Below are 57,671 nucleotides of genomic sequence, written 5' to 3'. Positions count from 1 at the left end.
CGTCGGAGTCCGTGCCGTGACACCCCAGCTTCGGCCCGGCGTGCTCCAAAACTCCACGAGCGGCATCGCCGCCCCGGGGTGGGCGGCCGTCCAGTCCCGGTGGGCCGCGAAGAGTAGCGCCGTACTCCGCCGCGATGCGGTTGGCCAGCCAGCTGGCGCTGTCCAGCACCAGACCGAGCGGACCGTCCGTGGAGCCGTCCGGCCTCCATGCCCGTGACCTGCTCGAATTCGAAGTTGAGCCGGTCGAGCGCGGCGGCCAGCCGCTCGGCGTCACCGGCTGCCGCCGCGACGTACGCCCGCGCGCCGAGGAGCCGGTCCAGATCCGCCAGCGCCTTGTTCCGCAGAGACCGATCGCCGATTCGGCGCAGTTTGTCACGCAAGGTGATCTCGGGGTGCAGCTCAAGGGGTCCTTCGAGACCGAGCGTGATGAGCCCTTCGCCGAGCAGCCGGTTCAGCGCCGTCATGGTCTCGGCCTCGGAGCCGCAGGGAAGGCCGGGCCCGGCGAGTTCACGAGCCACCTCGACAGCCGGACGCTCGCTTGCCGTCGCACGCCTGCGACAGCGCGGCCTGAGCGGGCGACAGCGGCAGTGGGGAGCCGGACGCCCGCCGGAGCAGGCCCCCTCTTCCACGACCACGTCGGGGTCACGGCGCGGCAGGAGCCAGGGCGTCATACCGGGGCGCCCCGGCCCAGCGCTTGAGCGACCGCGTCGACGGCCCAGCTCTCGAAGTACACCGCCCGGTGACGGAGGAACCGGCGGTGGCACTGTCATCAGCTCCTGGTGAGCGTGGTGATCGGCCGGTGGAGCGGACGCGGGCCCCTCGGCCGCACGTGGTCAGGTCCCCTCGGTGGTGTCCGTCGGCGTCATCGCGGCCGGCGAGGCACCGCCTGCGCAGAAGAATTCACTGCCGGCGGGGCACATGCCGTCCGCCGAGGACGGACAGGCCGCAGAGTCTTCGGTCCTCACGGCAGGTCCACCGCCACGCCGGCACGAGGACGAACAGGAACCAGGCGCAAACGCTCCCAAGGGAGGAAACCAGATCACTCCACCTCGGACGCGCCCCTGCCGTACCTCCACTCGCGTCACCAGCCCGAAGGCACCGTACGCAGTCGATCAAGTCGTACGCGGACCACCCGATGGAGCCGCCCGGGTGGCGCACACCCGGCACACCGCCGGGCAGCGCCTGATGCCGGGCGAGCTGGGTGCGCAGGCCCGTAAAAGGGTGGAGACGCTCAGGCCGGAGCCGCAGGAGGCGACCCGACGGGGCCCGTCGCGCGAGCCTCAGCCCCGGGCCAGTGCGATCACACCGCCCAGCCGCTCGCCCGCCTCGTAGATCATGTACGGCACTCCCCCGTCGGTGCCGAAGGACGGCGCGGCGGCGCGGCCGTTCTCCGGCGCCGCGCTGCCCGAGTCGTAGAAGACGCCGAGATGGTCGCGACGGGAGAAGTCCGTGCCGACCTCGGTGAGGAGGATGTTCCCGCCGCTGCCCTTGTCGGTGTGGTAGACGACGTACGTCCGCCCGCCGCGCGTCAGCAGATGCGCGCTGGAGACGTCGGAAGTGCCGACCTCCGCGTGGTCGATGAGCGGCGCCGGGTCGAACTCCCAGGAGCGGCCGTCCGGCGACCAGCCCCAGCCGATGTCGCGGTGGTTGGTCGTGTCGTTGCGCATGAAGAGCATGACGTACCGGGCGCCGCGGGCGGGCAGGTCGTGCTGGAAGACCCGGGCGTAGGACGTCTCGGTGGTGCCCTTGGGCAGCATCGCGGTGGTCAGGACGGCGCGGTCGTACGTGAAGTGGACGCCGTCTTTGGAGCGGGCGAGGCGGGTCGTGGTGTTCTCGCCGTGGAAGTAGAGCCACAGCTCACGGCGTTCCGCGTGCCACATCACGTGCGGGGACGAGACGTGGCTGACCTTGTAGTGCGGCGCCCAGTCGTTGCTGACGACCGGGTTGCGCGGGTACTCGGTGAAGGGGCCCTCCAGCGAGTCTGCGTAGGCCAGGCAGATGCCGCCGGGGGCGTCGTGCGGGGCGTAGTAGAGGTAGTAGCGGCCCAGCGGCGAGGGCAGCTTGTCGTAGACGCCGCGCACGCAGGGGAAGATGATCTCGCCGGTGGGGTTGTATGCGAGCTTGTCGGGGTCCAGCAGCGTGCGGACGTAGCGGTAGTCGGGGAAGCCGCCGGGCGCGGACGCGGACGCGGTGCCGGGAACGCCGGTGGCGAGGACGGCGCTACCGGCGACGGCCGTACCGGTGGCGGTGCGCAGGAAGTCGCGGCGGTCGAGAGTCATGAACCTGTCCCTTCAGGGGGTCGGGTCAGAGCCGGGTGGTGGCGGTGACGATCAGTCCGCCGAGGGCGACGCACCACACGTACGGCAGCGTCCGCAACATCACCTGCTGCGGGCTGACGCCGGAGTACTGCGCCGCCCACACGGTCTGCGTGCTGGTCGGATCGGCGACGCCGAAGACCTGGTTGTACGAGGCGGTCAGCCCCAGCACGGCGGCGGCCGGGTAGACGCCGGCGGAGATGAGGACGCCCGCGATGCCCGCGCCCAGGCCGTAGACGTTCAGCGGTCCGCGGTACAGGCACAGCGGCGCCAGCAGTGTGAAGACGACGACGAACGCGGCCGGGTGCCCCGGGCTGACAGCCTTGACGAGAGGGGCGAGCGCGTCGATCGCGCCGGGCAACTTGACGGCGGCCAGCAGGATGCCGATCGCGACGAAGAGGGTGAGGGGCGGCGCTGCGACCTCGAAACCGGCGTACAGGGTGCGCAGCAGCCGCTTGTTCATCTCTCTCGGCCGGGTCGTGGTCATGAGCGCGTACACGACCCCGGCCAGCATCGAGGGGATGATCGCCAGCTCGAAACCGAGCGCGAGGACGAGCGGCACGGCGGGTGCGAGCAGCGCGTACCAGGGCGCGTCGCCCAACTGCCGGGCCCGGCCCCGGCCTCGGCCGCCCCCGCCGGGGCGCTCGCCGGGCCGCTCGTCCAGCGAGGCCAGCGACCAGGTGTGCGCGACACCCTTGCGGCGGGACTCGACGAGGACGAAGAGGACGGCGAAGACGGCGGCGAACGGGAAGAGCCGCAGCATGAACGCCTTCACCGTGTCGACGGGCAGCTCCAGCGCCGTCGAGAAGAACTGCCACACCGGCAGCTCGAACGGCATCCCCGCCGCGATGCCCATCAGAATGGTGCCCGCCGCGGTCGTCTTCGGCACCCCGACGGCGATCATCGCGGGGATGCCGATGATGCCCGCCATCATCGCGGCGGGCGCCGAGCCCGTGACCGTACCGATCAGCCCGGAGACGGCGAGCACGCCCAGCGCGACGACGGTCGGCCGGTCGCCGCCGAACTCCACGATCTTGCGGACCAGGGTGCCCGCGATGCCGGTCTCCTCCATCAGCTTTCCGAGCCACGAGCCGATCAGCACGGCGAGCATGGTCGAGGCCAACGCCACCGAGCCCTCCTGGAGGACGGTGTCGAGCAGACTGTTCTCGCCCGTCAGCGGCGCCCCGGCGACCAGGGCGATGGCCGCGCCCAGCAGCACGAGCGCGAAGGCGGTGGGCAGCTTGCGGGCGAGCATCAGCCCGACGCCCGCCAGCATGAGCAGGGTGATCACGATTCCCATGGCGGTGCCTCAGTCCTCTTCGAGGGCCCGTGCGTCGAGGGCCCGGACCGCGCTCGCGAGCGCGGCGGTGAGCAGAAGGGGGGTGCGGCCGAGACCGCAACGGGCCGCGGCGTAACCGTGCGCGGCGAGTTCGTCGGCGCCGACGACATGCCCGGTGACACGCCGCCGCCCGATCCGGAGCGCGGTGTGCCCGACACGTTCGCGCAGCGCGCGGCGCAGTGCCTTGTCGTGGTGCAGCGCGTGGTGGGCGTCCTCGTGCGCGAGCACCGCCTCCCGCAACGTGCCTCGCGGAAACCACTCCCGCCACCCGAGCGCCTCGACAACCTCCTCGCCGAGCATGAGCGTGTCGGCGTACAACTCGACGACGGGCACGGGTCGCGACACGTACCGGGCGAACAGCGACCGTTCGATCCCGCCCTCGCGCTCGACGACGCGCGGCACGCCGGGGCCCGGCGGCGCGGCCGCGACTGCCGCGCCCGACGGCCCATACGCGGAAGGGGCTCCCGCCGTCACGAACTCCGCGTCCCTCAGCGCGAGTTCGGTGCCGAAAGACGTGGCCGCCGTCGCCCACGTCCGCAGCAGCGCCCGGTCGCGGGACTCGTGGGTGGGCGTGTTGGCCAGGAGGCGGGTGCCCAGGTCGGCGTCGTCCAGGGCGGCCAGGCCCGCGCACGTGGCGCGAAAGGCCGCCAGGTGGGCAGCGGGAAGAGACAGGAGCGTGGGCCGGGTCATGCGCGGGTCTCCAGGACGGCTACCACTGGTTCGTCCTCGGGGCGGGAGCGGAGTTCGCTGCGGGCGAGGGCGAGGAGGGGACCGGCGTCGAGGACGCCGGAGAGGTCGGCGATGCGGGAGCCGAGGAGGAGGCGGAGGGCCGGGGCCCGGACGCCGCCGTCGCCGTATGTCGTGGACTCGCTGATCAGCCGGGTCAGCAGTTCGGGGGCCTGCCCGACGGTGGTGGCCGCGACGTGCGCGTCGGCGGCGTGCAGGCGTACGACGCCGTCGGCGTCCAGGACGCGGACCGGGCGGCGGGGCTTGCGGAAGCGGCGGCGGGACTCGGTGCCGTAGACGGTGTGCGCGGGGGTGGCGGCGAGGACGTCGACGGCGGCCGGGTCGGTCCTGAGGCTGGCCGCCGCGGCGGAGAGACGTTCGGCGTCGTCGGCGCGGTGGGTCCGGTCCTGGGTGCGCAGCTCCGTCGCGCCGGTGGCGATGGCGCGCACGGTGTTGGTCTGCGGGTCGACGGTGACCTCGACCTCGACCGCCGCGGGGGCCGCGCCCTGCGCGACGACGGCGGCCTCGGCCTCGCCGCGTACGGCGAGGATCTGTTCCTGCGTGGCGCCGGGAAGGATGCGCTCGACCTGTTCCCGTACGAGCGCCAGCGCGACGCCGACGGGGCTGATGACCTCGCTGTGCGCGGCGATACGGCCGGCGAGGCCGGTGGTCGCGGCCAGGTGCGGGGTGACGGTCGCGGCGCCGCCCCCGCCGCCGACGAGGACGGCGGCGTCGCGGTCGAGCCGGTAGTCGCGGATCATCGCGTCGACGACCTCGCGCACCTGCCGTACGCCCACGTCCAGCACGCGGGTCGCGGCGCCCTCGACGTCCGTGCCGAGTGCCTGCGCCAGGGGCGTCAGCGCCGTACGGGCCACCGCGGGGTCGCAGGCGGCGAAGTCACCTCCGGGCACCCGGCCCAGTGCGTTGGCCGCGCACGTCATGGTGAGCGCGAAGCGCCCGCCGTCGGCGTCGAGGACGGCGTAGTCCGCCGGGTCGCCATCCAGGGGGCCGACGGTGGCGAGCCGTGCGCCCGCCAACTCCTCCGGTGTGGCGTAACAGGCGTACGGCAGCCCCGCGATGTGTGCGCTGCGCGGGCCGACGGCCCGCACCGTACGACGCGGCCCGTCGCCGTCCAGCCGCACCATCGAGCCGCCGCCGACGCCGACCGTACGCACGTCGAGCGCGGACAGGTACGAGGACTTGCCGAGGATCGTGGCGTGCCGGACGGCGACCTTGCCGCGCCGGATCACGCTGATGTCGGTCGAGGTGCCGCCGGTCTCCAGGAAGACGCCCTCGCTGACGCGTTCGCGCATCAGCGCCCCGGCCACCCCGGCGGCGGGCCCGGACAGCACGGTCAGCAAGGGCCGCCGCCGCATCTCGGCCAGGGACATGACGCCGCCGTCGCAGCGCATCACCATCAGCGGCGCGGTCACCCCGGCGGCGGCGATGCTGGAGTCCACGAGGTCGGCGGTGGCCAGCATCTTCGGCAGGATCGCGGCGTTGACGACGGCGGTGCGGGTGCGTTTGCGCAGCCCGTAGAGCGAGGTGATCTCGTGCGCGGCGGTCATCGGCAGCCCGTACGGGCGTGCCGCCGCCAGCACCGCCTCCTCGCCGTCCGGCAGGTCGACGCTGAACGGCTCGCTCGCGACGAGCACTTCGGCCCCGTCGGCGGTGACCCGCTCGACGGCGGCGCGCACGGCGGACGGTTCGTCGGGGTCGGGAATGTGCGCGTAGTGCAGCGGGAACCGTTTGCCGGGGGTGAGTTCGAGGCGGGCGAGCCCCGCGAGCCGCTTGGTCGGCAGGGCGCCGGGCCCGGTGCCGATGCCGAGGAGGCCGACGGGCGCGACGTCGCCCTCCAGCAGGGCGTTGGTGGCCTGGGTGGTGCCGTGGGCGAGGAACGCGACGTCGTCAGGGGCACACCCGACCTGCTTGAGCAGCCGGTCCAGCGCCTCCACGATGCCGTGCGCGACACCGTCGGTGTGGTGGTGGCTGGTGGGGACCTTCACCTGGGCGACGAGTTCCAGCGTGGCGGAGTCGATCGCCACGGCGTCGGTGAAGGTCCCGCCCACGTCGATGCCGACGCGGACGCGGTGCGAGGCTTGTGCGGCTTGCGAGGCCATACGGGAACACCTCCTTGTGTCGTACGGCAGTCGTACGGGCTAGTAGCCGCGCACGTCGGGCCAGTGGCGCTGCACGCCCGCCCGGTCGAGCACGCGGGCGAACTCCTCGAACCTCTTGTCCTCCGCCTGCACCTGGTGCGGTCGCACGCCCTCGTCCAGGCAGTGCGCGGCGAGCGCGCCCGCGGCCTCGCCGACGTTCCATTCGACGGGGTGGAGGCGGTAGCAGCCGTTGGTGAGGTGGGTGGTGCCGAGGTTCTTGCCGCCGGGCAGCAGGTTGCGGACCCGGCGCGGGACGAGCGCGCCGAGCGGGATCTCGAACGGCACCGAGCCGATGTCGACGTAGTTGTCGCCGCCCGTGGACGGGTGCAGGTCGATGCGGTAGCCGCCGACGCCGACCGAGTCGCGGTGCCGGGTGCCGCCGTACGGGCCGACGATGTCGATGGCGACGTCGTGCTCGGTGACGGTGGTGACGGCCTTGATGCGCCGTGCCTCACGGACGTACGCGGACTTGGCGAGCCCGTCGGCGGTCCCGGTGACCTCGGGGCGCAACCGCAGCCCGGGGAAGCCGGTGCCACCGTTGCCGCCGTCGGGGCGCGGGGCCTCGGTCTGGAGCCAGTACAGGACGGACAGCGAGAGTTCACGGGCCCCGGCCAGCGCCTCCCGGCCCGTCTCAGGGCCGGCGCCGGTGAACGGCTTGAGCCAGTAGTCGTTGAGCGGCCAGTTGACGAGGCTGACGTCGGAGTCGAAGGCGCCGGGACGGAAGAGCCCGCGGGCGAGGATGCGGCGGAACCCCCACAACTCCTTGTCCCCGGCGTCCGCGCTCTGGTCGGCGCTGACGTCGAGCGGGTCGACGTCCGGGTTGGGGACGAAGGTGCGCTCGACGGGGGCGAGAGTGCGCGGGTCGGGGGCGAGGAAGCCGAGGAGGGGGCCGGGCCAGAAGTCGGGGCGGTAGGAGCGCCAGAAGTCGTAGCCGTCCGGGCGGTCGATCGTGTGGTCCTCGCCCTCGTGGTGGGAGAGGGCGAAACAGACGGTGATGCCCTGCTGGTTGAGCGGATCGGCGGTCTCGGGGGCGTGCGGTTCGTCGTGCTCGGCGCGCGCCTCGGCGCCCAACGCGTGCTCGACTCCCGCGAGTTCGAGCAGTTCGCCGGTCTCGGTCGCGTCGATGACGTACGGCGCGGCAACCGTGTGCCGGGCGCCGTCGCGCACGTCCTCGACGGTGACGGCCCGCACGGTGTCGCCGTCGGTCTCGGCGGCGACGGGCCGGTGTTCGGTGAGCACGGTGAGGCGGCCCGCGGCGCGGTGCGGGGCGAGCATCGCCTCCAGCACGGCGAGCGCGACGCGCGGCTCGTGGCACAGCTTGCTGACCCGCCCCGCGCCGGGGTTGAGGTGCGGCAGCTCGCGGGCCTCGGCGCGCAGGGGGTACCAGCGGCGGTAGTGCTCACGTATCCCGTCGCGCAGCGCCCGGTAGGTGGCGGTGACGCCGAACTGCTCGACCCAGGGGTGCTCGTCCGGCGGCACGGCCTGCGCGGTGAGCTGGCCGCCGATCCAGTCGGTCTCCTCGGTGAGGACGGCGGTTCGCCCGGCGCGGCAGACGGCGAGCGCCGCGGCCACGCCGCCGAGGCCGCCGCCCACGATCAGGACGTCGCACGCGGCGGGGAGGACGGTGGGGTGGGGGTGGGGGTGGGGCATGGGGGTGCGTGCTCCTTGCTCGTGTGGTCGTACGTGCGGAGGCGGGGTCAGGCGCCGGGCGGCGGGCCCGCGGTGCGCCCGGCCCGGAAGGCGCAGGCGACGAACGGGGTTGCGGCCGGGACGGCCGGAGCGGTCGGTGCGGTCGGAGCGGTCGGAGCGCCGTCCTCGGCGAGGAGGCCGGTGAGCGCGCGTACCGCCGCCGCTCCCAACTCGGCGCGGGGGATGTCGAAACCGGTGGGCTCCGGCCGTCCGGCGAGGTCGGCGGGCGGCGAGCCGAGGAGGGCGAGGGAGACGTCGGCGGGCGCGGACAGCCCGGCTCCCTCGACGGCGGTGAGCAGCGCGCGCCAGGCGGCGCCGGTATCGGTCTCCTCCGCAACGAACGCGGTGACACCCTCGGCGTACCGCGCCCGCACCCACTCCGAGGTGATCCCGGCGGCCGGATCGGCGGCGCGCGTCACGGGCTCTGCGCCGCCCTCGGGCCCGGCGAGACCGGCCGCGTCGAGCGCGGCGCGGAAACCGCGCTCGCGGTCGGTGGAGGCGGGCGCGTCGTCGTCCTCGCGGACGAGGACGACGCGGCGGTGGCCGAGCGCGGCGAGGTGGCGTACGACCTCGGCGCTGGCCTCGACGTAGTCGGCGCCGACCCAGGCCAGGCCCGAGAGTTCGTCGCGGCGGCCGATGTGGACGGCCGGGTAGCCGTCGTCGACGAGCCGTCGCAGCGCGGTGGCGGGGACGTGACGGCCGAGGAAGAGACAGCCGTCGGCGAGCCGCACCCGCTCCAGCGCGCCGGAGGCGTCGGCCTGGGCGCCGCCGGGGCTGGAGCCGGTGAACAGCACCAGGTCGAGGCCCCGGGCCGCCGCCTCCTGCTCGACGCCGACGAGGAAGGGGTAGTACGAGTGCTCGACGGCCGTCGGGAAGGTCGCGGTGAAGCTGAAGACGCCCAGCAGGTTGTTGCGGGCGGCGGCCAGTCTCCTGGCGGCGGGGTCGGGCACGTACCCCAACTCCCGTGCCGCCGCCTGCACTCGGGCGCGGGTCTCCTCGTGCAGCGCGATGCCCTGCTTGTTGCCGCCGAGGACCAGCGACACCGTCGTCTGGGAGACCCCGGCGAGCCGCGCCACCTCGGCCTGTCGAGGCCGCCCCCGCCGGGCCTGCACGGCACCTCGATCCGGGCGGTTTTCGACCATGGTCGACTCCTTAACTAATACGCATTAGCTCCGGGGGGTCGGAGAAGAGGCGGGGGTGCTAATGCGGATTAGCCAGCACTGTGCCGCCGCGCGACAGAGCTGGTCAAGGGGCTTCACGGACTAATACGGACTAATACGTCGGCCCTTCCGGAGGGGCGGGCGTCGAGCATGTCGGTCTTGCGTCCGCCCCGCGAACGGCGAGACGTGTGGGGCGGCAGACCTCGATGACGCGTTCACCGGCGTCTTCGAGGAAGGCGGCCAGGCCGGCGCCGTAGCTGACGGTGCCTTCCAGAACCCAGCCCGCCCCCCCCTGACAGCCAGGCCCCCAACTCACCGCCTTCTCATGGGCGTTGGGACCGTTCACCACGTTCACGCCCTCGCCAGGCCGTCGCCCCTTCTGTCGGCGCAGGCCGCGCGTTTACCTGGACATCCGACCGCTCCCGGAAGAGATCAAGTGGTACGGCGATGCTGGCACCCACCGTGGAGTCCATGGAACGCACCGGCGCCGAACTGCTGGGGCGGGCTCGGCGGCGGCGAAGCATTCGGCGCCGACGCGCCGCACCCCATGGTCAGCGTCTCGCTGCCCTGGCGTGCGGGCCTCTCGGTTCGGGAGCGCGGGATGCGAGTGGTGAGTCGGTGCACCTAGCCCTCTCCGGTGGGTGACGGATCGATTGATCGGAGCTGATCGCCGACTTGACTTCGGCCGTCCGGCCGGGCGCCCGGGGAAGCGGACCTCGGAGACGTCGCCCTGCCTGCACAGTCGGCGCTGCATCCGGTCCGGCACTCGCGCTACGTGCAGTCGCCATCGCATCCGTTGCAGATATTCCAGCCCCTACATGGAGTAGCTGATTCGATGAACACCATTGCCGTGATCGGGATCGCATGCCGGTTGCCGGGAGCGCCTGATCCGCGGGCCTTCTGGAGGGTGCTGTCCGCCGGGGAAAGCCATGTCACCGAGGCACCTGCCGGGCGGTGGGACTCAGCCGATCCAAGTGTCCGGCTGGGCGGGTTCATCGACGACATCGATCGCTTCGACGCCGCCTTCTTCGGCATCTCCCCCAACGAGGCTGCCGTTACCGACCCCCAGCAACGGCTGATGCTGGAGATCGCGTGGGAGGCCCTGGAGGATGCCCGAATCGTTCCCGGCACCCTTGCCGGGTCCAAGACGGGTGTCTTCGTCGGCGCGATGTGGGACGACTACGCAACCTTGGTGTACAGGCATGGCACCGCCGCACTCACGCCGCACACGATCACGGGGCTGAACCGCAGCATTGCCGCCAACCGGATCTCCTACGCCCTGAATCTCAGCGGCCCCTCGCTCAGCGTCGACTCGGCGCAGTCGTCGGGGCTGGTAGCCGTTCACATGGCGGTGCAGAGTCTGGTTCGGGGGGAGTCCTCGCTGGCCGTCGCGGGCGGAGTGAACCTGAACATCCTCGCGGAGAGTACCGCGACCGCGCAGCGGTTCGGCGGACTGTCTCCCGACGGGCGCTGTTACACCTTCGACGCGCGGGCCAACGGCTACGTGCGCGGCGAGGGGGCCGCAGCCGTGGTGCTCAAACCCCTCGATGCGGCGTTGGCGGACGGTGACCCGGTCTACTGCGTGATCCGGGGCAGCGCCGTCAACAGCGACGGTGCCACCCCGGGGCTGACCGTGCCGGCCGCCGATGCCCAGGCTCAACTGTTGCGTGAGGCCTATGCGGCGGCCGGAATCGCTCCTTCGAGCGTCCACTATGTGGAACTGCACGGGACGGGTACGCGCGTGGGTGACCCGGTCGAGGCCGAAGCTCTCGGCGAGGTTCTCGGAGCGGGCCGCGCTGGAGACACTCCGTTGTGGGTGGGCTCGGTGAAGACCAACATCGGTCACCTGGAGGGCGCGGCAGGCACAGTGAGCCTGCTCAAGACCGCCCTCGCGATCAAGCATCGTCGGTTGCCGCCGAGTCTCAACTTCACGACCCCTAATCCAGCGATTCCCCTTGATGAACTTGGCCTGCGGGTACAGCGCGAGCTGAACGACTGGCCCGCCGACCGCCTTGTCGCGGGCGTGAGCTCCTTCGGCATGGGCGGCACCAACTGCCACATGGTCCTCACCGGACCTGACACCATGGACCAGGTCACGCCCGCGAGTGCGCGCAATGCCCCTGCTCGGAGCGCCGGAGGCCGGACCCGCCGCAGTTCGCCCAGCCGGCCGTCGCATGAGAGCGGTACCCGGCCCGGTGGGAACGCGGTGGCGTACGCGCTGAGCGCCCGCAGCCCTCAGGCGTTACGGGGCCAGGCCGCTCGCCTGGCCCGTGTGGTGAAGTCCAACGACCCGGCCGATCTGGCGCTGTCACTGATCACCACGCGGACCCACTTCGAGCACCGGGCCGTCGTGCTCGGCGCCGGTACCGAGGCGCTGACCGCCTTGGCGGAGGGCGAGCCGAGCGGCAACGTGGTCACCGGGACCGTGGCGAAGGGCCGCACGGCCGTCATGTTCACCGGACAGGGCAGTCAGCGTTTGGGCGCGGGGCGCGAGCTTTACCGCGCCGAGCCCGTGTTCAGGGCCGCGCTCGACGAGATTGCCTCGCATATCGACCTTCCGTTGCTGGACGTGATGTTTGGTGAAGGCGACGCTGAGGCGCGGCGGCTTGACCACACAGCCTTCACCCAGCCCGCTCTGTTCGCGCTGGAGGTGGCCCTCTACCGGTTGATGCGGTCCCACGGTGTCCAGGTGGACCTGCTCATCGGTCACTCGATCGGAGAGATCGCCGCCGCCCACGTAGCCGGCGTGCTGTCCTTGGCCGACGCCTGCACTCTGGTCGTGGCGCGGGGCCGCCTGATGGAGAACGCGTATGCGGGTGGCGCGATGATGGCCATCGAGGCCACCGAGGAAGAGGTTGGCCCGACGCTCACGGACGGCGTCGGCCTGGCCGCCGTCAACGCTCCGAACGCGATCGTCGTCTCGGGAGATCACGACTCTGTGATGTCGGTGGGTGCGCGCTGGAAGAAACGGGGCCGCCGCATCCGGCAGCTACGCGTCTCACATGCTTTCCACTCCTCTCACCTGGACCCGATCCTGGATGAGTTCCGCGCAGTGGCCGAGGCGCTGACCTACCGCCCGCCGAGCCTCCCGATCGTGTCCAACGTGAGCGGCGAGCTGGGCGGGGATGAACTCCGCACAGCCGACTACTGGGTGCGGCACATGCGCGGCACGGTCAGGTTCGCCGCGGGCGTGCGGACTCTGCGGGCGGAGGGAGCCGTGCGCTTCCTCGAACTGGGGCCCGGCCCGGCCCTGGGGCCCATGGTCACCGCCGCCCTGACGGATGGTCCGGCCGAGGTGATGTCGGCACTTCGGGCCCAGCGCAAGGAGAACCAGTCGGTGCGGTCGGCACTCGCCCAACTGTGGGTGACCGGCTGTGCAGCCGACTGGCGCTCGGTCTTCGCCCCGCCATCGGCGCGGACCGTGGACCTCCCTACGTATGCCTTCGACCGCGAACGTCACTGGTTCGACGCCGCGGCCGCCTTCGTGCCGGCCGAATTGCCGGCCGCCCAGCCCGCTGCGGCGATGCCTGTCCGCTCCGATCGGTCCATGCTCGACCTCGTACGCACCACGGCCGCGATCGTCCTGGGGTATACGGGCGCCGACGCGATCGGGCCGGAGACGCCCTTTCGTGACCTGGGTTTCGACAGCATCAGTGCCGTGCAACTGCGCGGCAGGCTGCAAGCGTCGACAGGGATGCGGCTGAGCCCGGCACTGATCTTTGACTACCCCACCCCGGCGATCCTCGCCCGGTACCTGGCCGTAGGCAGCGAGGCCGCCTCCGAGGAGGACGTGACGCCGGCTGCGCCCGCAGAGCCGGTGGCCATTGTGGCGATGAGCTGCCGTTACCCCGGCGAGGCGGACACCCCGGAGAAGTTGTGGAACATCGTCTCGAAGGGCGTCGATGCGATCAGCGACTTCCCCGTCAACCGAGGTTGGGATATAGACGCCCTGTTCGACGCCGATCAGGACCGGGCCGGGCACACCTACACGACCAAGGGCGGCTTTCTGCACGACGCGAACGCGTTCGATGCGTCGTTCTTCGGAATCAGCCCCCGGGAGGCCACCGCCATGGACCCCCAGCAGCGGCTGCTGCTGGAGACCTCCTGGGAGGCGTTGGAGCGAGCCGGGATCGATCCGCGGTCGTTGCGCGGCAAACGGATCGGCGTCTTCGCGGGCGCCATGGCACAGGACTACGGGCCGCAACTGCACGAGGCGGCCGACGGCTTCGACGGGTACCTGCTCACCGGATCGACCACCAGCGTGGCCTCCGGCCGGATCGCCTACACGCTGGGGCTGGAGGGACCGGCCCTCACCGTCGACACCGCGTGCTCGTCGTCCTTGGTGGCGATGCACCTTGCCGTGCAGGCCCTGCGGCAGGGCGAATGCACGATGGCGCTTGCCAGCGGTGTTGCCGTGATGTCCAGCCCGGGCATGTTCGTCGAGTTCAGCCGCCAGCGCGGGCTTTCGCGCGACGGCCGCTGCAAGGCGTTCGGAGCGGACGCGGACGGCACCGGCTGGGCCGAGGGCTCGGGCCTGGTCCTGCTCGAACGGCTCTCGGACGCCGTCGCCCACGGGCATCCGGTGCTGGCCGTGGTCCGCGGGTCAGCCGTCAACCAGGACGGCGCCTCCAACGGCCTGACCGCACCCAACGGCCCCTCCCAGGAGCGGGTGATCCGGCAGGCACTGGCGCAGGGCGGATTGCGTCCCGCTGATGTGGACGTCGTGGAGGCCCACGGGACCGGCACCGCCTTGGGCGACCCGATCGAGGCTCAGGCGCTGCTCAACACCTACGGTCAGGCACACTCCGCGGACAATCCCCTGTGGATCGGATCGCTCAAGTCCAACATCGGCCACACCCAGGCGGCGGCCGGGGTCGGCGGGGTCATCAAGATGGTGTCCGCCCTGGGGCACGGGATCCTCCCGCCAACGCTGCACGCCGCCGAACCCTCCCCTCACATCGACTGGTCCTCGGGGCAGATGGCCCTGTTGACCGAGGCCCGCCCTTGGCCGACGCTCGACCGGCCGCGCCGCGCCGCGGTCTCCTCCTTCGGGATATCCGGCACCAACGCCCACATGATCATCGAGTCCTACCCGGGCGCCTCCCCCGCTGCGCAACCCGCGGCGCCCTCCCCGTCCACGGCCGTGGCGGTGCCTCTGGCGGCACGCTCGCCGGACGCGTTGCGCGCCCTGGCGAGCCGGGTGGCAAAGGCACCGTTCACCTCGGTCGCCTCGACAGCGCAGACGCTGACGCGCCGCACCGCGTTCGAACACCGGGCCGTAGTGGTCGCCGCCGACCAGGAAGAGCTGCTCACCGGCCTGGCCGCGCCGTCCTGCACGGAGACCCGTCCGCAGGGCAAGACCGTATTCGTCTACCCGGGCCAGGGTGCTCAGTGGGCCGCCATGGCCGCCTCCCTCCTGGACACCTCCCCCGTATTCGCCACCGCCGTCGAGGAGTGCGCGACCGCCCTGGCGCCGTACATCGACTGGGACCTGCACGCCACCTTGCGCCACGGCACAGGCCTGGAGCGAGTCGACGTGGTCCAACCGGCACTGTTCGCCATGATGGTCTCGCTCACGGCCCTGTGGCGGCACCACGGCGTGGTGCCCGACGGGGTGATCGGCCACTCCCAGGGCGAAATAGCCGCCGCCTACGTCGCCGGAGCCCTGTCTCTCGACGACGCCGCCAAGGTAGTGGCGCTGCGCAGCAAAGCCATCACGGCACTGGCCGGACGCGGTGGCATGACGTCCGTTCCCGCCTCGGCCGACGAGACGGCGCGGCTCATCGAGCCATGGGCCGGCCGGATCTCGATCGCCACGGTCAACGGCCCCGAGGCGACGGTCATCTCCGGCGAGGTAGCAGCGCTCGACGAGTTCCACGCCACCTGTGAACGAGCCCGGCGCATCCCGGTGGACTACGCCTCGCACTCGCACTACGTCGAGGAGATCCACGCGACCCTGCTGCACGAGTTGGACGGTCTGAGCCCGCTCACCCCGGCGATCGAGTTCCACTCGACAGTCGGTGGGCAGGTCGCCTTCGACGCGGACTACTGGTACCGCAACCTTCGCCAGACCGTCCACTTCGCACCCACCATCGCCGGGCTGTCGGAGTACACGACGTTCGTCGAGGTCAGCCCGCACCCGATTCTCACCGGAGCCGTTCAGGACACCGTGGAGGACGGCGTCGTCATCGGGACACTGCGACGCGACCACGGCGGCCTGGAGCAGTTCCTGACGGCACTCGGCGAGGTCTGGGCGCACGGCGGGTACGTCGAGTGGCATACACCCGACGCTGAACCGGCCGACCTTCCCACCTATCCGTTCCAACGCGAGTCCTACTGGCTGCCCCCGAAGACCGCCCCCGGGAGCCTTGGCCCGGCCGGGCTGTCCGAGGCCGAACACCCCCTGCTCGGGGCGGCTCTGGAGCGGGCGGACGGAGACGGGCTCCTCCTGACGGGACGGCTCGACCTGCGCACCCAGCCCTGGCTCGCGGACCACTGCGTGCTGGACACGGTGCTGCTGCCCGGCACCGCGTTCGTCGAGATCGCCCTCCACGCCGGTGCCCGGCTGGGCGCCGGCTCGCTCGACGAGTTGACGCTCGAGGCCCCGCTGGTGCTGAGGGAGCGCGCGGCCGTGGACGTGCAGGCGGCCGTGAGCGCCCCCGACCCGCAGGGCAGTCGCACCCTGAGCGTCTATTCCCGGCCGTCCGCCGTGCCGGACGCGACCTGGACCCGGCACGCTTTCGGCAGCCTGTCCCCCGCAACGGCTCCGGACCCCGCCCCGAACGAACCGTGGCCGCCTGCCGATGCCCTGCCCGTCGACGTCAGCAGCGTGTACCCCCGCCTGCTGGCCGCCGGATACGCCTATGGACCCGCCTTTCAGGGCCTGCACGCGGCCTGGCGCCGTGGCGATGACATCTTCGCGGAAGTGCGCCTACCCGAAGGCGAAGCAGACTCCTTCGGCATCCACCCGGCCCTGCTCGACGCGGTCCTGCACCCCATCGTGACCCTGACAGGGCCCACTCCGGCCGAGGGCCCCCGACTGCCGTTCGCCTGGGCCGGCGTGCGCCTGCACGCCGTCGGCGCGACATCCTTGCGCGCCCGTATCACCACCACTTCGGCCGGTGTCGCCCTCACCATGACCGACCCGGCCGGCGGGCTCGTCGCCACGGTGGAGTCCTTGGCCCTGCGCCCGGCCCCCGGCGACCTCACCGCGGCCGCGGCCACCGACCCGCTCTACACCGTCGACTGGACCCCCACCACCCTCCCCGCTGCCCCGGCCCCGCCCGATCTCACCGTCCTGACCTGCACGGGCGCCGCGGACGACGCGGCTGCGGAAGAACCGGGCCCCACAGTCAACGGCGTGCCCCTGGACAACGAGGGACTCACGAGCCCGTCCGTCGGGCGATCCGGTGATGACACCCGGCCGGCGGCGGTGGCCGGCGCAGATTCCACGCGAGCAGCGGCATCTCTGCACGCCGTGCTGGCCCAGGTTCAATCGTGGCTGGCGTCCGAGGGCCCACAGGGGCGGCACCTCGCCATCGTCACACACGGGGCGGTGGCCGTCTCGCCGGGAGAACCGGTCTCGCCGGAGGCCGCCGCGATCTGGGGCCTCGTACGCACCGCTCAAGCCGAGAACCCGGGCCTGCTCACGCTGGTCGATCTCCCCCCTGACCGGATACCGGGGCCGGTACCGGCAGTGCACGACGACGTCGGCCCCGAGGCCACACCTGTACGGGCCCCGTCCAGCGCCCCTCTTCCCGAGCCCTTCGCCACCGTGGGCGACACCGGTGACGGAAGGAGCACGGCCGACGCGTCCTCGCCCGACCTGTCGGTCGCCGCGCTCATCGCGGCGGCCGTGGCACTGAACGAGCCGCAGCTGGCGGTCCGCGGTCGGACCGTTCACACAGCCCGGCTGCGGACCCTTCCCACCCCGGGCGAACAGCTCGCTCTCGACCCCGGCAAGACAGTCCTGATCACCGGTGGCACCGGTGGTCTGGGCCGCCTGATCGCCCGGCACCTGGCGACGGCCTACGGAGTGAGGCACCTGCTGCTGCTCAGCCGCCAGGGTGCCAACGCCCCCGCGGCTGACAGCCTGGCCGAGGAGACCGGGGCGCACGTGACCGTCGTGGCCTGCGATGTCGGCGACCGCGACCAGATGGCCGGCGTCCTCGCGTCCATACCGGATGACCGGCCCTTGCAGGCCGTCATCCACACGGCCGGGGTGCTGGACGACACTGTGTTCGGTTCGCTGACACCGTCCCGGCTCGACGGCGTGTACTGGCCCAAGGCCGACGGGGCGCGGATCTTGCACGAGCTCACCGCTGGGATCGACCTCGCGGCGTTCGTGCTCTTCTCGTCGGTCACAGCGACCCTGGGCAGTGCCGGACAAGGCAACTACACCTGCGCCAACGGCTACCTCGACGGCCTTGCCGCCCTGCGCCGGTCCCAGGGCCGGGCAGCGACGAGCCTGTCCTGGGGCCTGTGGGCGCACGAGAGCGGGATGACCGCACATCTCGACGACGCCGACCGGCGTCGCATGTCGCGCGGCGGCATCGCGGCGATGCCGACCGAACTGGGGCTGCGCCTGTTCGACGCCGCCCTGCGAACCGGTCGACCCCACGTGGTTCCCGCCCTGCTCGACCTGCCGGCGCTACGCGCGCTGGCCGCCGCAGGGAGCCTCCCCGCGCCGCTGCGCGGTCTCGTGCGGCTGCCGGCCCGGCGAGCCGCGAGCACAGCACAGGCCGATCGCTCCTGGGAGTCGAGGCTGGCCCCGCTGCCCCAGGAGCAGCGGACGGAGCTGGTGCTGGATCTCGTCCGCGACACCACGGCATCCGTACTCGGGCACTCCTCGGCGTCCACGGTTGACGCCGGTCGGGCATTCAAGTCGCTCGGTTTTGACTCATTGACGTCGGTGCAGTTCCGCAACCGGCTCGCCGCCGAAACCGGGCGCCGCTTTCCGGTGACGATCGTGTTCGACCACCCGACGCCGCGGGCCATGGCCGAGTATCTGGTGACCCGGCTCACCGAGAGCACGGCGGAGCCGGCAGCGGCCGGCACACTGCCCAAGGAGGAGTCCGCACCACAGGACGATCCGATCGCGATCGTGGGCATGGCGTGCCGGCTGCCCGGCGGCGCGGACACGCCCAGCGGCCTGTGGGATCTCGTGGCACGCGGCCAAGACGCCCTGGCACCGTTCCCCGTAGACCGGGGATGGGATCTCGACGCGCTCCACGACAGCGATCCGGACCGGACCGGCACCGTACGCACCAAGTACGGCAGCTTCCTGACGGACGTGGGCGGGTTCGATGCGGCGTTCTTCGGGATATCACCGCGCGAGGCTCTGACGATGGAGCCTCAGCAGCGGCTCTCGCTCGAGGTCGTATGGGAGGCGTTCGAGCACGCGGGTATCGATGTCGAATCCCTTCGCGACACGGCGACCGGGGTGTTCATCGGCGCCATGCGCAATGACTACGGGCCCGCACTGGGCGACCTGCCGGCCGATCTCGAGGGCAGCTCGATGACCGGAACCGCCGGAAGCGTGCTGTCGGGCCGTGTCTCCTACCAGTTCGGCCTGTCAGGGCCCGCACTGACAGTGGACACCGCCTGCTCCTCATCGTTGGTGGCGATGCACCTGGCCGTGGGATCCCTGCGCACAGGTGAATGTTCCATGGCCTTGGCGGGCGGGGTGACGGTGATGTCCACGCCTCGGACGCTTGTTGAGTTCTCCAGGCAGCAGGGCCTGGCAGCGGACGGCCGGTGCAAGGCCTTCGCCGCGGCAGCGGACGGAACCGGCTTTGGTGAAGGTGCGGGGCTGCTCGTGTTGGAGCGGCTGTCGGAGGCCCGTCGCCGGGGACACCGCGTGTGGGCGGTCATCCGCGGAACAGCCGTGAACCAGGACGGATCCAGCAACGGGCTGACCGCCCCCAACGGCCCGGCCCAGCAGAAGGTCATCGGGGCCGCTCTGGCCGATGCCCGGCTGACCGCCGCGGACGTGGATGTGGTCGAGGCGCACGGCACCGGCACCACCCTGGGGGATCCCATCGAGGCCGCGGCACTCCTGGCCACGTACGGGCGTGAGCGGCCGGCACGCGCGGAAGGCGGAGTGCTCCCGCTCTACCTGGGATCGCTGAAATCGAACATCGGCCACACACAGGCCGCCGCCGGGGTCGCCGGGGTCATCAAGATGGTCATGGCGATGCGCCACGCAACTGCTCCGAAGACCCTCCACGTCGACGCCCCCTCCCCACACGTGGACTGGGCACCCGGTACCGCGGAGTTGCTGACCGAGTCTGTGCCGTGGCCGGCGACGGGACGGCCACGACGGTGCGGCGTGTCGTCCTTCGGCATCAGCGGCACCAACGCCCATGTGATCCTCGAGGCCCCCGACGAGGTCACGTCCCCGGCCCCGGGCGGCCCGCCCGAGGACAGCCGACAGCGATCGAGTCTGCCCGGTAATGTGCTGGCCCTTCCCTTGTCGGCCCGAAGCGGTAACGCACTCGCGGGCTTCGCCAGGCGGCTTCATGAACACCTCGGCAACCCTGCGGCGAATGACCGGCCGGCGGACCTGGCGTTCACGCTCGCGACGGCCCGCCATGTGTTCGACCATCGGGCCGTCGTGCTCGGATCCGACGTCGCCCAGGTGCGCCATGGGCTCGAAGCGCTTGCCGAGGGCAGGCCAACCGCGGCGGTCGTCCAAGGAGTCAGCGGTGACAGCACGAAGTACGCGTGTCTGTTCACCGGCCAGGGCGGCCAGCAGGCAGGCATGGGCCACGAACTGCACCGTGTCTTCCCTGGCTTCGCTCAGGTCATCGACGCGGTGTGCTCCACCGTCGACCCGGTACTGAAGCGCCCGCTGCGCGAGGTCATGTTCGCACCTCACGGGACCGACGACGCCCGGCTGCTCGATGAAACCCACTACACCCAGATTGCGCTCTTCGCTTTCGAGGTGGCTCTTTTCCGGCTCCTCGAGTCCTGGGGAGTGAAGCCCGACTACCTGATGGGGCACTCGATCGGCGAACTCGTGGCCGCACACGTCGCAGGGGTCCTGACCCTGGAGGACGCAGCCACCCTGGTGGCGGCGCGAGGTCGGCTGATGCAGACCCTGTGCCCAGACGGTGCCATGGTCGCGGTTGCCGCACCCGAGGAGGAGATTGCGCCACTGGTCCAGGACCGCGGAGACAGCGTTGCCCTGGCCGCCGTCAACGGACCTGCGTCGGTCGTCCTGTCCGGCGACGTGGAACCTGTGCTGCACCTCGCCGGGACACTGAAGTCCCGCGGCTACGCGACCCACCGCCTGAAGGTGAACCGGGCCTTCCACTCCCACCACATGGCAGCCGTCACCGAAGAATTCCGTGCGATCGCGGCGACCCTCAGCTTCGCCGCGCCCCGCATCCCCATCATCTCCAACGTCACGGGCCGTGTTCTCACGGCGGACGAGGCATCGTCGCCGGAATACTGGGCCGCTCACATCAGGAAACCGGTCCAGTTCCACAACGGCATCCGCCACCTGCGCACCGAGGGTGTCGACCAGTACCTGGAAGTCGGCCCCGACGCCGTCCTGTCGGCCATGACCCAGGAAGCCCTCGCCGGGCAACCCACAGCACCCCTGACCATCGCCACCCAACGACGAGAACAACCACAGACCGGCACCCTCGCGACGGCGGTGGCCGAGGTCCACGTCACCGGCATGACGAAGGTGGACTGGAACGCGCTGCTCCCCCCTCAGTGCGCCATTCAGCCCGACGTACCCACTTATCCCTTCGAGCATCAGCGGTACTGGCTCGAGGCCACAACCGGTTCACCGGCGCCCGCAGCGGCTGCGTCCCCGACCGACCCGCCGCGCGACCGCACAACCCTGGCCACGGTCCAGGACACCGCGTCGCCGGACAACTCCCCTACGGTGCGGGAATCACTCGCCGGTCTTTCCTTGAACGGGCAACGGGACTACCTGACCAACCTGGTGCGGGATGAGTCAGCGGCCGTGCTCCGCTACTCGACCCCCGACGACGTCCCCACCGAACAGCCCCTCAAAGACCTCGGCATGGACTCGCTGGGCGCCATCTCCCTTACCAGGCGCCTCCGTTCCGTGACCGCGCTGGAGCTGTCGAACACACTGACCTTCAACTTCCCCACCGCAGCCGAAATAGCCGAATACCTGCGCACGGAGATGGCGGTCCCGACGTCCGGCTCACTGTCGTGGGACACCGAACTCGAAAAACTCCAGTCCGCGCTGGCCGAATTCTCAGGAAGCCAGACCGAACGCAGCGCCGTCGAAGCCAGGCTCAAAGCCCTTCTAGCAGAGATCTCAGAGGGCGCGCAGGCCCCACAGGCTGCGCGTTCCGGGGACGACCTTACGGCTGCCACCGCCGACGAATTGTTTGCCATCATCGACAACGGCACCCAACAGCTCGACCACCGCGACGACAATCACGACTAGAAGCGAAGAGGTGCCGAAGACCATGACGGACAACGAGCAGCAACTCCTTGACTACCTCAAGCGCGCAACCTCTGAGCTGCACAGTAGCCGACAGCAGCTCAAGGAGATGGAAGACGCCAGAAATGAGCCCATAGCCATTGTAGGAATGGGATGCCACTACCCCGGCGGAGTAACCGGACCGGACGATCTGTGGAGCCTCGTCGCAAGCGCCGGCGACGCCATCGGCCCCTTCCCGACCGACCGCGGCTGGAATCTCGACAGCCTCTTCTCCGAAGACAAGGATGCGCTCGGAACCACCTACGTACACCACGGTGGTTTCCTGTACGACGCCGCAATGTTCGACGCCGAATTCTTCGGGATATCCCCTCGCGAGGCCGCCACGCTCGATCCGCAGCAACGTGTCATGCTCGAGACCGCCTGGGAGGCGCTCGAACACGCCGGCATCGACCCGACCGAGCTGCGCGGGTCCAGCACCGCCGTCTACGCCGGAGTCGCCAGTCTCGACTACTCGGACGGCTGGCGGCAATCCGATGGGACCGAAGGCTACCGGCCGACCAGTGTGTCCCACGCCGTCGTATCCGGCCGCATCGCCTACGCCCTTGGTCTGCAAGGCGCCGCCCTCACCGTCGACACCGCCTGTTCGTCATCGCTGGTCGCCGTGCACCTGGCCTGTCAGGCCCTGCGACGCGACGAGTGCGCGCTCGCCCTGGCCGGCGGCGTCAGCATCATGGCGACCCCCATGGCCTTCACCGAGTTCGCACGGCAGAAGGGCCTGTCGCCCGACGGGCGATGCAAATCATTCGCCGCGGCCGCCGACGGCACCGGCTGGGGCGAGGGAGCCGGGGTACTTGCCTTGGAAAGGCTCTCGGAGGCCAAACGTCATGGCCATCGGGTTTGGGCAACCATCCGCGCCGGCGCCGTCAACCAGGACGGGGCAAGCAATGGGCTCTCAGCCCCCAACGGAATCGCCCAGCAGCAGGTCATCCGTGACGCCCTGACCGCTGCCCGTCTGTCAGCCGCGGACGTGGACGCCGTCGAGGCGCACGGTACCGGCACCGTGCTCGGCGACCCGATCGAGGCCGAAACCCTGCTGGCCACATATGGACGAAGCCGCCCTGCCAACGGCGACGGAACGCCGGTGCCCCTGTACCTGGGCTCTTTGAAGTCCAACATAGGCCACACCCTTGCCGCCGCCGGTGTCGGCGGCGTCATCAAGATGGCGATGGCCATGCACCACGGCGTGCTCCCCCAGACCCTTCACGTGGATGAGCCCACACCCCAGGTGGACTGGTCCTCCGACACCGTCAGCGTCCTCACCCGGTCACAGCAGTGGCCCAGCACAGGACGGCCGCGCCGGGCCGGTATCTCCTCGTTCGGCATCAGCGGAACCAACGCCCACCTCATTCTCGAGCAGAGTCCCGACACCCCCGGTCTCGTACCGACGCCTGCCGCCCCTGGCTCCGCCCAAAAGGGAGACGGGACAGCGCCTGGCCCGACCGCCGAAGACGTTGCCAGCCCGATCCCGCAGAGCGGTCCCGAAGCAGAACTCGTCCCCTGGATCCTGTCGGGAAAATCAAAAACCGCCTTGAAAGCACAGGCAGCACGTCTTCGCTGGCACATCCAGCAACACACAGAGCTCTCTTATCAGGACATCGCCCGCAGCCTCGCAACCACACGCACGCGCTTCACACACTCGGCAGTCGTCCTCGCCGGCGACACGGCCGCCACCGCGGCCCGCATTGACGCGCTTGCCGAAGGCCGACCGGAAACGGGTGTCGTCACCGGCACCACCGGACCACGAGGCAAAATCGTATTCGTCTTCGGAGGCCAAGGCTCCCAGTGGCCCCGCATGGGGCAGCGCCTTTACCAAAGCTCGACGATATTCCGGGAATCATTGGACGCGGCTGACCAAGCCCTGCGCCCGTTCACCCACTGGTCGGTTCTGGACGTGCTGAGCCAAGCACCGGAGGTGCCCGGCCTGGAGGCGGACAGCGTCATCCAACCCGCGCTCTTCGCCGTCATGACCTCGCTGGCGGCGACCCTCCAGCACCACGGCGTCGTCCCGGACGCGGTCGCCGGCCACTCCCAAGGGGAAATCAGCGCAGCCTGCGTCGCCGGGGCTCTGACCCTGGAGGACGCCGCGAAAGTCGTCGCATTGCGCAGTCAGGCGCTGTCAGCACTGTCCGGTCACGGCGCGATGGCCTCGGTCTGGGCTGCGCCCGAACAGCTCAACGGGCTCCTCGAGCCATGGACTGGGCACATCGGCGTCGCAGCTGCCAACAGCCCGACCCACTGGACCGTCAGCGGAGAGACCGAAGCCGTCAGCGAGTTCCTCGAGCGGTGCCGAACCGAAGGGGTCCGCGCCCGCAGGATCGGCGTCGACTACGCGTCCCACGGCCCCCAGGTCGAGACCCTGCGAAACCAGCTGTTGGAACAATTCGCCGACATCCGGCCTGGTGCCACCCGCATCCCCATGTACAGCACCGTAGACGGCCGGTCACACCACTCCCCGATCGACGGGCGCCAGTTGGGCGCCGATTACTGGTATCAGAACCTCAGGAACCGTGTCGGCCTGCTGGACACCACGACCTCCCTTCTCGAACAGGGCCACACACAATTTCTGGAGCTCTCGCCACATCCAGTCCTCACCCCGGCCATCGCCGAGTCCCTGGAAGCCTTCACCGCCGAGGCGGCCACACGAGACGAACCGCGCGTCATCGGCGTGATGCGCCGCGACCGGCCGGAGACCGAGGAACTCCTCACTGCCCTGGGCCAGTTGTACGTAGCCGGGTACAACGTCAATCTCTTCCCGGAGCACCACAGCGGGAACACGAAGGCGGTGCTCCCCACCTACGCCTTCCAGCACGAGCACTACTGGGTCGGTTCCGACGGGCCGAGTCGGGCGCGCGAGGAGGACCGCTCCGGCGGGGCACCGGCCGACCAGTCACTGCTCGGCCCGGTCACGGGACTTGCCGGAACCGACGAGTGGATCGCCCTCAGCAGCGTGTCGCTGCAATCTCATCCCTGGCTGGCCGACCACACGGTGCTGACAACCGTGGTGATGCCGGGGGTGGCGATGCTGGACATGGCACTACAGGCCGGACTCCGGGTCGGCTGCCCTGAGGTGGAAGAGCTGACGTTCCTCAGCCCGCTGTATCTCCCCGACCAGGGCGCGGTCCGACTACAGGTCAGGATCGGCAGCGACGAGGGCGCGGGCCGGCGCCGCATCACCATCAACTCACAGGAGCCGAGGACCGTCGGCCAAGAAGAAGACGACACCTGGACCTGCAACGCATCCGGGTACCTGAAGAACCCCAGCGCTGACGTCCAGGAGCAGCCTTGCGCTGATATGACGACCTGGCCGCCCGCCGGCGCAGAGTCGGTGGACACCACGGACCTCTACCCCGCATTGACCAGGCGCGGTTACCATTTCGGAGAGGACTTCCAGAATGTTCACGCAATCTGGCAGCGGGATGGAGAAGTCTTCGTCGAGGTAAAAATACCGCCGCGATATCGCTCGGAAGCGAGCGTTTTCGGGATCCACCCCCTGCTCCTGGACGCCACGGCTCATTGGCAACTCAAGAGCATCGATTCAGCCGGCGAGATCTCGGAGCGTCAGGTTCCTCTCCTGTTCTCCGCCGAAGGTGCCCGCCTCATCCGTCCGGGATCCGACACCCTCAGGGCCCACCTCACCCAGCGCTCCGGTCAGTCTGTCGGTATGGACCTGTTCGATGAATCCGGCCGCCACGTGGCCCGCATCGCGGGTCTGTCCACGCGTCCGGTCTCGCAAGCCCAGCTGATGCGGGCAATCCAGCCGGCGGAGTCCGCGTCACTCCTCCAGCTCCAATGGACACCGACCGCCTCGTTCCAGGAATCCACACCCGAGGATCTGTGCATCCTCGACGCTGCCGGCATCCTCACCGCAGGCAACGATCCGCGTCTGGCGATCTGCCACGACATCGAAAGCGTCGAAAGGTGCCTGCTCGATGGAAGCAATACGGTTCCCGTGCTCTCCCCGTACGGCCGGTCTCACGCGGAACCGGACACCGCGAAGTCAGCGATCCTGCTGACGGAATACACGCTACGGGTGCTGGCCCAATGGGCCACCGACGAACGGTTCGCCACCACCACGTTGGCCATCGCCACATCTCATGCGGTGGCGGTCGACGACGGCGACGACGTCCGCCCTGAGCAGAGTGCGCTCCGGGGACTCGTCCGAACCGCGGCAATCGAGCACCCGGACCGCTTCGTTCTGTTCGATCTCGACAACTCATCCAACGCGTGGGCAAAAGCTGCCGCGGCAGGGCCTTCCTACCCTGAAGTCGCCGTGCGGCGCGGCGTGGTGAGCAGTCCAAGGCTCGTGCGGCGCAGGCCCCCCGCCGCGGTCGCCCCCGCACCTCTGGACCCCAACGGAACCGTCCTTGTCACCGGTGCCACCGGCGGCATCGGCAAACTCATCGCCCGCCATCTCGTGACCGAACACGGGGTCACCCACTTGGTACTCGCCTCACGGACGGGAGCGGCAGCCGTCGGCGCTGACAACCTGAGCGCCGAACTCGCGGAGCTCGGCGCTCAGGTCACCATCGTCCAGTGCGACGTTGCCGACCGGGACGACCTGTCACAGCTGCTCGACGGCATACCGCCCCAGCATCCGCTCACCGCCGTGGTGCATATGGCCGGCGTACTCGACGACGCCACCCTCACCCGGCTTACGGCAGACCAGGTACGCAAAGTCATGCGCCCGAAAGTCGAAGCGGCCGTCCACCTCCACGACCTCACCCAAGACAGCGGACTGGCCAGGTTCATCGTTTTCTCCTCCGTTTCCGGCGTCTTCGGAAGCCCCGGACAGGGAAATTACGCCGCCGCCAACGCCTTCCTCGACGGCCTGGCCCAGCATCGCCGAGCCAAAAGGCTGCCCGCCACCTCTATCGCCTGGGGAGTGTGGAATACCCCGACCGGCATGACCGCTCACCTCACGAGCGCCGATCTGCATCGAATCAGCCGCACCGGTATGAAGCCGATGACCGAGCGGGAAGGACTCGACCTCTTCGACCAGGCGATTCGGACATACTCACCCGCACTGATCGCCACTCCGATTGACAGCGAGGCGCTGTCCACGGCCGTCGAGTCACATGCGGCACCCGCCCTGCTGGCAAGTCTTGTGGGCACCGGTAATCGCTCGAAAATCCACAGGTCATTCCGATCGCAAGATACTGGCCCGCGCAAGCCTCTGGCAGGTTTGGACGCCGCAGCATTGCCGCAAGCGGTCAATGAGCTGGTTCTCGCTACCACGGCCACCGTATTCGGCCACAAGCATCCGCGGGCGGAAGACTTCCAACGCAACTTCGCTGACATGGGCGTGGACTCACTCATGGCAGTCGAGTTGCGCAATCGTCTGAACGCCGCAACCGATGCCCGTCTCCCCACTACCGCAGTATTCATTTACCCCACGCCCCGGGCCTTGGCCGAATACCTCACGTCTCTCCTACAGGCAACGGCCCAAATGGAACCCGAAGGCAAGAGCAGTCCTCCGAGCAAAAATCCAGGGACTGCTTCCACACCGTCCGGAACTTCCGCGAACCCGGCAGCCCGGAACAGCGCAGTACCGCCAGACGCGGCTGACGTCGTCGAGATGTTCACAGCAGCGATTCGCCGGGGAGAAGGACGTCGGGCTACTCGAATAGCGACCGAAGCAGCACGGAAACGACCGTCATTCTCGGATCTGGCAGGTCACAAGGATTTACGTAACCCCGTCAAGCTGTGCGACGGAGACGGTGAGACCCTCGTGGTCTGCATTGACTCCATCGCACCGGTAGGCAACGGATTTTCCTGCACACAGGTGGCAGGACACCTTAGCCGGCATCTCAGGACTTACGCCCTGGGTCTTCCAGGTTATCGCGAGGAAGAACCGCTCCCCACCAACTCGGAAGCAGCAGCTCAAGCGCTCGCCACTACCGTAGCCGAGCTTGTCCAGAACGCTCCCTTCGTCCTCGTGGGCCACTCGTCAGGAGCCTATTTCGCCGAGGCCATTTCAGCGATCCTGGAGAAGGGAGGAAGTTATCCGCACTCTGTTGTGATGATCGATCCGCCCAGCACCGATGCGGTAGTTCGGGATGACGCGGCGCTGACGTCCCTGCTCCGTCAATTTGCAGATCAGGCCAACCAGGCGGACGGATTCGACTACGCCACGGTGACAGCCCTGGGTAGGTATATCGAATTTCCCTACGGTCACCGCTGGGGTAAAACGAGTATCCAAAAGACACTCCTTCGCGCCACCCGTCAGCCTTCTTGGTGGCCAACTGCTCCCGCTCTGCCCGACGCCGACTTCGAGCACGTCATCAATATCGCGACAGACCACTTCGCCATCATGTCGCAGCACAGCGGAAGTATTGCCGAAGCAATTTTGGCGGCCGCTTCCCACTGAGTGACGCTTCCTCCCGGCTGAGTGAGAGGGCGTAGCGAGCGGTCCGCCGCGTACAGCTTGGCCAAGGCGGACAGACGCGGGAACAAGCTGGGCTGGTGTATCGCGCACACCTGACCAGGCCGAACCGACGTGGGTATGTCAGGGGCAGGCGTTGAAGTCGTCGACGCCCAGCACGCGCGGCGTGCTGAACAACGAATCGGGCAGGGCCATGACCCTGCGGATCAAGGTCAATTGATCATCTGGCCCGAGGCCCGGTACCGCCTCGTCGCTCAGTCGTGGGTGACCTGGAGCTTGTAGATGCTCGTCTGCCCGTAGTTGGAGCTGCTGCACGGGGAGGAGTTCCCGCAGTTGGCCTGGGTGTACGCGCCGGCCTTGAAGTAGTTCCCGGACGCGGTGTGCGAGATGGTCGTCTGGAGGACGCCGTTGTAGTACACCATGATCTTGCCACCGCTGACGACGAACTTGCCCTCGTAGGTGGTGTGCAGTTTGTAGTCGCTGGTCACCAGCTTGTGATGGGTGTCGTCGCCCTTGGTGATGTAGAGGCTGGTGCCCTCCAGACGGAAGACCGTCACGTCGTCGTCGCCGTCGTGGATCTGGGCACCGACGAGGTGCGGCTTGTCGTTCGGCAGCTTGTTGAACGCCTCCCGGAAGGTCATGGTGTGGGTGCCGGAGGTGGCCGACCAGGAGGCGTTCTCGGTGCCGCCGTCGGTCATCTCGCGCAGTTCGGAGCGGGGATAGCTGGAGCCGGACGTCGTGACCCCGTTGACCGCCGACCGGAACTGGACGCCGGTGCACGCGGAGTTCACCATGAACCAGGGAGCCGACGCGTAAGTGGCCAGGGAGGGCTGCTTGATCTCGGTCGGCGAGCCGCTCGAGCCGGTCGGCAGAGTCACCTTCCAGTCGGTCAGGTCGAGCTGCTGCGCTGGGTAGTCGCACGGGGCGGCCGCGGTGGCGGTACCCCCTGTGACGAGCGGGAGGGTCAGGGCGGCCAGGGCGGAGAGTGCCGCCACGCCCGTGGTGGCGAGAGTGCGCTTGCGGGTGCGTCTCATGTCTGCTGCTTCCTTACTGTCGGTTGTGCCGAGTGCCTTCTTCTGCGGTCAGCAGGGACGCGACGGCTCGCACTCGGTCCCGTACGTGCCGTCGCGTCGCCGCCGGTGTTGCCGTGCGAGCGGTTGGCCGGAACATGGACATGCGGTCCGTGCCCTGCCGGTAGAGGTGTTCCAGGAACCGGACTGCGTCGTGTCCGGTGGCGAGGATCCTGGTCTTGGGTCTGGTGGGGTTCTTCCCCAGGCGGACCGGTCGGCCGTAACGGCGTCCCCCGTCCTCATCGGCCAGCTCGCCCAGCCGGTCCGACAGACCGAGCAGGAACCGCAGGACACAGACGGCGGCCCATTGGGCCGGTGAGAGGCTCGGCCGACCGTCGCGCCGGTACCGGTCGGCGAGGTCCTCGTCGTTCCACAGCCCGTCAAGGCGGTCACAAACCCATATCGCCGTCGTACCGCCCGGGTTGCTCGCCCACGCGATCCGCGCGGTCAAAGGCGGGACTTGCTCACCGGAACGGGGGCGGAGGGACAACAGGCACCTCGACAGGCTGCATCGGTCGACGGAACTACCCGAGCATGCCCGTTGACCATGCCGCCGCACCGGGAAACTCCAAGATCTCCGAGAGTCAAGTTCACAGCAGGTACGAGAAGCGCAGGGCCCCGCACCGGGTTCCCGTGGCCTGAATCGCATAGCGGCGTCTCGAAGCGCACGACCGTACGCTGGGTGGTGAACGGTCATCGTCGAGCAGTGACCGGTAGCGTGCGGCGGCTTGGGCGAAGGGGCAGTGATGACGGGGAGTCCCGGACGGCGGCGCGGCGCGTTATGGACGCTCGCTCTCGTCTGCGGTGGCACGGCGGTCGGGCTGGTGCTCCTGTGCGTCCTGGGCGGGCTGGACGTGGGCGAGCAAGTCGCGGGCCTGATCGGCGCGGTGACCGGTGTAGTCGGCTGCGCGCTGGCCCTGTGGCCACTGCTCGGCCGGCGCGACGGCAGGGGCGGTGGCGGTGGCGGTGGCGGTGGCGGTGGCGGTGGCGGTGGCGACGACCGTAACCCGCGAATCGGTGCGGGCCATGGCGGGCTTGCGGTCGGCGGCAGCGTGGTCGGCACGGCGATCGGCCCCCGCAGCAGGGTCACCGGCCCGCCCTCGGCACAGCCACCACCGCGTCGCGGAAGCGGCCCCGCCGACGGTGCCGGTCCCGACCCCGATGTGACCGCCGGGGACCAGGGGATGGCGGTGCGCGGCGATGTCGTCGACAGCGCGCTCGGTGAGGACAGCGAGCGGTGAGCAGATGGCCTCGGCGGCGCGGGAGAGCCGCAGGAGCACCGGTGTCGGCGCGACCGGAGGTCACGGTGGAAAGCGGGGGTGAAGGCGGGGATGAAGGCGGACGCGTCTCGGCCGAGAGCGAGGGCGTGAGTGTCGCGGCCGGAGGCGATGTCGTGGCGTCCGCGATCGGCGACGGTGCCAGCGTCATCAACAGATACGAGGCGCACCATCACTACCATCTGCCCGAGGCGGTCTCCTGGCCGATGCGGATCGGCACACCGCCCGTTCCGGCCTCGGCCTCGCAGTCGCGCGAGGCGGTCCGGAGCCGTATCGACGCGGCCCGGCGGCTGGGCTGCACGGTGGTGCTGGCCCAGGTGCTGTCAGGCGGTGGCGGCGTGGGAAAGTCGCAACTGGCCGCGGCCTACGCCCGCGAGGCCATCGCCACGGGCACGGACCTGGTGGTGTGGGTGCCCGCAGCCGAGGTCCGGGACGTGGTGCTCGCGTACGCGCGGGCCGCTTCCCGCGTACGGGCCCCCGGCGCCACGGGGGAAGACCCTGAGCAGGACGGGCGCTGCTTCCTCGACTGGCTGGCCGGCACGGACCGCAGCTGGCTCGTCGTGCTCGACGACGTCGGCGACCTGGTGGGCATGTCCGGCTGGTGGCCGTCGGGCGACGCGGAGAACGGCTGGGTGCTGGCCACCACGCGCCGCCGCGATGCCGCCGTGACCGGCGGCGGCAGGCGGCTCGTGGAGGTCGGGGTCTTCACCCCGGCGGAGTCCGGCGCCTATCTCCGTACGCGGCTGGCCGAGGCGGGCTGCTCGCAGCTGTGCGACGACGAGTCAGGTGCGCTGGCGGAAGCACTGGGGCAGCTGCCGCTGGCGCTCAGCCACGCCGCCGCCTACATGATCGACATGGGCGAGAGCTGCTCCGGTTATCTCCGGCTGGTCCGTGACCGCCGCACCGGTCTGGACCGGCTGTTCCCCGTCCACGCCGACGGCGACGGCTACGGGCGTGCGGTCGACGTGACCCTCCTGCTGAACCTGGACGCCGCGGACGCCCATGACCCGGCGGGCCTCGCCAGTCCCGGTATGCAGCTGGCCGGGCTGCTCGACCCTGCGGGGCACCCCGAGTCGTTCTGGACAACCGCGCCCGTCGTCGAGTATTTCGCACGGCATCGCACGCCCGGGGCGCCCACGGCTTCCGCCGCGCCCACGACGTCCCCGGCAGGGGCAGGGGCCGGGCCCGTCACCGCAGCGCAGGTGCGCGCCGCTCTCGGCCTGCTCCACCGGTACGGGCTGCTGAGCTGGCAGAAGGACGGCGCTCCCGACAGCGTCCGGGTGCACGCCCTCACCGCGCGGGCCGCGCGCGAGCACACTCCGTCGCAGGCGGAGGCGGAGGCGGCGCGTACGACCGCCGATGCTCTGCTCGGCGCATGGCCGCAGCTCGACGCCCCCGAGTCCGGCCTCGCCGCGGTGCTGCGCGCCAATGCGGGGGCGCTGCGCAGCTGCGCGGAGGACCATCTGTGGCACCCCGGACCGCACGAGGTGCTGTTCACCGCCGGGCGCAGTCTCGACGGTGTGGGCCTGTACTCCGCAGCGGTCGACTACTGGCGGGCGCTGTGCGAGGCGTGCACAGAGGCTCTCGGCGCTGAGCACCCGGAGACGGTCAGGGCGCGCGCCGGTCTCGCCGCCTCGTACCGGAGCGCGGGGCGTACGGACGAGGCGATCCCGCTCCAGGAGAACGTGCTCGCCGACCGCGAACGGCGCCTGGGCCCCGACCACTCGGACACCCTGGACGCACGGGCCGACCTCGCCCACTCCTACTGGCAGGCGGGGCGTACCGACGAGGCCATTCCGCTGGAGGAGGGCGTGCTCGCCGACCGGCAGCGGCTGCTGGGCGCGGAGGCGCCGGAGACGATCGGGGCGCGCGCGGCTCTCGCCGCCTCGTACCGCAACGCGGGGCGTACGGCGGAGGCCGTGCCGCTGGAGGAAACCGTCCTGGCCGACCGCGAACGGCTGCTGGGCCCCGACCACCCCGACACCTTCACCGCACGGGCCAACCTCGTCTTCTCGTACCGGAGGGCCGGGCGCATGGACGAGGCGGTGGCGCTCAGCGAGCGCCTCCTGGCGGACCGCGAGCGCGTCCTCGGCCCCGACCACCCGGACACACTCCGGGCCCGGGTCCATCTCACCTCGTCGTACTGGCACGCGGGGCGCACCGCGGAGGCCATCCTCCAGGGCGAGAGCAACCGCGTCGAGAGCGAGCGCGTCCTGGGCCCCGACCACCCCGACACCCATACGGTGCGCGCCAATCTCGCCGTCTACTACCAGGAGGCCGGGCGCAGTGAGGACGCCGTCGCGCTGCACCGGCAGGTGCTCACCGAGCGGGAACGTTCGCTCGGTCATGGGCACCCGGACACCCTGACCGCGCAGGCCAACCTCGCCGACTCCCTCCGCAAGAGCGGCCGTCCGGAGGACGCCGCCCGGCTTGAGGAGAGCGTGCTCGCGGCCCGGATACGCACGCTCGGGGCGGATCACCCCGACACGAGCCGCGTACGTGCCCATCTGGCGGCCTCCTACCGGCTCGCGGGCCGTACCGATGAGGCCGTGGCCGTCGAAGAGGGCCGGCTCCCGGACTGACTGACCCGCCCGCTCCGTCCGCCCGCTCCTGTGACGCTCAGCTTGTTCCTTAACCTTGTTCGTCACGTTCGGTGATATTCGCGGGGCGTCTGACGGTCTTGCCGACGTCGTAGCGGCTGGCCGGGTGTCGATTCCTGGAGCCGGGTGGACGTCCGGGCCCGGGGCGGCTGGGTTTCGGTGCACGGGCTGGCTGGGCGAGGTTCGGGCGGAGGTGCCGGAACCCGCGCCGGACGCGGGCCGGCGTGAGCACCTGGCCGGGGCTGGTGGCCTTCTCCCAGGGCTTGCGCCGGTCGGCGGCGAGCGGTGCGGCGAGGCGGAGAGCTGAGTGTGCGCGACGATCACAAGCCAGGTCCACCGGTCTGCGGCCCGCGGGTCGCGTAACCGTGGGCGGGCCCAGCCGAGCGACTGCTTGAACAGACGGAATGTGTGTTCCAGGTCGAATCTGCGCAGGTAACAGGACCAGGTGAAGTCGACGTCGTCCTCGGTGGCGCCGGTGGCCGAGGACCACAGCCACACCGGTGGTGCGTCGCGGTCGCCGGGCAGGTGATCGACGTTGAGCCGGATCAGCGTGCCCTCGATGACGGGGAGCTCGCTGTCGTGGCCGATCCACGCGGACCGCTGCTGCAACTTCGGGTGCAGCCGGTCCCAGGCACGGGCTTCGGCCTTGCCGTAGCGGGAGGTGTCGTTGAGGGTCGTCACCGACGGCTCCGGCCACGACTCGGGCCGGGCGAGGCGGAACTCCTTGCCGTGTTTGGGCGGCCGGCCGCCGTGGGGGTAGGCCGCAGCGTACTCCTTGAGTGTGGGCTTCGGCAGCCGCAGGACGCGGTCCGAGCGCCAGACGTCCGACAAGCTCGACGGGCAGGTCACGCAGCACCCAGGCCAGGCGCATCACGTCATAGCCCGCATCCATCACGACCAGCATGTTCCGGTCGCCGCGCTGCCACTGACCGGCCGCGATCAGCCGCTCGACCACGGCCCGGAGCTGGTCGGCGGTGACGGCCGCCGCGTCGTCGGCGGGCCCCAGCCGGACCGCGTCCAGGACCCGCGTCCACGACGTACGGTCCGGAGTGAGCGCGGCGACGAAGGAGTACGGCCACCCCGGGATGATCTGCGCGGCCTCACGCGAGCGGCCATGGACGTGGCAGAACAGCCGCTCCGGCGAGCAGGCCGCGTCCGAGCGCAGCCACGCCGAGACGTCCACGGTGAGCACGAGCCGCCCCTCGAAACGCGGCAGCGGCAGGGACACCAGCAGGTCGCGCAGCCGGTCTGTGTTCAGACGGCCGCGGTTCAAGGCGCCGTACAACGAGCCGTAGCCCCGCTGATGCTCGGCGAGCAGCGACAGCTCGACCGGTGTCCGGGTCGGCCCGTCCGCACACAACAACGCCTCGGTCAGCTCGAAGAACGCATCGGCCCGCGCCGACAGGCACCCGTAGAAGGCTGTCCGGAAGCGGGACAGCTCCGCCAGCGCCTCCCGTCCGCCGACCGGCACCAGCACACTCATCCCACGGACCCCCTGGCGAACTCCCGCACTCCATTGGAGAGTTCAGAATCACCAGGAAGACCCCCTCATACCCAGCAATCACTCCAAAGAGCGACCACACGGCCGGGCCCGAGGATAAGGGCAAGCTGAGACGACAGGACCGAACCGGGGACCGAGCCCTCGGCGACAGCCGTGCTCCCCGCCCCGGCGCAATTTCGCGCTCCTGCGCGAGGTCCTGGTGGCGGTGCCGCTGCCGGTGCAGGAAGCTCGCTCGCACCGACGGCGCCACCGGTCGGCGCCCGCCACGCAGTTTCGCCGCGGGCGCCGACGCCTGTGGCGGCGCCTTCTGCCTCTACCTGCACCACATGGGCCACGGCGAACACCGCGAAGCCGAGCTGTGGCACCACCAGGCCGGGCTGGAGAACCCTCCGCCCGCCCCGCCCTGCCCCAACTTCATCGACCGGCTCGACGTCAACGATGTCGTCGAGCTGGATGTCGTGCGCGTCGAGCCCGTCGACTAACTCCGAGCGACCTCAGCGGTGTGTGCGGGGGTGTAGCGCTCGCCTGTCACCTGGTCGCTCAGCGGGTCCAGCGCGGCCAGCGCCTCGGCGTCCAGGGTGAGCTCCAGCGCGGCCGCGTTCTGCTCCAGCCGGGCCGGGCTGCGGGTGCCCGGAATGGTCGCCACCGCCACCCCGAGCCGCTCGGTCTGGGCGTATACCCAGGCCAGCGCCACCTGGGCCGGGGTGGCACCCAGCCGGTCGGCCACCCCGCGCACGGTCTGCGCGATCTTCTCGTTGGCCTCGCCCGCCTCGCCGGCGAAGCGGGGGTTGGTGCGCCGGAAGTCCTTCTCGCCCAGTGTGGAGCGGTCCAGGTTGCCGGTCAGGAACCCCCGCCCCAGCGGCGAGTACGGCACCAGCCCGACCCCCAGCTCGGCCATCACCGGAGTGACCGCCTCGACGTCGCGGGTCCACAGCGAGTACTCGCTCTGCACCGCGGTGATCGGGTGTACCGCGTGCGCCCGGCGCAGCAGCTCGCCGTCGACCTCGGACAGGCCCAGATGGCGGACCTTGCCCGCCTCGACCAGCTCGGCCATCGCCCCGACGGTCTCCTCGATCTCCACGTCCTGGGGCGGGCGGTGGGCGTAGTACAGGTCGATCACCTCGACGCCCAGCCGCAGCAGCGAGGCGTCGCAGGAGCGCAGCACGTAGTCCCGGGCACCGCGGATGCGGCGTGCCCGGTCACCGGCACTGCGGTCGATGCCGAACTTGGTGGCCACCTGAACCTGGTCCCGGCGGCCGTGGACGGCCCGGCCCACCAGCACCTCGTTGTGCCCGGTGCCGTAGGAGTCGGAGGTGTCCAGGAACGTGATGCCCAGCTCCAGGGCCCGGTCGATGGTGGCCAGGCCGCCGTCCCAGTCGGCGGCGCCATAGCTCTCGCTCATCCCCATGCACCCCAGGCCCATCGCGCTGACGGTGAGACCGGGCGAGCCGAGCGTGGTTCGATCAATCATGCGCGGATACTCCTCCTGCCCGGCGGACCGGGCGATACCTCGTCGAGGGCTGACGAACGCCTCCGACGCTAGGACTTGGAGCACGCTCGAAGACAAGCCGGAGGACCGACCCCCGCCGGCGGGTCACCCGGTTCCAGGAACCGCCACCCGGCCGGCCACTACGACGTCGGCAAGACGTCAAACGCCCCGCAAATATCACCGAACGTGACGAACAAAGTTAAGGAACAAGCACAGAAGCCGTGTCACATCTACGGTGCGCGACACAAGTGAGGCGGTGGTCTGGCGGTGTCTGGGGCAGAACAACACCGGGCACACCCCGCTCTACGTCCTGGCGACGACGGCGGGAGAGCGCCGAGTTCGGGACAGTTACCGCTTCCGGACGGTGCAGGTCAGGTCCGTCACCCTTGAGGAGGACTCCGCGCGGACCTGCTCCAGGGCCACGCGGCCGGCGTCCACGCCCTCGAACAGGCGGATTCCGGAGCCGAACAGCACAGGTGGGAGCGCGATCGAGAACTCGTCGATCAGGCCGGCGTTCACGTACTCCAGGATCGTCGCGCCGCCGCCCACGATGCGGACGTCCCGATCGCCAGCGGTGCGCGGGCGAACTCGTGGGCCAAGAAGTCGTAGTCGAACTGCGCGTTGTGGGCGACCAGGACCCGGCTGCCGAGCGGCGCGCCCTCTCCGCAGTAGCGATCAGCGAGTGGGATTTTCGCACGCGTCGGGCGCTGTTCGTGGTGGACATGTGACGAAGAGCCAGCCCAGAGGGGGACAAGCCAGTGCCCTGCGGAGTGGCCTTGTTCTGATGGACGACCGCGTCTACCTCATTGAGCCCCGTGAATCTGCTGAGGATCGCACCTATGTCCCCGAGCACCGGGAGGAATCCGGGAGATGATCTTGACGTGCAGACGCTCCGACACGGGCCCCGGAGACCCCCAGCAGTGGCAGCCACGCCTCGTCCACGATCTCGGTGATCGATTCGTCCGACACCGGTCGCATCGTCATCAGCATGTCGTGCCGCAACAGGTCGAACGGCAGGTTCACCACGCGGGGCGGACGTGGCACGTCGGGCAGTTCGCCCCGTGCGACCGCGCGGGCGACGATCGTCTCGAAGGGGGCCGCGCGGTTCGGGGTGAGGGCGAGGAGGGCGTCGCGCAGTTCGGCGAAGCCGGTGCCCGTGTCGCGGAAGTAGTCCGCCAGTTGCACGCTCATCATCGTGATCATGTGCGTGCGGCCCGCGCGGGCGTTGCGGAGGAAGCCGAGCGCGTCGTCGCGGAGAGCACCGGTGTCGGGTACCTCGATCGGCCGCCAGGACCTGGTGAGCGTGGCCAGCAGCAGGTCCTCGCGCCGGGGCCAGCGCCGGTAGAGCACGGGCCTGCTCGTACCGGCGCGGGCTGCGACCGACTCGTAGGTGAAGCCGGGGTAGCCGTGCTCGGCCAGCACGTCCCACGCGGCGTCGAGGATCGCGTTCTCCAGCGCGAGCCCGCGCCGACGGGACGCGCCACCACCATGCGCCGCCCCGCTCGCCCCGCGCTTCGGCTCGGGCTCCCGCTCGCTCTTTGGATTCACTTGCGTATCTTATCGCGGCGGCCTACCGTGACCGCTCTTAGGTACACCTCTGTATCTAAAACGGCATCCGCGCGCGCATGCCGCGGAGCCTCACACACCTCACAGGAGCGGTCAGCGATGTTCGATGTCGTCATCGTCGGCGGTGGACCCACCGGCCTCTTCCTCGCCTGCGAACTGCGCCTCGCGGGAGTACGGGCCCTGGTACTGGAACGACGCCCGGAACCCGACCCGGCGGACAAGGCGCACGGCCTCGCCGGGCAGGTCGTGCGGCTGCTGGACCACCGCGGCCTCTACGAACGCTGCGGAGGCCGCGGAGCGCCCGAACCCGCGCCCGGCGCGTTCTACGGCGGGCTGCCGCTGCCGCTGGTCGCGCTCGGCGAGCAGAACCCGATGTATCTCCTGCCGGTCAACCAGCGCGATCTCGAACGTGTGCTCAGCGAGCGCGCGGCCGAACTCGGCGCGGAGGTAAGGCGGGGCTGGGAGGTACTGTCCTTCGGCCAGCGCGACGAGTGGGTAGACGTCGTGACACGCGGCCCCGAAGGAACCCGTACGACCCTCGCGGCCCGCTATCTCGTCGGCTGCGACGGCGGCCGGAGCCTGGTGCGCAAGCAGGCGGGGATCACCTTCCCCGGCACCGTCGACGGACACGTCGTCGACCGGTCGGCCCTCGTCGCGCCGAGCGACCGCTTCCGTGCCGGGCCGCGTGGGCGCGTCGTGATCGACGGCCTCGGCGAGATCCCGGCGCTCTTCCACCGCACCGAGCGGGGCGTCTTCACCTTCCTCGCGCACGACCCGGAGCGGCCACTGATCAACACGGCGGAGTGGGAGGAGCATCCCGCGGGCAGCTCTCCGGGGCCCGGCGAGCCGATGTCGCTGGACGAGATGGCGGACAGCGTCGAACGGGTCCTCGGAGTGCGCCTGCCCCTGTCCCCGCCGCCCGAGGGCGCGCCCACCCTGCTCCGCCGACTGTGCGGCCGGAACTTCCGCAACGCCGACCGCTACCGCGAGGGCCGCGTCTTCCTCGCCGGGGACGCAGCGCACGTCAGCCATGGGCCGACTCTGAACACGGCGCTGCACGACGCGGCCAACCTGGCCTGGAAGCTCGCCGCCACCCTCCAGGGGTGGGCCCCGGCCGACCTGCTGGACAGCTATGGGGCCGAGCGCCACGCGAGCGGCGAGCGCGTGGTCGCGCACACCCGGGCCGGGTCGGCGCTGCTGGCGCCCGGTACCGAGGTCACAGCGCTGCGCGGGCTCTTCGCCGAACTCCTGGGCCGCACCGAGAACGTGCGCGTGATCGCCGACGCGATGGCGGGCGCCGACGTCCGCTACGACATGGGCGAGGAACACCCCCACGAACCCACCGGCCGGTTCGTACCGCCCCTGGACCTGACCACCGCCGAGGGACGCACCCTGCGCCTCGCCGAGCTGCTGCGCGACGCCCGCGCCGTGCTCCTCGACCTCACGGGCGGGGGCGGCCCCGTCACAGGCGGCGGGCTCGCCGATGTCGCGGAGCCCTGGGCCGACCGGGTGCGCCGTGTGGCCGCGACGGCACCCGACGGCCCCGCGTCCGCCCTGCTCATCCGGCCCGACGGCTACGTCGCCTGGTCGGGCACGGACCCCGACGAGCTGAAGGCGGCCCTCACCCGCTGGTTCAGCCCGGACTGAGGCCCCCACCGCCGGTTCCGCACCGGGTCCCGCGCCGGGTCCCGCGCCGGGCCTCACACCGGGTCGCCCCGCCCCTCCGGACCACCGTGGCGCGCCAGGGTTGGCGCAAGGCCGGGACAGAACGCGCCGGGGATGTCACACTGGCAGCAGGCCCCGTCGTCTCCCCCGTCGACGGGGCCGCTCCCTTGTCTCTCCCCTCCCCCGCCACAGCCGCCTCCGCCGCACCGTCCCCGGCCGCAGGCCCCTTCTCGCCCCTCCCGTCACCCGAGGCACGGTGCCGCAGTCCCCGCGTGGCCCTGCCGGGACCGCGCGGATCGCCGGTACGGCGCACATAGGGACGGCCGGAGGGTTGACGACCCCTCGGTGGCGCCCGTACTCCGGAGCGTGAGTGTGAGCGCGTGCGCCCGTGCCGACCGGCGGGCAGCGCGCGTGGCTTGGCGTCCGAGTCGCGCGTCGAGAGGAGCCCCTTCATGGCTGCCAGCGATCCACCGCATCCGCCGATGTCGATGCCAATGCCGATGCCGATGTCCCGGCGACGGCTCCTCGGCGCCGCAGCGGGCGCCGCCGCGGCCCTGCCGCTGTCGGCCTGTGGCGCCGGGGCCCCCGAGGACGAGGGCGGCGGGAACGGGGGCGGTGGCGGTTCCGGCGGCGACACCTTCACGACCTACTGGAACGCCGGGCACGACTACAAGGCGTACCAGAAGGTCATCGCGGAGTTCGAGAAGGACCACGGCGTCACGGTGCGGCAGCAGCTCTACCAGTGGGACGACTTGCGCACCCGGCTGCTGACCGACTTCAACTCCGAGAACGTGCCCGACCTCGTGGAGGAACCCGGCGGCTGGACGCAGGAGTTCGCGCTCAGCGGGGACGCCGCGAGCCTGCGCCCGTACGTCGAGCGGGACGGCGAGAAGATGGGCTACCCGCACGACTGGCAGCCCGCCTCCGTACGGCACAACTCGCACCGGGGCGAGCCCTACGGCGTGCAGCTCCACCTCACGTGCAGCCTGCTGCTCTACAACAAGCGGATGCTCGACCGCGCCGGGATCGAGCCCCCCACCACCTGGGACGAGGTCGTCTCCGCCGCCAAGGAGCTGACGCGGGACAACGTGCACGGCATCGCGCTCAACCAGGACCAGTCCTACGCCTGGCCGTGGCTGCTCCAGAACGGGGTGCGGCAGTACGACCGCGCCACGCAGGACTTCCTCGTGCCCCGCGACGCCGCCCTGGAGGCACTCCAGTTCCAGGCGGACCTCGTGCACCGGCACAAGGTCTCCCCCGTGCCGCCGCCCGGCACGGACTACTCGGGGCCGCAGAAGCTGCTCTCCGCCGACCGCGCCGCGATGATCGTCAGCGGCCCCTGGGACCTCGCGCCGATCGCCAAGAGCAGCCCGGACCTCGAACTGGGCATCGCCCAGGCCCCGCGCGGCAAGAAGCGGTCCACCATCCTGGCGGGCACCAGTGTGTTCGTCCCCGCGAAGGCGAAGAACCCGGACCTGTCCTGGGACTTCATCAAGCGGATCACGGCACTCGACGTGGAGCTGGCCGCCACCAAGGAGGCCGGCATGATGATGCCGCGCCGTTCGTGGGCCAAGGCCGGGCAGGTGCGCGACGATCCGACGACGCGCGCCTTCGCCGAGGGGGTCGGCTACGCCGAGGACCCGTACCGCGACGTCTATCTGACGGGCCACTACGGCGAGATCACCACCGACCTCTTCAAGCGGCTCTACCAGGGGGTCGTCATGGAGGGGAAGCCCGTCGAGGAGGCGTACGAGGAGTACGTCGCCGCCGCGCGCAAGCTCCTGAAGAGGTAGCGGGGATGCCGGAGAAACCGCCAGGGCCCCCCTCCACACCACGCCGCCGCCTCACGCTGCGGGGCCGCCAGGCGCGGACCGCGTATCTCTTTCTGGCGCCCGCGATCGTGTTCTTCGGCGTCTTCTTCTATGTGCCGATCGCCAACGTCGTCACCACCAGCCTGCACGACGGCCCCAGGGCCGACCGCTTCACCGGGCTCGGGAACTACGCCGACGCCTTCGCCGACCCTGCCGCGCGAAACGCCTTCACCGTCACCTTCCTCTTCGCGGTGGGCACCACGGTGGGCTCCATCGTCCTGGGCCTGGCCCTCGCGCTGCTCGTCAACCGGCCGTTAAGGGGGCGCACGGCCTTCCGGCTGGCGCTGCTGGTGCCCTACCTCACCTCGGTCGCGGTCGTCGGGCTGCTCTGGCGCAACATCCTCGACCCCCAGCTCGGCATCCTCAACCGGCTGCTGACGGGGTGGGGGCTGCCGACACAGGAGTGGCTCAACACCGAGCCGCTGGCCACCCTCGTCGTCATCACGCTGTGGCAGATCGTCGGCTACACCATGATGCTGTTCCTCGCAGGGCTCCAGGGGATACCCGACGTCTACTACGAGGCGGCCTACATCGACGGCGCCGGGACGTGGCAGCGGTTCCGGAGCATCACACTCCCGCTGCTCGCGCCGACCACGCTGTTCGTCTCCGTCATCGCCGTGATCTCCGGTCTCCAGGCGTTCGGGCAGGCGTACATCATCACCGGGGGCGGCCCGGCCGGGGCCACGGACCTGTATGTCTTCCACGTCTTCACCGTCGCCTTCCGGTCCCGCGACTTCGGGTACTCCTCGGCGCTCTCGGTGCTGCTCCTGCTGGTCATCGTCGCGTTCACGGCGGTGCAGCTACGTCTGGGCCGACGGAGCGAGGTGCAGCACTGATGGCGGCGGTCGAAGGAACAGCCGGGGGGACGGTCGCGGCGCGTGCCGGGGCCCGGAGGCGCGGGCTGCTGCTCGGCAACGTCGCCGCCTATGTGCTGCTGGTGGTCTCCAGCCTGATCACGCTCGTCCCCCTCGTCTACATGGTGTCGCTGTCCCTCCAGACGGAAGGGGAGACGCTCTCGGGCGACCCCGTACTCGTGCCGGAGTCGGCGCAGTGGGGCAACTACGCCACCCTCTTCCGGGAGGCGCCCTTCGGGAACTTCATCGTCAACAGCATCGTCGTGGCGGGCGGCATCACGCTCGCCCATCTGCTGCTGGACCCGCTGGTGGGCTACGTCTTCGCGAAGTTCGACTTCCCGCTGCGCAACACGCTCTTCCTGGGCATCCTCGCGACGCTGATGATCCCGTTCTTCGTGCGGATGATCCCGCTCTACGTGATGATGTCCGACCTCGGCTGGCTGAACAGCTACCAGGGCCTGATCACGCCGTTCCTCATGGACGCCTTCGGCATCTTCCTCATGCGGCAGTTCATCCAGCCCATCCCCGACGACCTGCTGCACGCGGCCCGTACGGACGGCGCGAGCGAGTTCACCCTCTACTGGCGGATCATCCTGCCGCAGACCAAACCGGCCCTCGCCGTCCTCGGCCTGTTCACCTTCGTCTTCCAGTGGAACGAGTTCCTGTGGCCCCTGGTGGCCACCACGTCGGAGGAGATGCGCACCATTCCCGTCGGCCTGACGCTCTTCAACCAGGAGAACTTCACCCTCTGGCACCTGACGGCAGCGGGCTCCGTCCTGCTGTTCCTGCCCACCGCCGTCATCCTCGTCCTCAGCCAGCGCTACTTCGTGCGCGGCATCACCCTGACCGGGCTCAAGTAGCCCCGGGCCCGCCTCCACGACGTCCCGTGGAGGCGGGGCGGCCCGCCGTCAGGACGCTGGCCGCGTTCGCCGCGACGATGGCCGTGATGGCGAGCCATTCGGGCCACCCCAGTGCCTGGTCCAGGACGACCAGTCCCACGAGCGCGGCGAGCACGGGGTTCACGCTCATGAAGACGCCGAAGAAGCGCGCCGGCACGCGGCGCAGCGCCAGCAGGTCGCTGAGGAAGGGCACCGCCGAGGAGAGGATGCCCGCGACGGCCGCGTAGCCGAGGGCGCCCGCGGTCGGGGTCCTGTGCACGAGCACGGTGATGCCGACGGGCACGTAGAACAGCGCCGACAGCGCCGCGGCCGTCGCCGAGCCCTGCACGCCGGGCAGCCGACGGCCGACGGTGCGGTTGAGCAGGATGTAGGAGGCCCAGCAGACGGCGGCGAGCAGACCCAGCGCGATGCCCCCGTAGTCCGTGGTGGGCCGGGGCCGCGCGAGGACGGCGACGGCGGCCCCCGCGGTGACCGCGCAGCCGAGGTCGAGCGCGCGGCGCGAGGAGGCCAGGGCCACGGCCAGCGGCCCGAGGAACTCCAGGGTGACGGCCAGGCCGAGCCCGACGCGGTCGATCGCCGTGTACAGCGACAGGTTCATCGTGGCGAAGACGGCCGCGAGCGACACCACCGGCCACCACTGCCGCCAGGTGAAGGCACGCACGCTCGGCCTGCCCACCGCCAGCAGCACCACCCCGGCCACCCACTGCCGTACCGCCACCACACCCGCGGGCCCGAGCACGGAAAAGGCCAGCGCGCCGGTGGCCGCGCCGAGCTGGTTGGACAGCCCGCTGCCGCACATCATCGCCACCCCGGCCAGCCGCTCCGGCCCACCGTCTCGGCCGCCCGCCGCCGGGGCGGTCGCGGGCCGCTGCTCACCTGCGGATATCTTCATGCGAGGGAGCATGCGCGGCACCCCGCACGCCCACATAATGCGTGCGCACGGGCATCTATACGCTGAGGTCATGGACATGGAGCTGCGGCATCTGCGCTGCCTGGTGGCGATCGTCGACACCGGCAGCTTCACGGACGCGGCCATCGACCTGGGCATCTCGCAGGCGGCGGTCTCCCGCACGCTGATCGCGCTGGAGGACATCCTCGGCGTACGGCTGCTGCACCGCACCAGCCGCAACGTCACCCCCACGGCGGACGGGGCGCGGGTGCTGGCCCGGGCCCGGCATCTGCTGGCGGAGGCCGACGATCTGGTGGCCGAGGCCGCCACCGGGCACACCCGGCTGCGGATCGGGCACGCCTGGTCGGCCATGGGGCGGCACACCGCCGAGTTCCAGCGCCGCTGGGCGACACTGCACCCGGACGTCGAGCTGCAACTCGTCCGCGCCAACTCGCCGACGGGCGGGCTGGCCGAGGGCACCTGCGATCTCGCCGTGGTGCGTGCCGCCTTCGACGAGCGGCGCTTCGAGAGCGCGGTCGTCGGCCATGAGCGTCGCGTGTGCACCGTGGCGGCCGACGACCCGTGGGCCAGGCGCCGTTCCATCGGGCTGGACGAGGTCCGCGAACGCACCCTGCTCATCGACCGGCGCACCGGCACCACGACGGCCGACCTGTGGCCCGTAGGGCAGCGTCCCTCGGTGGAGTACACCCGGGACATCGACGACTGGCTCGCCCTGATCGCCACGGGCCGCAACGTCGGCGTCACCCCCGAGAGCACCGCCACGCAGTACCGGCGCGAGGGCATCGCCTTCCGCCCGCTGCGCGACGCGGCACCCGTGGCCGTACGGCTCATCTGGCGCCGCCAAGACCCCCATCCCGCCACGCACGCGGCCGTCGCCCTCCTGCGCGACCTGTACCGGCGTCATCAGTGAGAGGCACCGTCATCCACCAGTCCCCGCCCACCGGCCCCGTCCCCCTCGTCCCGCGCCGCACCCTGCGCTTTGCCCGGCGTGCCCTGCGCCGTGTGCCGCTGCTCGCGCTGCTGGTGGCGCTGTGCGCGAGCTGCTCGTCCGCGGCCGACGGGCCCGCACAGGGTTCCTCGTCCTCGTCATCGTCGTCGGGTGAGGAGCGCGTCAGGCCGCCGCGCGCCGACGCGGTCTTCGACTACCAGCTCGGCGGCCCCTACCAACCCCCGTCCGGGGTGCGGGCCGTCTCCCGCGACCGCACGGCCGACCCCGCGCAGGGGCGCTACAACATCTGCTACGTCAACGCCTTCCAGACCCAGCCGGGCGACGCGATCGACACGTGGCGCGAGAAGCACCCGGAGCTGCTGCTGCACGACGGCGACGGAGAGCTGGTCGTCGACGAGGACTGGGAGGAGCCGCTGCTGGACATCTCCACCGCGCGCAAACGCGAGGCCCTCATGGACATCGTCGGCCCGTGGTTCGACGGTTGCGCCGATGCGGGCTTCGACGCCGTCGAACCCGACAACCTCGACTCCTACGAGCGCTCCGAAGGGCTCCTGACCCCCGAAGACGCGACGGCCTTCGCCCGCCTCCTGGCCGAGCGCGCCCACCAACAGGGCCTGGCCATCGCGCAGAAGAACACCACGGACCTGCTCGACGCGCACGAGCGCATCGGCTTCGACTTCGCCGTCGTCGAGGAGTGCGCGCACTACGACGAGTGCGGCGACTTCGCCGACGCGTACGAGAACCGTGTCTTCGACATCGAGTACGGCGCGAAGGACTTCGCCAAGGCGTGCCGCGCCCACGCCGACGAGCTGTCCATCACCCTCCGCGACCGCGATGTGCGCCCTGCGGGCGAGAAGGGACACGTCTACCGGCAGTGCTGAGGCGGGGTGACGGGTGCGGCGGCGGGGGGGGCGCCGTGCCCGGCCGGTCCGTGGTCACGCCTCGCGGGCCAGGTGGCAGGCGATGTTGGCGTGGAAGGGGGATACGCCCGCGAGTTCCAGCGCGCTCGTGCACAGTGCGATGTTGGTGTTGTTCTGGCCCGTGAGGCACCCGCCCCGCAACGCCTGGTCGGTCTCGGCCGGGTAGCCGACGGAGACCAGGTAGGTGCGGCAGCGCTCGGCCGTCGCCTGGGCGGGTGCCGCGATGACGACGGACCCGGCGAGGAACGCCGCGGCCGCGGGCGGTCGCCCACGCGCGTGCGGTTGTCTTCTTCATGGCGCGGGCATTGGCCTCGGCAGGTGAACCGCCATACGCAGAACGGCTGTTGACTGTTGATCCGGCGTCCCGCTGTGCGGTTCCCCTCAGCCGACGGGCCCGCTCGCGCCCGGCCACGCGTCGAGCAGGCGCTCCCCCTCGGCCAGGTGCGCCAGCGCGTGCGGGCTGTCGCGCAACGGCCCGGCGAGGGCCCTGAGCACCGTGCGCAGGCGCGCGGGATCGACGGAGCGGGCGGCCAGGAAGCCGGCGGTGAAGGCGAGGTCGTCGGTGAAGACGCGCGGGTCGTCGGTGTAGACCGCGGCGGCGAGGGCGTCCAGGAGCTGTCCCACCGTGCCGGTGGTGAGGACGTCGCCGCGCGGGGGCCGCCCGCCTCGGAGGCCGTCCGCGCCGCTGGGGGCCGGCCGCTCCGCGACGGCGCCCCGCAGCCGCGCCGTCGCCTCCCGCAGCAGCTCGGTGCGGTGTCTGACGATCCACGCGTACGCCGTGACCCACCGCGTCCTGACCCGTGACGTGCCGCTCAGCCGGGGCGGCCAGTGCCGCTCCAGCAGCTCGGCCGCTGCCGGTGCGTCGGGTGCGTACAGATCGGCGCCGAGGGTGTGGGCGCGTGCGCCTTCGGGCCCGAACCCCGGCCCGCCCGCCAGGACCGGCACCCCCGCCTTGCGGCACACCTCGATCTGGTGGTGGGCGGGCGGCAGCCGGATGCCGAGGGTGCAGGAGAGCGCGATGACGTCAGGACCGTTCTGGTGCACGTCGGAGAGCAGCTGGGCCGTGGGGACGTGGCCGCCGAGGAAGCGGACGCGGAAGCCCCGCAGCCGCAGCACCTCGGCGAGCAGACGGGCGGGGAGTGTGTGCCATTCGCCGTCGCCGCACGCCACCACGACACCGCCCGCGACCGCGTCCCCGGCCCGGCCGGTTCCGTCCCGGCGGCGGCTCGCCTCGGCGACGGCGATGACGCACCGCTCACTCACATGGGTGGCCGCGTGCTCCTGGGCCACGGTCCACCGGTCGGCCGCCCAGCGCGCGCCGACCGCGATCTGGGCGGGGCCGACGAGCCCGAGGAGCACCTCTTCCGCGCTCACCCCGTCGGCGACGAGCCCTTCGACGAGGGTGACGGCGGCCTCCTCGTCGGCGCGGACCAGACAGGTGTCGAAGGCACCGCGCACTCCCTCGTCGATCCCGCCCCCTCGGCCGCGCACCTCGCTCGTCCCGCTCACCGCTCGTCGCCCTCCCCCGGCCCGGCCTCCGGCGCCGGAGCCGCGGGTGCGTGGGGTGCGGGGGGCGCGGGGGCCTGGAGCGCCAGTACGGCGACGTCGTCGTGTGGGCGTCCGCCGAGCCACTCCGTGATGAGCAGTTCCACGCGTTCGGTGACCGCGCCCGCAGGCATCCCCGCGCAGCCGCTCAGGTCCCTGGCCAGCCGCTCGTCGCCGTACAGCTCGTGTCCCGCCGGGCCGCCGCGGGCCTCGGTGACGCCGTCGCTGTAGAGGAGGACCAGCTCTCCGGGGCCGAGGTGGAAGGCCACCTCGTCGAAGTCCGCCTCGGGCAGGATGCCGACCAGCGCGCCGTCGATCCCGATCTCCTCGACCCGCCCATCGGCCCGCAGCACCAGGGGCGGGAGGTGGCCGCCACCGGCCGCCGTCACCTCCAGGCCGCCGCCCGGCGCGGGCCGCGCGGAGCCCGTCACCAGGGTCGTGAAGCGGTTCTCGTCGTCGAGCAGCACCGCGTTGAGCGTCCGGAGCTGGTGGAGTTCGTCCGCGCGGGTCAGCTCCAGGGTGCGCAGGCTCTGCCGCACCATCCCGGCGAGGAGTGCCGCCTCCGCGCCCTTGCCGCACACGTCCCCGAAGAAGAAGGACACGCCGCCGTCCGCGGAGGGCGCGACGTCGTAGAAGTCGCCGCTGATGCGCAGCGCCTCGGCCGCCGGCCGGTAGGCCGCGCCGAGCCTGACCCCGGCGACGGCGGGGAGGGGCCCGGGTGCCAGGCCCGACTGGAGGACGGCGGTGGTGTGCGCCTGCTCGGAGTAGAGGGCCGAGGTGGTGAGCGCCGGCGCGGCGCGCGCGGCGAGCTGCCGGGCCAGCTCGACGTCGGGCCCGCCGAACCCCTCGCGCCCCGGTTCCCTGACGAGGAGCAGCGCCCCCGCCGGTACGCCGTTGCCCACGAGCTGGAGCACCAGCGCGTCCCCGCACGGGCCGCCCAGCTCCCCCGGCAGGGCCGCGGCCAGCCGGTCGCGCTCCCCCGCTTCGAGGACGGCGGGGCGCGGGCGCAGCCCGGAGAGTGCGTCCGCGAGGGCGGGTACGTCCTCCAGCGCGGCGGCCGTCACCTGTCCCGCCGCCTCGGCGTTCCCTGGGCCGACGCGGTACCAGTGCGTGAGGCGTCCGCGTACGGGCAGCACCACGAGGGCCGTGTCCGCCAGCTCCGGCAGCGCGTAGCGCGCCAGTGTGCGCGCTGTGCGGCCGTGGTGCAGTGAGCCGCCCAGCCGCTGCGTCGCGCCCTCCAGGAAGTCCGCGCGCTCGGACAGCGTCATGGGGCTCTCCCCGTGGCCCCCGGCCCGGTTCCGGATCCCGCCGCTGTCGCTCGCACCGCTGATGCCGCCCGTGCCGCTGACGTCGCGTACCAGCCACACCGCCCGTCCGGCGTGCCACTGCCTGCGCCCCGAGAGCCTGCGCCCCTCGAACGGGGCGTCGAAGCCGTCCGCGTCACGCCCGGCGGCTGCCGCCAGCGGCCCGCACGGGGCGGTGCTCAGCGCCTCTCCGGGCCTCAGCCGGGGGAAGAAGAGGGCCGCCGCGCTGTTGTGGGCGCGCACCGTGCCCGTCTCGTCGCACACCACGACCGCCTGGTCCACCAGGTCCAGCAGCTCCCCCGGCGGTACGGGCCACGTTTCCGGGCCGCCCCCGCTCCGCCGCCTGGGCGGTTCCGCTTCGCCCTGCCCGGATGGCGGAGAACTCTCACAGCCGCAGCTCTTCATCGGTGGCCGCTCACCGCCTCGCCCGCCTTCCGCCCGTGCTCCGCCGTCCGCCGCCCGTCGGCGACCGTCTGTCACCTCTCGGTCGTCTTGTCGGCTTTATCCAGTTTTACACGCTACGCTCCAGCGCCTGATCCCGAAATCCGCGTCACGCACACGGGCACCCCGCACCGGAGCCGCCCCGCCCGGACCTGCGCTGAGCTGCCCGGACGGCCCGGGGCGCGCCGCGTCCGCCGTGCGCCCGTCACTCCGGGGGCAGCCGGAACTCCGGCGGGTCCCGCAGCTCGATGTCCTCGACGGCGATGCCCCGCTCCGCCGCCAGGCGTGCCAGGGTCTCCCGGCGCCGCTCGGGCGGGGTGTCGGTGTCGAGGAACGCGCCCAGCCACTCGCCGCTCCTGCGGTCGTAGGCGAGCCGGCGGGAGGCCGCTTCGCTGTCGATCGTGCCGGTCTCCTCCACCACGAAGTCGGTCCCGATGGCCGCCTTGGCGACCTGCGCGGTGCAGGCATCCATGAACGCGGGGCTGGGCCGCGAGTCGCCGCCGTGGAAGAACACCTCGATCGTGCCGGGGCCCCGTACGGATTTCTCCGCGAAGAGGCCCGCCTTCCGCATCGTCGCCAGGGCCGCTTCCGCCTTGTCGGCCGGGCCGCGCACCACCACGAATACCGCGCCTCGTACGTTCATGGCCCGAGGCTAGCCGCCGACCGGCCCGCCGTCCCCCGAACGACCGGCCAACCAGGGGCGGTTGGACCCGCACCGCATGGTGCCGTCGCACAGACGGGTGACTCCCCGGGCGAGTGTTCCGCCCGGGGAGCCCCGGCGTCGTTCGGTTCGAGTGCGGCTCACACGTCACTCATGTGTGTGAGTGGCGCGAGTACGCCTGTCGGTACGGCTGTCAGTGCGGGCAGTTGCCCCGGAACTCCGCGATCTGGAGGTCCGCCGTGGGCAGCGGGCACAGGAACTGCTCGTAGCGGGTGTCCTCGTCGACGAACCGCTTCAGCCAGGAGATGCTGTATTTCGCGATCTCCGTGTCCGAGGTGTTCGGGGTGAAGTGCGTGGCGTTTCTCAGCTCCATGTACGCACGGTCCGTCGAGGACGGCAGGCTCTGGTAGAACGGCTCGGCGTGCGAGGAGACCGAGGCGATGGTGTCACCGTCGGCACCGACGACGAACGTCGGGACCTTCACCTCGGGCCAGCTCTTGTCGAGGTTCCACGGTGTCAGCGGGATCGCCGCCTTCAGCGACGGACGGTCCTTGGCTGCCTCCAGCGTGCCGCCGCCGCCCATGGAGTGGCCCATGACCGCGAGCCTGCCGCTGTCGATGCGGGACCTGACGGGGCTGTCGTCGGTCAAGTAGTCCAGCGCGGCCAGGAGTTGGTCACCGCGGCTGGCGGGCTGGTCCAGGGTGGTGTTGGTGTCGATGGTGAAGACGACGAACCCCTGGGAGGCCAGGCGCTCGCCGTACCACGACATGCTGGACTGGTAGGCGGTGTAGCCGGGGGCGATCGCGACGGCGCCGAAGGTGCCGTCGGCCGTGCTGGTCGGGTAGTAGATCGTGCCGCCGCCGAAGCCGCGGACCGACAGGGAGGAAACGCTCCGCTCGGAGACAGAGTACGAGCCGCGCGGTGCCTCGATGCTCGACTCGGTGGGGTCCGGGCCCCGTTCATAGGGGTTCTCGGCCTGCGCGGTGGCGGATCTGGTCTCAGGTGTCGCCTGCGCGGACGGCAGGAGCACGGCGCCGGTTCCCGCGACGGCCAGCGCCAGCGATGCCAGGCCGAGCCCGATCCGGCGGCCACGGGACCCGCGCCGCGGCGAGGGCTCCGTAGAAGTGGGGGTGTGTTGCGGCTCCATGAGGGTGAACTCTCTGTGAGGTGAGGGGTCGGGGAAGAACACCCGTCATCGTGGTGGCGCCCCCTCGGCCTCACATCGGTGAAATCACCGGCCTTCGCCGCACGGGCCCCGGAACCTCCCCCGGAGAGCTCCCCTGAGCCCTCTCCCGAGGCCGCCCTCAGAGACCGCCCAGCTCGGCCGCGCGCTTCATCGCCTCGTCCACCGACTCCGCGCCCGCGGGCAACAGCGGCAGCCGCACGTCCGGCGTGGGGATGCGGCCCTGCTGATGCAGCACCCCCTTGATGACGGTGGGGTTGGGCTCGGCGAACAGCGCCTCCGACAGGGGCACCAGGGAGTGCCCGAGGTGCCGGGCGCGTACGACGTCGCCGTCGGACCAGGCCGTCACCAGCTCGGCGAACCGGCCGGTGGCCACGTGCGCGGAGGCGACGATGCCGCCGGCCGCGCCGAGCGCCAGCAGAGGGGACAGGAACGGGTCGTCCCCCACCAGCACGGCGAAGCCGTCCGGCAGGTCCCCGAGAAGATCCATCACCCCGTGGTCGATGCCGCCCTGCGCGAGCTTGACCCCGCTCACCCCGGGGAGCCGCCCCAGCTCCCGCAATGTGGCCGCGTCGAGGGGCAGCCCTGTGCGGTACGGGACGTGATACACGATCAGCGGCACGGGGCTGTGCCGCGCCAGCCGGGAGAAGTGCGCGACGACACCCGCCTGCGAGGGGCGCGTGAAGGAGGGGACGGTCACCAGCGCCGCGGTGACCTCCCGCCACCGCGCGAGTTCCGCCAGCGCCTCCGCGCTGCTCCGGGTGTCGTTGCCACCCGCGCCGACCGTCAGGGGCGCGGACCGCTCCCGGCAGACGCGGGCGCACACGTCGACCACCGCGGTCCGCTCCCACGGTGCCAGCGTGGCCGCCTCGGCCGTGGTGCCCAGCGCGACGATCCCCGTGGCACCCTCGTCCAGCGCCGCGTGCGCGAGCGCTTCGAGTGCGTGCTCTGCGACGGCTCCTTCGCTGGTGAAGGGCGTGATGAGCGGTACGTGAATTCCGTGCGGAGATGTCTGTCGAGTCATGACACGAGGGTCGCGCCACGCAATCCCGTAGGTCCAGTTCACATCTCTGAAACAAAGCCTAAGCTGAACTGATGCTCGACGTCCGGCGTCTGCGCCTCCTGCGGGAGCTGTCGCTGCGCGGCACCATCACGGCGGTGGCCGAAGCGCTCACGTTCACCCCGTCGGCCGTCTCCCAGCAGCTCAGCGCCCTCGAACGCGAGGCGGGCGTCCCCCTGTTGGAGCGGACCGGACGAAGGGTGACCCTCACCCCGGCAGGGCAGAACCTCGTCCGCCACGCGGAAGCGGTCCTCGAACGCCTGGAACAGGCGGCCTCCGAGCTGGCCGACACCCGTCAGGGCCCGGCGGGCACCCTGCGCATCGGCACCTTCCCCTCCGCCACACGCACGATGGTCCCCACGGTCCTCACCCTGCTCGCGCGCAGGCACCCACGGCTGGAGCCGATGGTGTCGGAGGTGGACCCGGCAGGTGTCGCCGACGCCCTGCGCGCGGGGGACCTGGATGTGGCGCTGGTCCACGACTACGACTTCGTGCCCACCCCCGCGGAGACAGGCCTCGACTCCCAGCCCCTGTGCACCGAGCCGATGTACCTCGCGTCCTCTCCCCTCGTCCCCGGAGGGGTGCCCGACGGCTCGCGGATCGAGCACTGGAAGGACGCGCCCTGGATCACGGCGACCCCGGGGACGCTGTGCCACGCGATGACCGTCCGGGCCTGCCAGGCCGTCGGGTTCACCCCGCGCGTCCGCCACCAGGTGGACGAGTTCGCCACCGTGCTCACCCTCGTCACGGCCGGTCAGGGCGTCGCCCTCCTGCCACGGCTCGGCCTGCCCGACCCGTGGCCCGCGGTCACGCTGACCCGCCTGCGCCTCCACCGCAGGACCCGGGTGGCCTTCCGCGCTGGCGCCGCCTCGCACCCCGCCGTCCTCGCGGTCACCGCGGCGCTGCGCGCGGCCGTGCCGAGGGAGCTGGCCGACCCGGCGGCGCCGGGCCCGTCGAACCCTGCGAACCCGGCGGGCCCGCCGTAGGAACGTGCCGGACCGGCTCCCGGGCCGATCAGGAATCGAGAAGCGCGGCCACCGGCGCACGGCTAGCGTGGCTGCCATGGACACCGGCCGGAAGCCGCCGGCCACGGGGACCACGGACCCCGGCGGCACCGACAGCCGGTCAGAGCGCGCCAGGCGACCTTGACGGAGACCGCGAAAGCGGCCCGCCCGACAGATGGAGACACGATCAGCATGACCGCGAGGACGGACAGACAGTCGCCTGCACCGCACCCCACCGAAGGCCACGTCGCCGAAGGCCACGTCGCCGACAGTCACGATCTGATCCGCGTCCACGGCGCCCGCGAGAACAACCTCAAGGACGTCAGCATCGAGATCCCGAAGCGCCGGCTGACGGTGTTCACGGGTGTCTCGGGCTCGGGCAAGAGCTCGCTGGTCTTCAGCACGATCGCCGCGGAGTCCCAGCGGCTGATCAACGAGACCTACAGCGCCTTCGTCCAGGGCTTCATGCCGACGCTGGCGCGGCCAGAGGTCGATGTGCTCGAAGGGCTGACGACCGCGATCATCGTCGACCAGCAGCGGATGGGCTCCGACCCCCGCTCCACCGTCGGCACCGCCACCGACGCCAACGCGATGCTGCGCATCCTCTTCAGCCGCCTCGGCGAGCCGCACATCGGCTCGCCCAACGCGTTCTCCTTCAACGTCGCCTCGGTGCGCGCGAGCGGTGCGATCACCGTCGAGCGCGGCAACAAGAAGGCCGAGAAGGTGTCCTTCACCCGCACCGGCGGCATGTGTCCGCGCTGCGAGGGCCGGGGCGCGGTCTCGGACATCGACCTCACACAGCTCTACGACGACTCCAAGTCGATCTCCGAGGGCGCGTTCACCATCCCCGGCTGGAAGTCGGACAGCTGGTGGACCGTGCGGACCTACGCCGAGTCGGGCTTCCTCGACCCGGACAAGCCGATCCGCGAGTTCACCGAGCGGGAGATGCGCGACTTCCTCTACCGCGAGCCGACGAAGGTGAAGGTCGAGGGCGTGAACCTCACCTTCGAGGGGCTGATCCCGAAGATCCAGAAGTCGTTCCTCGCCAAGGACCGGGAGGCGATGCAGCCCCACATCCGGGAGTTCGTGGACCGCGCCGTCACCTTCACCTCCTGCCCCGAGTGCGACGGCACCCGGCTCAGCGAGGCCGCCCGGTCCTCGAAGATCCAGGGGATCAGCATCGCCGACGCCTGCGCGATGCAGATCAGCGACCTCGCCGACTGGGTCCGCGGCCTGGAAGAGCGCTCGGTGGCGCCGCTGCTCGCCTCGCTGCGGCACGCGCTCGACTCGTTCGTGGAGATCGGCCTCGGCTATCTCTCGCTCGACCGCCCCTCGGGCACACTGTCGGGCGGCGAGGCCCAGCGCGTGAAGATGATCCGCCACCTCGGCTCGTCGCTCACCGACACCACCTACGTCTTCGACGAGCCCACCATCGGCCTGCACCCGCACGACATCCAGCGGATGAACGACCTGCTGCTGCGGCTGCGCGACAAGGGCAACACGGTGCTCGTCGTGGAGCACAAGCCGGAGACGATCGCGATCGCCGACCACGTCGTGGACCTCGGTCCCGGCGCCGGTACGGGGGGCGGCACCGTCTGCTTCGAGGGCTCCGTCGACGGGCTGCGGGCAGGGGGCACCATCACCGGGCGTCATTTCGACGACCGGGCCGCCCTCAAGGAGACGGTGCGCGAGCCCACCGGGACGCTGCCGATCCGGGGCGCGACGAAGCACAACCTGCGCGACGTCGACGTCGACATCCCGCTCGGTGTGCTCACCGTCGTGACCGGCGTCGCGGGATCCGGCAAGAGTTCGCTGATCCACGGCTCGGTCCCCGCCTCGGCGGGCGTGGTGTCGGTCGACCAGGCGCCCATCCGCGGCTCGCGGCGGAGCAATCCGGCGACGTACACCGGGCTGCTCGACCCGATCCGCAAGGCGTTCGCGAAGGCCAACGGCGTGAAGCCGTCGCTGTTCAGCGCCAACTCCGAGGGTGCCTGCCCCAACTGCAAGGGCGCGGGCGTCGTCTACACCGATCTGGCCATGATGGCGGGCGTCGCCGCCACCTGCGAGGAGTGCGACGGCAAGCGGTTCGAGGCGTCGGTGCTCGAATACCACCTCGGCGGCCGTGACATCAGCGAGGTGCTCGCGATGTCGGTGGCCGAGGCCGAGGAGTTCTTCGGCGCGGGCGAGGCGCGCACCCCGGCAGCACACCGCGTCCTCACTCGGCTCGCCGACGTCGGACTGGGCTACCTCAGCCTCGGCCAGCCGCTGACCACGCTGTCCGGGGGCGAGCGGCAGCGGCTCAAGCTGGCCACACACATGGGTGACAAGGGTGGCGTCTACATCCTCGACGAGCCGACCACCGGCCTCCACCTCGCCGACGTCGAGCAGCTGCTCGGGCTGCTCGACCGGCTCGTCGAGTCGGGCAAGTCCGTCATCGTCATCGAGCACCACCAGGCGGTCATGGCGCACGCCGACTGGATCATCGACCTCGGCCCCGGCGCGGGGCACGACGGCGGCCGGGTCGTCTTCGAGGGCACGCCCGCCGACCTCGTCGCGGCCCGCTCCACCCTCACCGGCGAGCACCTGGCGGCCTATATCGGCGCCTGACCTGGGACGTCCGAGGGGGCCGACCGGCCGACGGCGATCACGATGCCGTCGGCCGGTGCGGCCATGCCCGGGTCCGGGTCCGGGCCCGGACACCGTGGGAAACTGTGCGTATGAGACGGCCAGACCTCGACGACCTCGTCCGGCTGCGGCGGGCCCGCGACCGCATGGACCGCGACTACGCCGAGCCGCTCGACGTCCCCGCGCTGGCCCGCGAGGCGCTGATGTCGACGGGCCACTTCGCCCGCAGCTTCCGCGCCGCCTACGGCGAGACGCCCTACAGCCACCTGATGACCCGTCGCATCGAGCGGGCCAAGGCACTGCTGCGGCGCGGCGACCTCACGGTGACCGAGGTGTGCTTCGCGGTCGGCTGTACGTCGCTGGGATCGTTCAGCTCGCGCTTCACCCAGCTCGTCGGCGAGAGCCCGAGCGCCTACCGTGCGCGCGACCACGAGGACGGCGCCGCCATCCCGGCGTGCATCGCCAAGATCCACACGCGACCGGTCAGGAACGGAGAAGCGGATCCCGCCACCCGGCCGTAGCGTGAGCGGCATGGACATCACACTCTCCCAATGCTTCATCGCCGTCGACGACCACGACAAGGCGATCGCCTTCTACCGCGATGTGCTCGGCCTCGAAGTACGCAACGACGTCGGCTTCGAGGGCATGCGCTGGGTGACCGTCGGATCACCCTCGCAGCCGGACGTGAACATCGTCCTGGAGCCGCCCGCCGCCGACCCGAACACGTCGCCGGCCGACAAGCAGGCCATGGCGGAGATGATGGCCAAGGGCCTGCTCCGCGGTGTCATCTTCACCACGGACGACTGCGACGCCGCCTTCGAGCGCATCAGCGCCGCGGGCGGGGAGGTGCTCCAGGAGCCCATGGACCAGCCGTACGGCGTACGGGACTGCGCGTTCCGCGACCCCGCGGGCAACCAGTTGCGCTTCACGCAGGCCCACAAAAAGTAAGCCTCCCCCGTCGGGGGGTTCGGCTTCGACGCCGTACGCGCGCGTGGCGCAACCACAGCGCGCGCGTACGGCGTCTCCCCTGTGAGGCGACGGGGGAGGAAGACATGCACGGCATTGGCAGCGCTGGCGCCTTCGGCGACACCACAGGAGCCGCGTTCACGCTCTCCGAGGAGCTGCTGCTCCTGGCCATCGATCCTGAGCGGGGCAAACCGGCCGTCGATCAGCGCTATCTGCGCTGGGGGCTGGCGGCGGCCACGCTCATCGAGCTGGAGACCATGGGCAAGGTCGCCGAGGAGCGCGGCCGGATCGTGGTGACGGCGGGGGTGCGGACCGGAGTCCCGCTCCTGGACGACGCGCTGTCCACCCTCACGCAGGGGAAGCGCGACGTGCGGACGAAGCGCTGGCTGGACCTCTACTCCCGGCGCGCCCAGCAGTTGACCGGTGACGCACTCGCCGCCCGTGGCGTGCTGCGCTCCGAGACGCGCCGGGCCCTGGGCCTGTTCCCCGTCACGCACTACCGGGTGTTCGCCACGGAACTGCGGGCCCAGCGGCTCGCCGCGTTCCGTGACTGGGGCGTGTACGGCCAGGGCGACCACGGCTCGCGCGCGCTGGCCGCCCTCCTCAAGGCCACCAAGCTCGCCCGCCGCCTCGGCGTGCCGCGCGCCGTGCGCAAGGAGATGCGCCCGCTGGTGCGGGCTTCCTGGCAGGCGACGGCCGTCCGCAGGAAGGTGGCCTCGGCCCAGTCCGGCAGCGGGGGCGGGGACGGCGGAGGCGGAGGCGGCTGCGGTGGTGGCTGCGGCGGAGGCGGCTGAGGCTGAGGCTGCTGAGGGAGGGCCCGTTCCTCCCCGACGTGCGCCGGAAGGGCCATCGTCCCCTGCCCCGGCCCCAGTTGGCCGTTCCCCTCGCGTACCCCACGTACGGATGGAATGAGGATTCGAAGGTTTGCCCCCTGAGCTGTCGGGGAGGCGTGTGGTCACGTGCTTCGGAAGAGCAGGCACACCGTGCGGGAGCGGCCACCGGACTGCCCCAACTGTGTCTGCTCCCGCCCTGTTCAGCAGTAGTCGAT

Annotated in this window: 37 protein-coding genes and 1 pseudogene (1 of these 38 running past the window's edge); 18 read left to right on the top strand and 20 right to left on the bottom strand. The window is 71.1% G+C overall.

The genetic code is table 11. The annotated features are described in order from the left end of the window. A protein-coding gene (locus tag ACWGJ2_RS20340; protein ID WP_453347532.1) for a hypothetical protein crosses the window boundary here: on the bottom strand, positions 1 to 169 show its 5' end (the start). 479 nt of this gene lie to the left of the window's left edge; only the first 169 of its 648 coding nucleotides appear in the window; its start codon is at positions 167 to 169; the stop codon falls past the left edge of the window. A 19-nt stretch (positions 170 to 188) separates the two neighbouring features. On the opposite strand from ACWGJ2_RS20340, the gene ACWGJ2_RS20335 reads away from it, so the two are divergent. Continuing rightward, on the top strand, positions 189 to 698 hold the full coding sequence (locus ACWGJ2_RS20335; protein ID WP_453347531.1) for a hypothetical protein: 510 nt from the start codon (positions 189 to 191) through the stop codon (positions 696 to 698). 582 nt (positions 699 to 1,280) lie between these two features. Here ACWGJ2_RS20335 and ACWGJ2_RS20330 read toward each other — a convergent pair. Genes ACWGJ2_RS20330 through ACWGJ2_RS20305 form a run of 6 tightly spaced genes read right to left on the bottom strand, consistent with a single transcriptional unit; the run spans position 1,281 to position 9,304 of the window. Then, on the bottom strand, positions 1,281 to 2,279 hold the full coding sequence (locus ACWGJ2_RS20330; protein WP_453347530.1) for a twin-arginine translocation signal domain-containing protein: 999 nt from the start codon (positions 2,277 to 2,279) through the stop codon (positions 1,281 to 1,283). A 25-nt stretch (positions 2,280 to 2,304) separates the two neighbouring features. Further along, the gene (locus tag ACWGJ2_RS20325; protein WP_453347529.1) at positions 2,305 to 3,615 is read right to left on the bottom strand and encodes a transporter; all 1,311 of its coding nucleotides are present in this window, start codon (positions 3,613 to 3,615) and stop codon (positions 2,305 to 2,307) included. Positions 3,616 to 3,624: 9 nt separating this feature from the next. Then, positions 3,625 to 4,344, bottom strand: coding sequence for a hypothetical protein (locus tag ACWGJ2_RS20320; RefSeq protein ID WP_453347528.1), 720 nt, complete (start codon positions 4,342 to 4,344; stop codon positions 3,625 to 3,627). Beyond that, complete coding sequence (locus ACWGJ2_RS20315; protein WP_453347527.1) at positions 4,341 to 6,500, bottom strand: hydantoinase/oxoprolinase family protein; 2,160 nt, start codon at positions 6,498 to 6,500, stop codon at positions 4,341 to 4,343. Before ACWGJ2_RS20315 ends, ACWGJ2_RS20320 begins: the two co-directional genes overlap by 4 nt. Before the next feature lie 39 nt (positions 6,501 to 6,539). Continuing rightward, positions 6,540 to 8,189, bottom strand: coding sequence for an FAD-dependent oxidoreductase (locus tag ACWGJ2_RS20310; protein WP_453347526.1), 1,650 nt, complete (start codon positions 8,187 to 8,189; stop codon positions 6,540 to 6,542). A 47-nt stretch (positions 8,190 to 8,236) separates the two neighbouring features. Beyond that, positions 8,237 to 9,304, bottom strand: coding sequence for a LacI family DNA-binding transcriptional regulator (locus ACWGJ2_RS20305; RefSeq protein WP_453347601.1), 1,068 nt, complete (start codon positions 9,302 to 9,304; stop codon positions 8,237 to 8,239). Positions 9,305 to 10,223: 919 nt separating this feature from the next. Here ACWGJ2_RS20305 and ACWGJ2_RS20300 point away from each other — a divergent pair. From ACWGJ2_RS20300 to ACWGJ2_RS20290, 3 genes and pseudogenes are all read left to right on the top strand, one after another. After that, the gene (locus tag ACWGJ2_RS20300; protein ID WP_453347525.1) at positions 10,224 to 21,824 is read left to right on the top strand and encodes a type I polyketide synthase; all 11,601 of its coding nucleotides are present in this window, start codon (positions 10,224 to 10,226) and stop codon (positions 21,822 to 21,824) included. A gap of 10 nt (positions 21,825 to 21,834) precedes the next feature. Beyond that, positions 21,835 to 26,793 (top strand): annotated as a pseudogene (locus ACWGJ2_RS20295) (type I polyketide synthase); the annotation flags it as partial. Next, positions 26,785 to 28,248, top strand: coding sequence for an alpha/beta fold hydrolase (locus tag ACWGJ2_RS20290; protein ID WP_453347600.1), 1,464 nt, complete (start codon positions 26,785 to 26,787; stop codon positions 28,246 to 28,248). The pseudogene ACWGJ2_RS20295 and the gene ACWGJ2_RS20290, both read left to right, overlap by 9 nt. Positions 28,249 to 28,517: 269 nt before the next feature. On the opposite strand, the gene ACWGJ2_RS20285 is transcribed toward ACWGJ2_RS20290, so the two are convergent. Together ACWGJ2_RS20285 and ACWGJ2_RS20280 are read right to left on the bottom strand one after the other, a co-directional pair. Beyond that, positions 28,518 to 29,297, bottom strand: coding sequence for a polysaccharide lyase family 7 protein (locus tag ACWGJ2_RS20285; protein WP_453347524.1), 780 nt, complete (start codon positions 29,295 to 29,297; stop codon positions 28,518 to 28,520). 13 nt (positions 29,298 to 29,310) lie between these two features. Beyond that, complete coding sequence (locus ACWGJ2_RS20280; RefSeq protein WP_453347523.1) at positions 29,311 to 29,784, bottom strand: hypothetical protein; 474 nt, start codon at positions 29,782 to 29,784, stop codon at positions 29,311 to 29,313. A gap of 295 nt (positions 29,785 to 30,079) precedes the next feature. Here ACWGJ2_RS20280 and ACWGJ2_RS20275 point away from each other — a divergent pair, with 295 nt between their 5' ends. Next, a complete protein-coding gene (locus ACWGJ2_RS20275; RefSeq protein ID WP_453347522.1) occupies positions 30,080 to 30,574 on the top strand; it encodes a hypothetical protein in 495 nt (164 codons plus the stop codon). 41 nt (positions 30,575 to 30,615) lie between these two features. Continuing rightward, complete coding sequence (locus ACWGJ2_RS20270) at positions 30,616 to 33,192, top strand: tetratricopeptide repeat protein (protein ID WP_453347521.1); 2,577 nt, start codon at positions 30,616 to 30,618, stop codon at positions 33,190 to 33,192. Between the two features lie 49 nt (positions 33,193 to 33,241). Here the strand turns inward: ACWGJ2_RS20270 and ACWGJ2_RS20265 are convergent, their stop codons facing one another. Then, a complete protein-coding gene (locus ACWGJ2_RS20265) occupies positions 33,242 to 34,693 on the bottom strand; it encodes a transposase (protein ID WP_453347520.1) in 1,452 nt (483 codons plus the stop codon). Between the two features lie 344 nt (positions 34,694 to 35,037). Between ACWGJ2_RS20265 and ACWGJ2_RS20260 the strand changes: the two genes are divergently transcribed. Beyond that, positions 35,038 to 35,193 (top strand): hypothetical protein, encoded by a 156-nt coding sequence (locus ACWGJ2_RS20260; protein ID WP_453347519.1) that lies wholly within the window; start codon positions 35,038 to 35,040, stop codon positions 35,191 to 35,193. Here the strand turns inward: ACWGJ2_RS20260 and ACWGJ2_RS20255 are convergent. The 3 genes from ACWGJ2_RS20255 to ACWGJ2_RS20245 form a co-directional block, all read right to left on the bottom strand. Further along, on the bottom strand, positions 35,190 to 36,182 hold the full coding sequence (locus tag ACWGJ2_RS20255) for an aldo/keto reductase (protein ID WP_453347518.1): 993 nt from the start codon (positions 36,180 to 36,182) through the stop codon (positions 35,190 to 35,192). The genes ACWGJ2_RS20260 and ACWGJ2_RS20255 overlap by 4 nt on opposite strands. A 366-nt stretch (positions 36,183 to 36,548) precedes the next feature. Continuing rightward, entirely contained in the window at positions 36,549 to 36,719 is a 171-nt protein-coding gene (locus tag ACWGJ2_RS20250) for a hypothetical protein (RefSeq protein WP_453347517.1), read from the bottom strand. 318 nt (positions 36,720 to 37,037) lie between these two features. Beyond that, positions 37,038 to 37,748 carry a TetR/AcrR family transcriptional regulator gene (locus ACWGJ2_RS20245; protein ID WP_453347516.1) on the bottom strand — a complete coding sequence of 237 codons (711 nt, stop codon included), beginning with the start codon at positions 37,746 to 37,748 and terminating at the stop codon, positions 37,038 to 37,040. A 117-nt stretch (positions 37,749 to 37,865) separates the two neighbouring features. Between ACWGJ2_RS20245 and ACWGJ2_RS20240 the strand changes: the two genes are divergently transcribed. The 4 genes from ACWGJ2_RS20240 to ACWGJ2_RS20225 all read left to right on the top strand — a co-directional run bounded on the left by ACWGJ2_RS20240 (position 37,866) and on the right by ACWGJ2_RS20225 (position 43,016). After that, positions 37,866 to 39,413, top strand: a complete 1,548-nt coding sequence (locus ACWGJ2_RS20240; protein WP_453347515.1) for an FAD-dependent monooxygenase — start codon at positions 37,866 to 37,868, stop codon at positions 39,411 to 39,413. Between the two features lie 470 nt (positions 39,414 to 39,883). After that, the gene (locus ACWGJ2_RS20235) at positions 39,884 to 41,224 is read left to right on the top strand and encodes an ABC transporter substrate-binding protein (protein ID WP_453347514.1); all 1,341 of its coding nucleotides are present in this window, start codon (positions 39,884 to 39,886) and stop codon (positions 41,222 to 41,224) included. Between the two features lie 5 nt (positions 41,225 to 41,229). Then, on the top strand, positions 41,230 to 42,138 hold the full coding sequence (locus ACWGJ2_RS20230; RefSeq protein WP_453347513.1) for a carbohydrate ABC transporter permease: 909 nt from the start codon (positions 41,230 to 41,232) through the stop codon (positions 42,136 to 42,138). Beyond that, positions 42,138 to 43,016: a carbohydrate ABC transporter permease gene (locus tag ACWGJ2_RS20225; RefSeq protein ID WP_453347512.1), complete on the top strand. Its 879-nt coding sequence runs from the start codon at positions 42,138 to 42,140 to the stop codon at positions 43,014 to 43,016. Before ACWGJ2_RS20230 ends, ACWGJ2_RS20225 begins: the two co-directional genes overlap by 1 nt. Here ACWGJ2_RS20225 and ACWGJ2_RS20220 read toward each other — a convergent pair. Beyond that, the gene (locus ACWGJ2_RS20220) at positions 43,009 to 43,947 is read right to left on the bottom strand and encodes an EamA family transporter (RefSeq protein WP_453347511.1); all 939 of its coding nucleotides are present in this window, start codon (positions 43,945 to 43,947) and stop codon (positions 43,009 to 43,011) included. The two genes, ACWGJ2_RS20225 and ACWGJ2_RS20220, sit on opposite strands and share 8 nt — an antisense overlap. 70 nt (positions 43,948 to 44,017) lie before the next feature. On the opposite strand from ACWGJ2_RS20220, the gene ACWGJ2_RS20215 reads away from it, so the two are divergent. Together ACWGJ2_RS20215 and ACWGJ2_RS20210 are read left to right on the top strand one after the other, a co-directional pair. Beyond that, positions 44,018 to 44,875, top strand: coding sequence for a LysR family transcriptional regulator (locus ACWGJ2_RS20215; RefSeq protein WP_453347510.1), 858 nt, complete (start codon positions 44,018 to 44,020; stop codon positions 44,873 to 44,875). 83 nt (positions 44,876 to 44,958) lie between these two features. Then, positions 44,959 to 45,795 carry an endo alpha-1,4 polygalactosaminidase gene (locus tag ACWGJ2_RS20210; RefSeq protein WP_453347599.1) on the top strand — a complete coding sequence of 279 codons (837 nt, stop codon included), beginning with the start codon at positions 44,959 to 44,961 and terminating at the stop codon, positions 45,793 to 45,795. 54 nt (positions 45,796 to 45,849) lie between these two features. On the opposite strand, the gene ACWGJ2_RS20205 is transcribed toward ACWGJ2_RS20210, so the two are convergent. The 6 genes from ACWGJ2_RS20205 to ACWGJ2_RS20180 all read right to left on the bottom strand — a co-directional run bounded on the left by ACWGJ2_RS20205 (position 45,850) and on the right by ACWGJ2_RS20180 (position 51,992). Next, positions 45,850 to 45,975 (bottom strand): hypothetical protein, encoded by a 126-nt coding sequence (locus tag ACWGJ2_RS20205; protein WP_453347509.1) that lies wholly within the window; start codon positions 45,973 to 45,975, stop codon positions 45,850 to 45,852. A gap of 240 nt (positions 45,976 to 46,215) precedes the next feature. Beyond that, positions 46,216 to 47,343 carry a cobalamin B12-binding domain-containing protein gene (locus ACWGJ2_RS20200; protein ID WP_453347508.1) on the bottom strand — a complete coding sequence of 376 codons (1,128 nt, stop codon included), beginning with the start codon at positions 47,341 to 47,343 and terminating at the stop codon, positions 46,216 to 46,218. Continuing rightward, positions 47,340 to 48,965, bottom strand: coding sequence for a PP2C family protein-serine/threonine phosphatase (locus tag ACWGJ2_RS20195; RefSeq protein WP_453347507.1), 1,626 nt, complete (start codon positions 48,963 to 48,965; stop codon positions 47,340 to 47,342). Before ACWGJ2_RS20195 ends, ACWGJ2_RS20200 begins: the two co-directional genes overlap by 4 nt. Positions 48,966 to 49,329: 364 nt before the next feature. Next, positions 49,330 to 49,767: a hypothetical protein gene (locus tag ACWGJ2_RS20190; protein WP_453347506.1), complete on the bottom strand. Its 438-nt coding sequence runs from the start codon at positions 49,765 to 49,767 to the stop codon at positions 49,330 to 49,332. 211 nt (positions 49,768 to 49,978) lie between these two features. Beyond that, complete coding sequence (gene bdeA, locus ACWGJ2_RS20185) at positions 49,979 to 50,932, bottom strand: bis(hydroxyethyl) terephthalate hydrolase (RefSeq protein ID WP_453347505.1); 954 nt, start codon at positions 50,930 to 50,932, stop codon at positions 49,979 to 49,981. A gap of 157 nt (positions 50,933 to 51,089) precedes the next feature. Further along, positions 51,090 to 51,992, bottom strand: a complete 903-nt coding sequence (locus ACWGJ2_RS20180) for a dihydrodipicolinate synthase family protein (protein WP_453347504.1) — start codon at positions 51,990 to 51,992, stop codon at positions 51,090 to 51,092. A 71-nt stretch (positions 51,993 to 52,063) separates the two neighbouring features. Between ACWGJ2_RS20180 and ACWGJ2_RS20175 the strand changes: the two genes are divergently transcribed. The 5 genes from ACWGJ2_RS20175 (at position 52,064) to ACWGJ2_RS20155 (ending at position 57,417) form a co-directional block, all read left to right on the top strand. Continuing rightward, on the top strand, positions 52,064 to 53,014 hold the full coding sequence (locus tag ACWGJ2_RS20175; RefSeq protein WP_453347503.1) for a LysR substrate-binding domain-containing protein: 951 nt from the start codon (positions 52,064 to 52,066) through the stop codon (positions 53,012 to 53,014). Between the two features lie 210 nt (positions 53,015 to 53,224). Beyond that, positions 53,225 to 55,639, top strand: coding sequence for an ATP-binding cassette domain-containing protein (locus ACWGJ2_RS20170; protein ID WP_453347502.1), 2,415 nt, complete (start codon positions 53,225 to 53,227; stop codon positions 55,637 to 55,639). 110 nt (positions 55,640 to 55,749) lie between these two features. Then, positions 55,750 to 56,178, top strand: coding sequence for a helix-turn-helix transcriptional regulator (locus ACWGJ2_RS20165; RefSeq protein WP_453347501.1), 429 nt, complete (start codon positions 55,750 to 55,752; stop codon positions 56,176 to 56,178). A 10-nt stretch (positions 56,179 to 56,188) separates the two neighbouring features. Then, on the top strand, positions 56,189 to 56,605 hold the full coding sequence (locus tag ACWGJ2_RS20160) for a VOC family protein (protein ID WP_453347500.1): 417 nt from the start codon (positions 56,189 to 56,191) through the stop codon (positions 56,603 to 56,605). 104 nt (positions 56,606 to 56,709) lie between these two features. Then, positions 56,710 to 57,417 (top strand): GOLPH3/VPS74 family protein, encoded by a 708-nt coding sequence (locus tag ACWGJ2_RS20155; RefSeq protein WP_453347499.1) that lies wholly within the window; start codon positions 56,710 to 56,712, stop codon positions 57,415 to 57,417. Positions 57,418 to 57,671 lie beyond the last annotated feature (254 nt).

It is taken from the genome of Streptomyces sp. NPDC054796, from assembly GCF_053611545.1.
The sequence above is the reverse complement of the archived record's forward strand: the minus strand, read 5'-3'. Positions and strand labels throughout refer to the sequence as shown.

Coding starts and splice junctions, on each gene's coding strand:
- ACWGJ2_RS20220 (WP_453347511.1), bottom strand. CDS start 43,947: ATGAAGATATCCGCAGGTGAGCAGCGGCCCGCGACCGCCCCGGCGGCG.
- ACWGJ2_RS20310 (WP_453347526.1), bottom strand. CDS start 8,189: ATGCCCCACCCCCACCCCCACCCCACCGTCCTCCCCGCCGCGTGCGAC.
- bdeA (WP_453347505.1), bottom strand. CDS start 50,932: ATGGAGCCGCAACACACCCCCACTTCTACGGAGCCCTCGCCGCGGCGC.
- ACWGJ2_RS20165 (WP_453347501.1), top strand. CDS start 55,750: ATGAGACGGCCAGACCTCGACGACCTCGTCCGGCTGCGGCGGGCCCGC.
- ACWGJ2_RS20160 (WP_453347500.1), top strand. CDS start 56,189: ATGGACATCACACTCTCCCAATGCTTCATCGCCGTCGACGACCACGAC.
- ACWGJ2_RS20275 (WP_453347522.1), top strand. CDS start 30,080: ATGACGGGGAGTCCCGGACGGCGGCGCGGCGCGTTATGGACGCTCGCT.
- ACWGJ2_RS20255 (WP_453347518.1), bottom strand. CDS start 36,182: ATGATTGATCGAACCACGCTCGGCTCGCCCGGTCTCACCGTCAGCGCG.
- ACWGJ2_RS20170 (WP_453347502.1), top strand. CDS start 53,225: ATGACCGCGAGGACGGACAGACAGTCGCCTGCACCGCACCCCACCGAA.
- ACWGJ2_RS20180 (WP_453347504.1), bottom strand. CDS start 51,992: ATGACTCGACAGACATCTCCGCACGGAATTCACGTACCGCTCATCACG.
- ACWGJ2_RS20290 (WP_453347600.1), top strand. CDS start 26,785: ATGACCGCTCACCTCACGAGCGCCGATCTGCATCGAATCAGCCGCACC.
- ACWGJ2_RS20240 (WP_453347515.1), top strand. CDS start 37,866: ATGTTCGATGTCGTCATCGTCGGCGGTGGACCCACCGGCCTCTTCCTC.
- ACWGJ2_RS20190 (WP_453347506.1), bottom strand. CDS start 49,767: ATGAACGTACGAGGCGCGGTATTCGTGGTGGTGCGCGGCCCGGCCGAC.
- ACWGJ2_RS20330 (WP_453347530.1), bottom strand. CDS start 2,279: ATGACTCTCGACCGCCGCGACTTCCTGCGCACCGCCACCGGTACGGCC.
- ACWGJ2_RS20265 (WP_453347520.1), bottom strand. CDS start 34,693: ATGAGTGTGCTGGTGCCGGTCGGCGGACGGGAGGCGCTGGCGGAGCTG.
- ACWGJ2_RS20325 (WP_453347529.1), bottom strand. CDS start 3,615: ATGGGAATCGTGATCACCCTGCTCATGCTGGCGGGCGTCGGGCTGATG.
- ACWGJ2_RS20225 (WP_453347512.1), top strand. CDS start 42,138: ATGGCGGCGGTCGAAGGAACAGCCGGGGGGACGGTCGCGGCGCGTGCC.
- ACWGJ2_RS20285 (WP_453347524.1), bottom strand. CDS start 29,297: ATGAGACGCACCCGCAAGCGCACTCTCGCCACCACGGGCGTGGCGGCA.
- ACWGJ2_RS20300 (WP_453347525.1), top strand. CDS start 10,224: ATGAACACCATTGCCGTGATCGGGATCGCATGCCGGTTGCCGGGAGCG.
- ACWGJ2_RS20155 (WP_453347499.1), top strand. CDS start 56,710: ATGCACGGCATTGGCAGCGCTGGCGCCTTCGGCGACACCACAGGAGCC.
- ACWGJ2_RS20320 (WP_453347528.1), bottom strand. CDS start 4,344: ATGACCCGGCCCACGCTCCTGTCTCTTCCCGCTGCCCACCTGGCGGCC.
- ACWGJ2_RS20235 (WP_453347514.1), top strand. CDS start 39,884: ATGGCTGCCAGCGATCCACCGCATCCGCCGATGTCGATGCCAATGCCG.
- ACWGJ2_RS20215 (WP_453347510.1), top strand. CDS start 44,018: ATGGACATGGAGCTGCGGCATCTGCGCTGCCTGGTGGCGATCGTCGAC.
- ACWGJ2_RS20230 (WP_453347513.1), top strand. CDS start 41,230: ATGCCGGAGAAACCGCCAGGGCCCCCCTCCACACCACGCCGCCGCCTC.
- ACWGJ2_RS20175 (WP_453347503.1), top strand. CDS start 52,064: ATGCTCGACGTCCGGCGTCTGCGCCTCCTGCGGGAGCTGTCGCTGCGC.
- ACWGJ2_RS20260 (WP_453347519.1), top strand. CDS start 35,038: ATGGGCCACGGCGAACACCGCGAAGCCGAGCTGTGGCACCACCAGGCC.
- ACWGJ2_RS20315 (WP_453347527.1), bottom strand. CDS start 6,500: ATGGCCTCGCAAGCCGCACAAGCCTCGCACCGCGTCCGCGTCGGCATC.